The organism is Streptomyces sp. H39-S7, assembly GCF_027158205.1.
Taxonomy (GTDB): Bacteria; Actinomycetota; Actinomycetes; order Streptomycetales; family Streptomycetaceae; genus Actinacidiphila.
Genome location: NZ_JAPVLU010000017.1, coordinates 112743 through 168653, shown reverse-complemented (window position 1 = coordinate 168653; position 55911 = coordinate 112743). Strand labels below are relative to the sequence as shown.

At 71.3% G+C, this 55911-nt stretch carries 54 protein-coding genes (1 of these 54 cut by a window edge); 33 read left to right on the top strand and 21 right to left on the bottom strand.

Annotated elements, in window-relative coordinates:
- Together O3X23_RS18720 and O3X23_RS18715 are read right to left on the bottom strand one after the other, a co-directional pair.
- Entirely contained in the window at window positions 1–846 is an 846-nt protein-coding gene (locus O3X23_RS18720; protein WP_269272556.1) for a DUF3097 domain-containing protein, read from the bottom strand.
- 38 nt (window positions 847–884) lie between these two features.
- Complete coding sequence (locus O3X23_RS18715; protein ID WP_269272555.1) at window positions 885–1610, bottom strand: MBL fold metallo-hydrolase; 726 nt, start codon at window positions 1608–1610, stop codon at window positions 885–887.
- A 169-nt stretch (window positions 1611–1779) separates the two neighbouring features.
- On the opposite strand from O3X23_RS18715, the gene hrcA reads away from it, so the two are divergent.
- The 15 genes from hrcA (at window position 1780) to O3X23_RS18640 (ending at window position 17923) form a co-directional block, all read left to right on the top strand.
- Window positions 1780–2796, top strand: a complete 1017-nt coding sequence (gene hrcA, locus O3X23_RS18710; RefSeq protein WP_269272581.1) for a heat-inducible transcriptional repressor HrcA — start codon at window positions 1780–1782, stop codon at window positions 2794–2796.
- Window positions 2797–3930, top strand: a complete 1134-nt coding sequence (gene dnaJ, locus O3X23_RS18705) for a molecular chaperone DnaJ (protein WP_269272554.1) — start codon at window positions 2797–2799, stop codon at window positions 3928–3930. It abuts the gene before it with no gap.
- A 119-nt stretch (window positions 3931–4049) separates the two neighbouring features.
- The gene (locus O3X23_RS18700; protein WP_269272553.1) at window positions 4050–5114 is read left to right on the top strand and encodes a nitronate monooxygenase; all 1065 of its coding nucleotides are present in this window, start codon (window positions 4050–4052) and stop codon (window positions 5112–5114) included.
- The gene (locus O3X23_RS18695; protein ID WP_269272552.1) at window positions 5111–5860 is read left to right on the top strand and encodes a 16S rRNA (uracil(1498)-N(3))-methyltransferase; all 750 of its coding nucleotides are present in this window, start codon (window positions 5111–5113) and stop codon (window positions 5858–5860) included. The genes O3X23_RS18700 and O3X23_RS18695 overlap by 4 nt, the downstream gene beginning before the upstream one ends.
- A gap of 119 nt (window positions 5861–5979) precedes the next feature.
- Complete coding sequence (locus tag O3X23_RS18690; protein ID WP_269272551.1) at window positions 5980–6444, top strand: hypothetical protein; 465 nt, start codon at window positions 5980–5982, stop codon at window positions 6442–6444.
- A gap of 46 nt (window positions 6445–6490) precedes the next feature.
- Entirely contained in the window at window positions 6491–9748 is a 3258-nt protein-coding gene (locus tag O3X23_RS18685; protein ID WP_269272550.1) for a S41 family peptidase, read from the top strand.
- Between the two features lie 78 nt (window positions 9749–9826).
- Window positions 9827–10186, top strand: coding sequence for a histidine triad nucleotide-binding protein (locus tag O3X23_RS18680; RefSeq protein ID WP_269272549.1), 360 nt, complete (start codon window positions 9827–9829; stop codon window positions 10184–10186).
- Between the two features lie 5 nt (window positions 10187–10191).
- Window positions 10192–11097, top strand: coding sequence for a ribonuclease Z (locus O3X23_RS18675; protein WP_269272548.1), 906 nt, complete (start codon window positions 10192–10194; stop codon window positions 11095–11097).
- A gap of 109 nt (window positions 11098–11206) precedes the next feature.
- Window positions 11207–11509 (top strand): hypothetical protein, encoded by a 303-nt coding sequence (locus O3X23_RS18670; protein WP_269272547.1) that lies wholly within the window; start codon window positions 11207–11209, stop codon window positions 11507–11509.
- On the top strand, window positions 11506–12981 hold the full coding sequence (locus O3X23_RS18665; protein WP_269272546.1) for a putative T7SS-secreted protein: 1476 nt from the start codon (window positions 11506–11508) through the stop codon (window positions 12979–12981). Before O3X23_RS18670 ends, O3X23_RS18665 begins: the two co-directional genes overlap by 4 nt.
- Window positions 12974–14383, top strand: coding sequence for a hypothetical protein (locus tag O3X23_RS18660; protein WP_269272545.1), 1410 nt, complete (start codon window positions 12974–12976; stop codon window positions 14381–14383). The genes O3X23_RS18665 and O3X23_RS18660 overlap by 8 nt, the downstream gene beginning before the upstream one ends.
- A complete protein-coding gene (locus O3X23_RS18655) occupies window positions 14380–15015 on the top strand; it encodes a hypothetical protein (RefSeq protein WP_269272544.1) in 636 nt (211 codons plus the stop codon). Before O3X23_RS18660 ends, O3X23_RS18655 begins: the two co-directional genes overlap by 4 nt.
- 3 nt (window positions 15016–15018) lie before the next feature.
- Entirely contained in the window at window positions 15019–15603 is a 585-nt protein-coding gene (locus O3X23_RS18650) for a hypothetical protein (RefSeq protein ID WP_269272543.1), read from the top strand.
- A 94-nt stretch (window positions 15604–15697) separates the two neighbouring features.
- Window positions 15698–16690 (top strand): adenosine deaminase, encoded by a 993-nt coding sequence (locus O3X23_RS18645; protein ID WP_269272542.1) that lies wholly within the window; start codon window positions 15698–15700, stop codon window positions 16688–16690.
- Window positions 16691–16837: 147 nt separating this feature from the next.
- Window positions 16838–17923, top strand: a complete 1086-nt coding sequence (locus tag O3X23_RS18640) for an S-(hydroxymethyl)mycothiol dehydrogenase (RefSeq protein WP_269272541.1) — start codon at window positions 16838–16840, stop codon at window positions 17921–17923.
- Between the two features lie 16 nt (window positions 17924–17939).
- Here the strand turns inward: O3X23_RS18640 and O3X23_RS18635 are convergent, their stop codons facing one another.
- Window positions 17940–19271: a family 4 glycosyl hydrolase gene (locus tag O3X23_RS18635; RefSeq protein ID WP_269272540.1), complete on the bottom strand. Its 1332-nt coding sequence runs from the start codon at window positions 19269–19271 to the stop codon at window positions 17940–17942.
- 46 nt (window positions 19272–19317) lie between these two features.
- Between O3X23_RS18635 and O3X23_RS18630 the strand changes: the two genes are divergently transcribed.
- From O3X23_RS18630 to O3X23_RS18615, 4 genes are all read left to right on the top strand, one after another.
- Complete coding sequence (locus O3X23_RS18630) at window positions 19318–20430, top strand: carbohydrate kinase family protein (RefSeq protein WP_269272539.1); 1113 nt, start codon at window positions 19318–19320, stop codon at window positions 20428–20430.
- 150 nt (window positions 20431–20580) lie between these two features.
- Window positions 20581–22719 carry a PhoH family protein gene (locus O3X23_RS18625; protein WP_269272538.1) on the top strand — a complete coding sequence of 713 codons (2139 nt, stop codon included), beginning with the start codon at window positions 20581–20583 and terminating at the stop codon, window positions 22717–22719.
- A 22-nt stretch (window positions 22720–22741) separates the two neighbouring features.
- The gene (ybeY, locus tag O3X23_RS18620; RefSeq protein WP_269272537.1) at window positions 22742–23239 is read left to right on the top strand and encodes an rRNA maturation RNase YbeY; all 498 of its coding nucleotides are present in this window, start codon (window positions 22742–22744) and stop codon (window positions 23237–23239) included.
- A 5-nt stretch (window positions 23240–23244) separates the two neighbouring features.
- Window positions 23245–24576, top strand: a complete 1332-nt coding sequence (locus tag O3X23_RS18615; RefSeq protein ID WP_269272536.1) for a hemolysin family protein — start codon at window positions 23245–23247, stop codon at window positions 24574–24576.
- A gap of 15 nt (window positions 24577–24591) precedes the next feature.
- Here O3X23_RS18615 and O3X23_RS18610 read toward each other — a convergent pair whose 3' ends face one another.
- From O3X23_RS18610 to O3X23_RS18600, 3 genes are read right to left on the bottom strand one after another with little or no spacing between them, the layout of a single operon-like run.
- A complete protein-coding gene (locus O3X23_RS18610; protein ID WP_269272535.1) occupies window positions 24592–27990 on the bottom strand; it encodes an NACHT domain-containing protein in 3399 nt (1132 codons plus the stop codon).
- A 22-nt stretch (window positions 27991–28012) separates the two neighbouring features.
- Complete coding sequence (locus O3X23_RS18605; protein WP_269272534.1) at window positions 28013–28258, bottom strand: DUF397 domain-containing protein; 246 nt, start codon at window positions 28256–28258, stop codon at window positions 28013–28015.
- Complete coding sequence (locus O3X23_RS18600) at window positions 28255–29067, bottom strand: helix-turn-helix domain-containing protein (protein WP_269272533.1); 813 nt, start codon at window positions 29065–29067, stop codon at window positions 28255–28257. The genes O3X23_RS18605 and O3X23_RS18600 overlap by 4 nt, the downstream gene beginning before the upstream one ends.
- A 127-nt stretch (window positions 29068–29194) precedes the next feature.
- Between O3X23_RS18600 and O3X23_RS18595 the strand changes: the two genes are divergently transcribed.
- Complete coding sequence (locus tag O3X23_RS18595) at window positions 29195–29632, top strand: hypothetical protein (RefSeq protein ID WP_269272532.1); 438 nt, start codon at window positions 29195–29197, stop codon at window positions 29630–29632.
- A 599-nt stretch (window positions 29633–30231) separates the two neighbouring features.
- On the opposite strand, the gene O3X23_RS18590 is transcribed toward O3X23_RS18595, so the two are convergent.
- On the bottom strand, window positions 30232–31656 hold the full coding sequence (locus O3X23_RS18590; RefSeq protein ID WP_269272531.1) for an MFS transporter: 1425 nt from the start codon (window positions 31654–31656) through the stop codon (window positions 30232–30234).
- A gap of 152 nt (window positions 31657–31808) precedes the next feature.
- Between O3X23_RS18590 and O3X23_RS18585 the strand changes: the two genes are divergently transcribed.
- Complete coding sequence (locus O3X23_RS18585; RefSeq protein ID WP_269272580.1) at window positions 31809–32621, top strand: helix-turn-helix transcriptional regulator; 813 nt, start codon at window positions 31809–31811, stop codon at window positions 32619–32621.
- Between the two features lie 44 nt (window positions 32622–32665).
- On the top strand, window positions 32666–33019 hold the full coding sequence (locus O3X23_RS18580) for a cytidine deaminase (protein ID WP_269272530.1): 354 nt from the start codon (window positions 32666–32668) through the stop codon (window positions 33017–33019).
- 21 nt (window positions 33020–33040) lie between these two features.
- Here O3X23_RS18580 and O3X23_RS18575 read toward each other — a convergent pair whose 3' ends face one another.
- A complete protein-coding gene (locus O3X23_RS18575; protein WP_269272529.1) occupies window positions 33041–33379 on the bottom strand; it encodes a P-II family nitrogen regulator in 339 nt (112 codons plus the stop codon).
- Entirely contained in the window at window positions 33376–34704 is a 1329-nt protein-coding gene (locus O3X23_RS18570) for an ammonium transporter (RefSeq protein ID WP_269272528.1), read from the bottom strand. The genes O3X23_RS18575 and O3X23_RS18570 overlap by 4 nt, the downstream gene beginning before the upstream one ends.
- Before the next feature lie 281 nt (window positions 34705–34985).
- Between O3X23_RS18570 and era the strand changes: the two genes are divergently transcribed.
- A complete protein-coding gene (gene era, locus O3X23_RS18565; RefSeq protein WP_269272527.1) occupies window positions 34986–35936 on the top strand; it encodes a GTPase Era in 951 nt (316 codons plus the stop codon).
- A gap of 40 nt (window positions 35937–35976) precedes the next feature.
- On the opposite strand, the gene O3X23_RS18560 is transcribed toward era, so the two are convergent.
- On the bottom strand, window positions 35977–36243 hold the full coding sequence (locus O3X23_RS18560; protein ID WP_269272526.1) for a protealysin inhibitor emfourin: 267 nt from the start codon (window positions 36241–36243) through the stop codon (window positions 35977–35979).
- A gap of 8 nt (window positions 36244–36251) precedes the next feature.
- Complete coding sequence (locus tag O3X23_RS18555; protein WP_269272525.1) at window positions 36252–37370, bottom strand: M4 family metallopeptidase; 1119 nt, start codon at window positions 37368–37370, stop codon at window positions 36252–36254.
- A gap of 305 nt (window positions 37371–37675) precedes the next feature.
- Here O3X23_RS18555 and leuA point away from each other — a divergent pair, with 305 nt between their 5' ends.
- Window positions 37676–39445 carry a 2-isopropylmalate synthase gene (gene leuA, locus O3X23_RS18550; protein WP_443047884.1) on the top strand — a complete coding sequence of 590 codons (1770 nt, stop codon included), beginning with the start codon at window positions 37676–37678 and terminating at the stop codon, window positions 39443–39445.
- Between the two features lie 383 nt (window positions 39446–39828).
- Entirely contained in the window at window positions 39829–40596 is a 768-nt protein-coding gene (locus tag O3X23_RS18545; protein ID WP_443047883.1) for a TerB family tellurite resistance protein, read from the top strand.
- Between the two features lie 58 nt (window positions 40597–40654).
- On the opposite strand, the gene O3X23_RS18540 is transcribed toward O3X23_RS18545, so the two are convergent.
- Complete coding sequence (locus O3X23_RS18540; protein ID WP_269272522.1) at window positions 40655–41017, bottom strand: DUF1304 domain-containing protein; 363 nt, start codon at window positions 41015–41017, stop codon at window positions 40655–40657.
- Between the two features lie 64 nt (window positions 41018–41081).
- On the opposite strand from O3X23_RS18540, the gene recO reads away from it, so the two are divergent.
- The 3 genes from recO to O3X23_RS18525 all read left to right on the top strand — a co-directional run bounded on the left by recO (window position 41082) and on the right by O3X23_RS18525 (window position 43324).
- Window positions 41082–41828, top strand: a complete 747-nt coding sequence (gene recO, locus O3X23_RS18535) for a DNA repair protein RecO (RefSeq protein ID WP_269272521.1) — start codon at window positions 41082–41084, stop codon at window positions 41826–41828.
- A gap of 44 nt (window positions 41829–41872) precedes the next feature.
- Window positions 41873–42700 carry an isoprenyl transferase gene (locus O3X23_RS18530; RefSeq protein ID WP_269272520.1) on the top strand — a complete coding sequence of 276 codons (828 nt, stop codon included), beginning with the start codon at window positions 41873–41875 and terminating at the stop codon, window positions 42698–42700.
- Window positions 42701–42787: 87 nt separating this feature from the next.
- Entirely contained in the window at window positions 42788–43324 is a 537-nt protein-coding gene (locus tag O3X23_RS18525; protein WP_269272519.1) for a YcxB family protein, read from the top strand.
- Window positions 43325–43378: 54 nt separating this feature from the next.
- On the opposite strand, the gene O3X23_RS18520 is transcribed toward O3X23_RS18525, so the two are convergent.
- From O3X23_RS18520 to O3X23_RS18505, 4 genes are read right to left on the bottom strand one after another with little or no spacing between them, the layout of a single operon-like run.
- Window positions 43379–43795 (bottom strand): Fur family transcriptional regulator, encoded by a 417-nt coding sequence (locus tag O3X23_RS18520; RefSeq protein ID WP_269272518.1) that lies wholly within the window; start codon window positions 43793–43795, stop codon window positions 43379–43381.
- A 26-nt stretch (window positions 43796–43821) separates the two neighbouring features.
- Window positions 43822–44763 (bottom strand): metal ABC transporter permease, encoded by a 942-nt coding sequence (locus O3X23_RS18515; protein ID WP_269272517.1) that lies wholly within the window; start codon window positions 44761–44763, stop codon window positions 43822–43824.
- Window positions 44763–45533, bottom strand: coding sequence for a metal ABC transporter ATP-binding protein (locus tag O3X23_RS18510; protein ID WP_269272579.1), 771 nt, complete (start codon window positions 45531–45533; stop codon window positions 44763–44765). Before O3X23_RS18510 ends, O3X23_RS18515 begins: the two co-directional genes overlap by 1 nt.
- A 55-nt stretch (window positions 45534–45588) precedes the next feature.
- Window positions 45589–46554 (bottom strand): metal ABC transporter substrate-binding protein, encoded by a 966-nt coding sequence (locus O3X23_RS18505; protein ID WP_269272516.1) that lies wholly within the window; start codon window positions 46552–46554, stop codon window positions 45589–45591.
- A gap of 141 nt (window positions 46555–46695) precedes the next feature.
- Between O3X23_RS18505 and O3X23_RS18500 the strand changes: the two genes are divergently transcribed.
- Window positions 46696–48078 (top strand): glycine--tRNA ligase, encoded by a 1383-nt coding sequence (locus tag O3X23_RS18500; RefSeq protein ID WP_269272515.1) that lies wholly within the window; start codon window positions 46696–46698, stop codon window positions 48076–48078.
- Window positions 48079–48124: 46 nt separating this feature from the next.
- Here O3X23_RS18500 and O3X23_RS18495 read toward each other — a convergent pair whose 3' ends face one another.
- Window positions 48125–48625: a hypothetical protein gene (locus tag O3X23_RS18495; RefSeq protein WP_269272514.1), complete on the bottom strand. Its 501-nt coding sequence runs from the start codon at window positions 48623–48625 to the stop codon at window positions 48125–48127.
- 169 nt (window positions 48626–48794) lie between these two features.
- On the opposite strand from O3X23_RS18495, the gene O3X23_RS18490 reads away from it, so the two are divergent.
- Genes O3X23_RS18490 through O3X23_RS18480 form a run of 3 tightly spaced genes read left to right on the top strand, consistent with a single transcriptional unit; the run spans window position 48795 to window position 51486 of the window.
- On the top strand, window positions 48795–50039 hold the full coding sequence (locus O3X23_RS18490; protein WP_269272513.1) for a sensor histidine kinase: 1245 nt from the start codon (window positions 48795–48797) through the stop codon (window positions 50037–50039).
- A complete protein-coding gene (locus O3X23_RS18485) occupies window positions 50027–50671 on the top strand; it encodes a response regulator transcription factor (protein WP_269272512.1) in 645 nt (214 codons plus the stop codon). Before O3X23_RS18490 ends, O3X23_RS18485 begins: the two co-directional genes overlap by 13 nt.
- Window positions 50668–51486 carry a DUF4097 family beta strand repeat-containing protein gene (locus O3X23_RS18480; protein ID WP_269272511.1) on the top strand — a complete coding sequence of 273 codons (819 nt, stop codon included), beginning with the start codon at window positions 50668–50670 and terminating at the stop codon, window positions 51484–51486. Before O3X23_RS18485 ends, O3X23_RS18480 begins: the two co-directional genes overlap by 4 nt.
- Here the strand turns inward: O3X23_RS18480 and O3X23_RS18475 are convergent.
- The 3 genes from O3X23_RS18475 to O3X23_RS18465 form a co-directional block, all read right to left on the bottom strand.
- Window positions 51471–52067 (bottom strand): TetR family transcriptional regulator, encoded by a 597-nt coding sequence (locus tag O3X23_RS18475; protein WP_269272510.1) that lies wholly within the window; start codon window positions 52065–52067, stop codon window positions 51471–51473. The genes O3X23_RS18480 and O3X23_RS18475 overlap by 16 nt on opposite strands.
- A 122-nt stretch (window positions 52068–52189) precedes the next feature.
- On the bottom strand, window positions 52190–53200 hold the full coding sequence (locus O3X23_RS18470; RefSeq protein ID WP_269272509.1) for an aldo/keto reductase: 1011 nt from the start codon (window positions 53198–53200) through the stop codon (window positions 52190–52192).
- Window positions 53201–53288: 88 nt separating this feature from the next.
- Entirely contained in the window at window positions 53289–54761 is a 1473-nt protein-coding gene (locus O3X23_RS18465) for an MFS transporter (RefSeq protein WP_269272578.1), read from the bottom strand.
- Window positions 54762–54871: 110 nt separating this feature from the next.
- On the opposite strand from O3X23_RS18465, the gene O3X23_RS18460 reads away from it, so the two are divergent.
- A complete protein-coding gene (locus O3X23_RS18460; RefSeq protein ID WP_269272508.1) occupies window positions 54872–55780 on the top strand; it encodes a helix-turn-helix transcriptional regulator in 909 nt (302 codons plus the stop codon).
- Window positions 55781–55846: 66 nt separating this feature from the next.
- Here O3X23_RS18460 and O3X23_RS18455 read toward each other — a convergent pair whose 3' ends face one another.
- On the bottom strand, window positions 55847–55911 hold the 3' end of the coding sequence (locus tag O3X23_RS18455) for an MFS transporter (protein ID WP_269272507.1). Its footprint extends 1354 nt past the window's final position; the window shows 65 of its 1419 coding nt (coding positions 1355–1419); its start codon lies off the right edge, out of view; its stop codon occupies window positions 55847–55849.

The following is a 55911-nucleotide window of genomic DNA, read 5'->3' as shown; positions in this document are numbered from 1 at the left end:
TCACGGTGCGGCGGGGCCCATGGTCACGTGGTCGATGAGGTGCTCGACAGCTCCCAGCAGCGCCGGCTCCAGGTCCTTGTACGAGCGGACCGACGCCAGGATCCGCTGCCACGCCTCGCCCGTCGTCTCGCGCCAGCCCAGGGCCTCGCAGACGCCGGTCTTCCAGTCCTGGCCCCTCGGCACCGAGGGCCAGGCGGGGATGCCGACGGAGGACGGCTTCACGGCCTCCCAGACGTCGATGTAGGGGTGGCCGACGACGAGGACGTCTTCGACGCCGGAGACCTGGCCGGCGAGTCTGGACTCCTTGGAGCCCGGCACCAGGTGGTCGACGAGGACGCCGAGCCGTGCGTCCGGGCCGGGGGAGAACGCTTCGACGATCGCGGGCAGGTCGTCGATGCCCTCCAGGTACTCGACGACGATCCCCTCGACCCGCAGGTCGTGGCCCCAGACCCGCTCGACCAGCTCCGCGTCGTGCCGGCCCTCCACATAGATCCGGCCGGCCCGCGCCACCCGGGCGCGGGCGCCGCGCACCGCGATCGAGCCGGACGCGGACAGCAGCGGCCCGCGCTGCGCGCCGGGGCCGCCGGCGCGCGGGCGGACGAGGGTGACGGTCCTGCCGTCGAGCAGGAAGCCGCGCGGCTCCATCGGGAAGACCCGGTGCTTGCCGAAGCGGTCCTCCAGCGTCACGGTCGGCCCCTCCGCCGTCTTCTCACAGCGGACCACGGCCCCGCAGAAGCCGGTCGTGACCTCCTCCACCACCAGATCGGCCTCCGCCGCCACCTCGGGCGCGGGCACGCTCTTCTTCCAGGGGGGAGTGAGGTCGGGGCCGTACTCTCTGCTGCGCATGGGGCGGATCGTACCCAGGTCCGCGCCCGTCACCGGCGCTACGACGCGGTGAACCGGGCCGTCAGGGCGTCGCGTTGGGCGCGGACGAAGCGGGCGTCCACGGCGGCGCCGTGGCCGGGGACGTACACGGCGGTCTCACCGCCCACCGCGAGCAGCCGGTCGAGGGCGGCCGGCCAGCCGGCCGGGACGGCGTCGGGGCCCGCCTGGGGCTCGCCGGACTCCTCGACGAGGTCGCCGCAGAAGACGACGGCGGGCGTGCCGGGCACCTGTACGGCCAGGTCATGGGTGGTGTGACCGGCGCCGGGGTGGAAGAGCGTGACCGTGCGGCCGCCGCCGAGGTCGAGTTCGCAGGCGTCGTCGACGAGCCGGTCGGGGCGTACCAGGGCGGCGGCCGCCTCGGCCGCGGGCCCGGGGTCGACGCCGTACGTGACGGCGTCCTCGCGGAGCGCGTCGCGCCCGTGCTCCAGGCAGCCGTCGAGCGCCCGGTGCCCGAACACCGGCACCCCGCCGAAGGCGGAGGTGCCGAAGACGTGGTCGAAGTGGCCGTGGGTGAGGGCGATGTGCGTCACAGGGCGTCCGGTCAGCTCCCGCACCTGCAGCCGTACTCGAGCGCCCTCGGCGACGGTGGAGCCGGTGTCGACGAGCAGCACGCCCCCGTCACCGACGACCAGGCCGATCGTGACGTCCAGGAAGGGAAGACGGCGGCGGGCGACGCCGGGAGCCAGCTGCTCCCACCCGTCGGCGCCGGACTCTGCGGTATCCACGGTGCGACGCTATCGCCGCGGGGCCCTCCTCGCGCGCTACCCTGCCTGACGCTTGCCTGGGCCTTGCTACTCCGCCGTACACTGACTGCGGGGGATGCTGGCACTCGTATCGGATGAGTGCCAGGCCACGGCAGTACTGGCGCGAGATCTACGGCTGGAGGTGTGCGCGATGCTCAGCGAACGCAGACTCGAAGTCCTGCGCGCCATCGTCCAGGACTATGTGGGCACGGAGGAGCCGGTCGGCTCCAAGGCGCTCACCGAGCGCCATGGCCTGGGCGTTTCCCCGGCCACGGTGCGCAACGACATGGCGGCGCTGGAGGAGGAGGGCTACATCCACCAGCCCCACACCAGCGCGGGCCGGATCCCGACGGACAAGGGCTACCGGCTGTTCGTCGACAAGCTGGCCGGGGTGAAGCCGCTCACATCCGCCGAGCGGCGCGCGATCCAGAACTTCCTGGACGGCGCGGTGGACCTCGACGACGTGGTGGGCCGCACCGTACGGCTGCTCGCGCAGCTCACCCGGCAGGTCGCCGTCGTGCAGTACCCCTCGCTCACCCGTTCCTCGGTGCGGCACGTCGAGCTGCTGGCGCTGGCACCGGCCCGGATCATGCTGGTGCTCATCACGGACACCGGGCGCGTCGAGCAGCGGCTCATCGACTGCCCGGCGCCGATGAGCGAGACGCTCCTGGCCGACGTGCGGGCCCGGTTGAACGCCAGGGTGGTGGGTCGCCGGTTCGCGGACGTCCCGCCGCTGGTGGCGGATCTGCCGGACGGCTTCGAGTACGACGACCGGCCGTCGGTGTCGATCCTGCTGGCGACGTTGCTGGAGACGCTCGTCGAGGAGACCGAAGAACGGATCATGCTCGGCGGCGCGGCGAACCTGACGCGCTTCAACCACGACTTCCCGTTGACGATCCGGCCCGTGATGGAAGCCCTTGAGGAACAGATGGTGCTCCTCAAGCTCCTCGGCGAGGCCAACGACTCGGGCATGACCGTGCGGATCGGGCATGAGAATTTTCACGAGGGCTTGAATTCCACATCCGTTGTGGCGGTCGGCTACGGTTCGGGCGACGAGGCAGTCGCCAAACTCGGTGTGGTCGGCCCGACCCGCATGGACTACCCCGGAACGATGGGAGCGGTACGCGCAGTGGCACGTTACGTCGGACAGATCCTGGCGGAGTCGTAGGTGGCCACGGACTATTACGCGGTCCTTGGCGTGCGCCGTGACGCCGGACAGGACGAGATCAAGAAGGCCTTCCGCCGCCTCGCGCGCGAGCTGCATCCGGATGTGAATCCGGATCCGAAGACCCAGGAGCGGTTCAAGGAGATCAACGCCGCTTACGAGGTGCTCTCGGACCCGGCGAAGAAGCAGGTCTACGACCTGGGCGGCGATCCGCTGTCGTCCCAGGGCGGGGCGGGCGCGGGCGGCTTCGGTGCCGGCTTCGGCAACTTCAGCGACATCATGGACGCTTTCTTCGGGCAGTCCCAGCAGCGCGGTCCGCGGTCGCGGACCCGGCGCGGCCAGGACGCCATGATCCGGCTGGAGATCGAGCTGGACGAGGCGGCCTTCGGCACCACCAAGGATCTCCAGGTCGACACGGCGGTGACGTGCGGCACGTGCTCCGGCGAGGGCGCGGCGCCCGGCACGGCGGCGCAGACCTGCGACATGTGCCGCGGCCGCGGTGAGGTCTCGCAGGTCACCCGGTCCTTCCTGGGCCAGGTCATGACCTCGCGGCCGTGCCCGCAGTGCCAGGGCTTCGGCACCGTGGTGCCGACCCCGTGCCCCGAGTGCGCGGGCGACGGCCGGGTCAGGTCCCGCCGTACGCTCACGGTCAAGATCCCGGCGGGCGTCGACAACGGCACCCGTATCCAGCTGGCGGGCGAGGGCGAGGTCGGCCCCGGCGGCGGCCCCGCCGGCGACCTGTACGTGGAGATCCGGGAGCTTCCGCACCCGACCTTCCAGCGGCGCGGCGACGATCTGCACTGCACGGTCACGATCCCGATGACGGCGGCGTCCCTGGGCACGAAGTGCCCGCTGGAGACGCTCGACGGCATGGAGGAGATCGACGTCCGGCCCGGTACGCAGTCCGGCCAGTCGATCCCGCTGCACCAGCGCGGGGTGACCCATCTGCGCGGTGGCGGCCGCGGTGACCTGATCGTGCACGTCGAGGTCATCACGCCCAACAAGCTCGACGCCGCGCAGGAGGACCTGCTGCGGCAGCTGGCCAAGTTGCGGGGCGAGGAGCGGCCGACCGGTCACTTCCAGCCCGGCCAGCAGGGGCTGTTCTCCCGGTTGAAGGACGCTTTCAACGGCCGTTGAGGCCGCCGGCGGCGTCCAGCGGGGCGCCGGCTCCGACCTTCCCCCAGCCTCCGGCCGGGGGCGCCCCCATTGGGCGGGCCCGACCTGTTCGGGCCCGCCCCGCGTGAAACGATGGGCGTATGTCCGCGTTGACCGATATTTCGTCGTTCTCGGCGTTCCCGATCATCCAGGCGCCGATGGCCGGCGGCGGGTCCACCCCGCGGCTCGCCGCGGCCGTGAGCGACGCCGGCGGTCTGGGTTTCCTCGCCGCCGGCTACAAGACGCCGGAAGCGATGTACGAGGAGATCCGGCAGCTGCGCGGCCTGACGTCGAACCCGTTCGGCGTGAACCTCTTCACGCCGCAGCCCGACACCGCCGACCGGTCCGCCGTCGAGGTCTACGCCGAGCAGCTCGCGGGCGAGGCCGCCTGGTACTCCACCCCGCTCGGTGACCCCGAGTCGGGCCAGGACGACGCGTACGACGCCAAGGTCGCGATACTGCTGGACAACCCGGTGCCCGTCGTCAGCTTCACGTTCGGCTGCCCGGACCGGCCGGTCCTCGACGCGTTCGCGAAGGCCGGGACGTACACCGTGGTGACCGTCACCACCCCCGGCGAGGCGCTCGCCGCGCAGTGGGCGGGTGCCGACGCGGTGTGCGTCCAGGGGACGGAGGCGGGCGGCCACCAGGGCACCCACCGGGACGATCCGGAGCTGGACCACGCGGGGTTCGGGCTGCTGTCGCTCGTCCCGCAGGTGCGCGCCGCCGTCCAACTGCCCGTCATCGCGACGGGCGGGCTGATGCGCGGCAACCAGATCGCCGCCGTCCTGGCGGTGGGCGCGGACGCCGCGCAGCTGGGCACCGCCTTCCTCGTCTGTCCCGAGTCCGGCGCCAACGCGCTGCACAAGCGCGCCATCACCGACCCGGTCTACGCCCGCACCGAGCTCACCCGGGCGTTCTCCGGGCGCCCGGCGCGCGGGCTGGTCAACCGCTTCATGCGCGAGCACGGGCCGTACGCGCCCGCCGGGTATCCGCAGATCCACCATCTGACCGCGGGGATCCGCAAGGCCGCCGCGGCGGCCGGGGACCCGCAGGCGATGGCGCTGTGGGCGGGGCAGGGGCACCGGCTGGCCCGTGAGCTGCCGGCGGCCGAACTTGTCGCCGTGCTCATGAAGGAACTCGACACGGCACGGAAGGCATGCGGATGACCGCGCCCGTATTCATCGTCGGACCCGAGCAGTTGCGGGAAGCGCGCAGCGGTGCCCTGATCGCCCTGTCCGGCGCCGAGGGGCGGCACGCGGTGTCCGTGCGCCGGCTCACGGTCGGCGAGTCGATCGTCCTGACGGACGGCGCGGGCGTGGGAGCGTACGGGGTGGTCGCCGCCGTCGAGGGCAAGGAGCGGCTGGAGGTCGCCGTCTCGGAGCTGCGCACGGAACCGGCGCCGGCGCCGCGCATCACCGTCGTCCAGGCACTGCCGAAGGGCGACCGTGGCGAGTTGGCCGTCGAGACGATGACGGAGACCGGCGTCGACGCGATCGTGCCGTGGGCTGCGTCCCGGTGCATCACGCAGTGGCGTGGGGAGCGGGGCGCCAAGGCGCTCGCCAAGTGGCGTTCCACGGCGCGGGAAGCGGCGAAGCAGTCGCGGCGGCTACGGTTCCCCGAGGTCACGGAGATGATGACGACGCGGCAGCTGGCGACTCTGCTCGGCGGGGCCGCGTTCACCGCGGTCCTGCACGAGGAGGGCTCCGCGCCGCTGGCCGACGCCGCGCTGCCGTCCGAGGGCGACATCGTGCTCGTCGTCGGCCCGGAGGGCGGGGTCTCGCCCGACGAGCTCGCCGCTTTCGCCGCCGCCGGGGCGAAGCCGTACCGGCTGGGCGCGACGGTGCTGCGGACCTCCACCGCGGGGGTCGCCGCCACCGCGCTGCTCCTCGGGCGCACCGGCCGCTGGTCCTAGGTCACTCCCTAGCGCGGCCCGCCGGACAGCGGCTGCCGTGGCGGGATCCGGGTCCCGTAAGGGACGTTCTACGTCGCGTGGGCGATGTGCGCCGCACGGGAGCGCGGGACGCTGGTGGCATGAAGCGTTTACAGCAGTGGGGAGTGGCCGGAGGCCTCGCACTGGCCGCCTTCGGCGGAGTGGTGGCGTGCGACCCGGCCAGTGGGATGACCGCCTCCGCGGTGTCGATCACCACGGACCAGTTGGGTACCCGGGCGCTGAAGGACCACGGGGTCGACGTCCAGTGGATGTCGTGCAGCGCCTCGGTGAACAGCGCCACGACCGCCACCCGGACGACCAGCCCCCGGCCGTCCGGCGCGACGACCAAGGGCATCGCGTCCGTGGACTGCCAGGGTGAGACCACCGACAGGCAGGCGATCATCGTCACCGGCCGGGTGACCGAGCAGCTCGACGGCCGCTGTGTACGCGGCCGGCTGACGGCGAAGGTCGGCCAGCGCACGGTCTTCGACGTGAACGGGCTCGGTGACTGCACGGCGACGTCGGGGCCGACCGGCAAAACCTCCGCCGCCTCCGCCAGAAGCTGAAGACAAAGCGCTCGTTCGCCTCCTCGATCATGGTTAATGTGGCGGAGTGACACAGCTTTCGTACCTCCGGTATCCGCACGTAAATGGTGAGTTGGCCGCTTTTGTCGCCGAGGACGACGTCTGGGTGGCGCCGCTCGACGGCGGCCGGGCCTGGCGCGTCAGCGCGGACAACATGCCGGTCGACCATCCGCGCATCTCACCGGACGGAACGACGGTCGCCTGGACCTCCACCCGTGACGGAGTACCCGAGGTGCACGTGGCGCCCCTGGACGGCGGCCCGTCGACGCGGCTGACGCACTGGGGCAGTGCCAAGACCTCGGTGCGCGGCTGGACGCCGGACGGCGAGGTCGTCGCCATCAGCACCCAGGGCCAGCCCTCGATGCGCCGCACGTGGGCGCGGGCGGTGCCGTTGGACGGCGGGCCGGCACGCACCCTTCCGTTCGGGCCGGTCGGCGATCTGGCGTACGGGCCCGAGGGCGCGGTGCTGCTGCTGTCGGCGACGATGGGCCGCGAGGCCGCGGCCTGGAAGCGCTACCGGGGCGGCACGGCAGGCAAACTGTGGATCGACCTGACGGGCGGCGGCGACTTCGAGCGGCTGCACGCGGAGCTCGACGGCAACCTCGAATCCCCGCTGTGGGTCGGGGACCGCGTGGCGTTCCTCTCCGACCACGAAGACACCGGCGCGCTCTACTCCAGCCTCCCGGACGGCTCGGACCTGCGCCGGCACACCCCTCTCGGCGGCTTCTACGCCCGGCAGGCCGCCACCGACGGCACCCGCGTCGTCTACAGCTCCGCCGGCGAGCTCCACCTCCTCGACGACCTCGAATCGGCCGAGCCGCGCCCGATCGCGGTCCGCCTCGGCGGCCAGCGAACGGACCTGCAGCCGCACCCCATCCGCGCCTCGCACCACCTCGGGGACGCCCGCCCGGACCACACGGGACGCGGCAGCGCCGTCGAGGTCCGCGGCACCACGCACTGGATCACCCACCGGGGCGGCCCGGCGCGCGCGCTCGCCGCGCAGCCGGGGGTCAGGACGCGGCTGCCGCGCACCTTCGGCGGCGAGGGCGACCAGCAGGTCGTCTGGGTCACCGACGCCGAGGGCGAGGACGCCCTCGAACTCTCGCCCGCGGCGGGCCTCGCGCCCGGCGCCGTGCCGCGCCGGCTGGCGGCCGGCCGCCTCGGCCGCGTCCTGGAGCTCGAAGTGTCGCCGGACGGGCACCGGATCGCCGTCGCCTCGCACGACGGCCGGGTGCTGCTCGTCGAGACGCAGACCGGCGAGGTGCGCGAGGTCGCGGCCAGCGACGCGGGCGATGTGACCGGGCTGGCGTTCTCGCCGGACTCGGCCTGGCTCGCGTGGTCGCACCCCGGCCCCGACCCGCTGCGCCAGCTGAAGATCGCCGCGACCTCCGACCTGTCGGTCGCCGACGCCACCCCGCTGCGCTTCAACGACTACGCGCCCGCGTTCACCCCCGACGGAAAGCACCTCGCCTTCCTGTCCGAGCGGGCCTTCGACCCGGTCTACGACGCGCACGTCTTCGACCTGTCCTTCCCCAACGCCTGCCGGCCGCACCTGCTCACCCTGGCCGCCACCACCCCGTCGCCCTTCGGCCCGCAGCGGCACGGCCGCCCGGTCGAGGAGCCGGACGACGAGTCCAAGGACGACCGGCCGGACGGCGAGGGCGACAGCGCGGGCCAGGACGGCCGGCAGACCGACGGCGAGGACCGCCCCCGCGTCCCCGCCACCCGCGTCGACTTCGAGGGGATCGCCGACCGCATCGTCGCGTTCCCCGTCGAAGCCGGCCGCTACACCTCGCTGACCGCCGCCAAGAACGGCCTGCTGTGGCTGCGCCACCCGCTGCTCGGCACCCTCGGCACGGCGCTGGCCACGCCCGAGGCCCAGCCGCCCGGCAGCGTCCTGGAGCGCTACGACCTCAAGCAGCTGCGCGTCGAGGAACTCGCGGACGAGGCGGAGGACTTCGCCGTCACCGGCGACGGCACCAAGGTGCTGCTGGCCACGAACGGCCGACTGCGCGTCGTGCCCGCCGACAGCAAGGCGTCGGACGACGACGACTCGGACGCGGGCACCACCGTCGACCTGTCGCGGATCCGCGTGACCGTCCGCCCGCAGGACGAGTGGCGGCAGATGTACGCCGAGGCGCACCGGCTGATGCGCGACAACTTCTGGCGCGCCGACATGAGCGGCATCGACTGGAACGCGGTCGCCGAGCGCTACCGGCCCGTCCTGGAGCGCGCGGCCACCCATGACGACCTCATGGACCTGCTGTGGGAGGTCCAGGGTGAGCTCGGCACCTCGCACGCGTACGTCACCCCGCCCGGCGGCCACCGGGACGCGCTGACCCGCCAGGGCCTGCTCGGCGCCGACATCGCCCGCGCGGAGGACGGCCGCTGGCAGTTCGCCCGCGTGCTGCCCGGCGAGTCCTCCGACCCGCAGGCCCGCTCCCCGCTGGCCGCACCCGGAGTCGCGGTGCGCGCGGGCGACAGCCTGCTGGCGGTCGACGGCCACCCCGTCGACCCGGTCGCCGGGCCCGGCCCGCTGCTGACCGGCACGGCGGGCAAGCCCGTCGAACTGACCGTCGCCCCCGCGGACGGCGGCGCGCTGCGCCATGTCGTCGTCGTACCCCTCGCCGACGAGGAGCCGCTGCGGTACCACGACTGGGTCGCGGGCCGCCGGGCCCACGTCCACGAGCGCTCCGGGGGCCGGCTCGGCTACCTGCACGTCCCGGACATGGTCGGCTTCGGCTGGGCGCAGCTCCACCGTGACCTGCGGGTCGAGGTGGCCCGCGAGGGTCTGGTCGTCGACGTCCGCGAGAACCGCGGCGGCCACACGTCGCAGCTCGTCATCGAGAAGCTGGCCCGCCGCATCGTCGGCTGGGACCTGCCGCGCGGGCTGCGCCCGCAGAGCTACCCGCTGGACGCGCCGCGCGGGCCGGTCGTCGCCGTCGCCAACGAGTTCTCCGGCTCGGACGGCGACATCGTCAACGCCGCCATCAAGGCCCTGGACATCGGCCCGGTCGTCGGCACCCGCACCTGGGGCGGTGTCGTCGGCATCGACAGCCGGTACGACCTGGTGGACGGCACGGCCGTGACGCAGCCCAAGTACGCGTTCTGGTTCGAGGGCTACGGCTGGGACGTCGAGAACCACGGCGTCGACCCGGACGTCGAGGTGCTGCAGCGCCCGCAGGACTGGGCGGCGGGCGTCGATCCGCAGCTCGACACCGCCATCGACCTGGCCCTGGCGTCCCTCGCGGAGCACCCGGCGAAGACACCGCCGCCGCTGCCGTAACGGCGCCGGAGGGCGCCCGGCCGATACGATGCGCCTTTCGGCGACCACTGTCCAACCACCGACGAGGGAGAACCACCCGTGGCGGGAGAACCCCAGGCGGACTGCCTGTTCTGCAAGATCGTGGCCGGGGACATCCCGGCGACGATCGTCCGCGAGACCGAGACGACGGTGGCGTTCCGCGACATCAATCCGCAGGCGCCCACCCATGTGCTGGTGATCCCCAAGGTGCACTACGCGGACGCCGCCGCGCTCGCCGTAGGCGACCCGCAGGCCGCCGCCGACGTGCTGCGCGAGGCGGGCGAGGTGGCGGAGGCGGAGAAGACCGTCGACCGCGGCTACCGCGTCGTGTTCAACACCGGCGCGGGCGCCGGCCAGACCGTCTTCCACGCGCACGCCCATGTGCTCGGCGGGCGCGGTCTCGAGTGGCCGCCCGGATAACGGCGTTGTCCATCCGCGAGTTCGTGGTGCTCGGCACCGCCAGCCAGGTCCCGACCCGGCTCCGCAACCACAACGGCTACCTGCTGCGCTGGGACGACGAGGGCATCCTCTTCGACCCGGGAGAGGGCAGCCAGCGCCAGATGCTGCTGGCGGGCGTCGCCGCGCACGACCTGACGCGGATCTGCGTCACACACTTCCACGGCGACCACTCGCTGGGCCTGGCCGGGGTGATCCAGCGGATCAACCTCGACCGCGTCCCGCACCCGATCGCGGCCCACTACCCCGCGAGCGGGCAGCACTTCTTCGAGCGGCTGCGGTACTCGACGGCGTACCGCGAGACGGCCGTGATCACCGAGGAGCCGGTCGCCGCGGACGGCGTGCTGGCCACCACCGGCGCGTTCACCCTCTCCGCGGCGAAGCTCTCGCACCCCGTCGAGAGCTACGGCTACCGCCTCGTGGAACCCGACGGCCGCCGGCTGATCCCGGCGCGCCTCGCCGCCCACGGCATCACCGGCCCGGACGTCGGCCGGTTGCAGCGCGACGGTGTGCTCGACGGGGTGACCCTCGACGAGGTGAGCGAGGTGCGCCGCGGCCAGCGCTTCGCCTTCATCATGGACACCCGCCTCTGCGACGGCGTCCAGGTCCTCGCCGAGGGCTGCGACCTCCTGGTCATCGAGTCCACCTTCCTCGACGAGGACGAGCACCTCGCCCGCGACCACGGCCACCTCACGGCCGGTCAGGCCGGAAAGGCCGCCACCGAGGCCGGCGTCCGCCACCTGGTCCTCACCCACTTCTCGCAGCGCTACACCGACCCCTCCCTCTTCGGCCGGCAGGCCCGCGAGGCGGGGTTCGAGGGCGAACTGACGGTGGCGGAGGACCTGATGCGCATCCCGGTCCCGAAGCGCCGCTGAGCCCCGGTCGGCCGAATCTCGCTCCGTCGGCGGGCCGTTGATACCCTGCTCCGACCTTGCCCAGGACTTGTACAGGTCTTTTCCAGTTCGAGGTCAGCGGAGGACAGCCATGGGGGAACCGGATCTTGCTGCGGACACGCAACGAATACGGCAGTGCTCGGCCGCGCTCAAGCGCATCCACGACGAGTTCGACAAGCACGCCGACCCTTCGGACGGCTACGGCCGGTCCGACATCGGCTCCGATCTGCTCACCGACGTCTTCCACGACTTCGGCAGCAACTGGAAGGTCCACCGGACGAAACTGACCGAGGAACTGGAGAAGCTCGCCAAGATCACGGAGCAGGCGGCGGAGACCTACGACCAGGTGGACTCCGAACTCGCCAAGGCGCTGCGCGGGGAGGACAAGAAATGACCCGCCCCTCCTACGGCTGGGAAGTCCTCGGCGAGCACGGCGACCCGGTCCCCGGTGACCCGGACACGGTGGCCCGGCTGGGACGCGACCTGCGGAAGACGGCGGAGTCGATCGAGCGCGAGGCGCGCGAGATCAAGGCGCTCGCCTCCGTGGAGGCGTGGAAGGGCAAGGCCGCGGACGAGTTCCGCGAGCAGGCGTCGAAGGCGTCGGACAAGCTGCGCAAGGCGTTCCACCGCTACGACGAGGCGGCCAAGGCCCTCGGCGAGGACGCCGGCGACGGCGTGAGCAGCGGCCCGTACGCGCGCGAGCTGCACCGTGCGCAGAAGATCGCCGACAAGGCCCTGCGCGACGCCCAGGAAGCCGACGCCGAGCACAGCAGCACCCAGCGCGCGATCTCCCAGCAGCCGGCCGACACCCCGAAGGACGACCCGACGGCCGTCAAGCTCAAGGCCAAGCAGGACGCCGCCGCGGGCGTGGTCGGTGACGCCAAGAAGGAACTGCAGCGGGCGAAGGACATCCGGGACCACGCCGCGAAGGCGGCGGCGGACGCGATCCGGCACGCCATCGACCACGACGGTCTCAAGGACAGCCGCTGGGACAAGTTCAAGGGCTGGGTCCACGAGCACGCCGACATCATCGGGAAGATCGCCGACATCGCGGGCATTGTCGCGACGGTGTGTGGGGTGCTGTCGCTGTGCGTCGGATGGATCCCGGTCATCGGCCAGGCCCTCGCGGGGATCCTCGGCACCATTGCTCTGGTCGCCACCCTTGTCTCGCTCGTCGCGCATGTCCTGCTGGCGTTGTCGGGTGATGGCAACTGGTTTGATGTCGCCCTCGACGTGGTAGGCCTCGCCACCTTCGGCATTGGCCGTGGGGCGATGGCCGGAGCGCGCGGTGCCTCGGCCGGAACACGTGCTCTGGCGCGGTCGACGAAATTCAAGAGCCTCGCGGAGGAAGCCGCCGCACGGGGTCTGAAGAAGGGCACGAAGGCGTACAACACGGTGATGGCGAAGGCGCAGAAGGCGGCCAACAAGGCCGCCGGTTCGGGCGCGCCAAGGGGCAAGGACGCGGCGAAGGCGATGGCTGAGGCGCCGAAGGGCTGGTTCCCGGGCTGGAGCAGAGTGGGAGAAGCGCTCAATCCGGTGAAGATCGGCAAGGAGAGCTGGCAATCCGTCAAGGACCTCAAGGCGTTCAGGGATGTTCCGCAGTTGTTCCATGGCTCCACATGGCAGGGAGTGAAGTTCAAGATCGGTGATCCCGGAGTGATCTCATCCGCGCAGAAGGTGGCGGATATCGCGTCGGATGTCGCTTCATCGAATGCGGTAAAAGCCAGCGCGAGCGTGCTGAGGACGCAGACGAACATCTGGGTAGGTGCCACGGGAGTCGCGACGGTCACCGACCTCGCCGACAAGATCGGTGCGGGCGACGCGCTGGGACTGAAGGACTCTACGGTCAGGGAGATCGGTGACTGATCCGCACGTCGTACCCTCCCGGCAGGTCGCGATGGGCATCGCCGAGCCGGCGCTGCGGCCGGCGGCGCGACGCCGTCCCGCACTGGACGTCGTCCGCCACGCGCGGATCCACCGGGACGGCCGGGACCTGGTGATCCGTTCCCCCCGGGGAACGGAGCGGCGCCACCCGATCGGTACCGGCGGCATCCGGCGCGCCGTCCACATCGACCTGCTCGGCCTCGACGCCGCACAGAAGATGGGGCTGCCGGTCAAGGGCCGCTGGGGCATGGTCGACCTGCAGGACGAGGACGGGCACACGGTGTGCCGGATCCCGCTCGCCGAATGGCTGCCCGAGTCCGGGATGCTGGAACCGGATCCGCTGCGCGGGGAGAAGCTGCTGGGGCGGACCGGGCTGGCCGGGCTGCTGAAGGAGGCCGGGATCCCCGTCCACCGGATCCATGAACTCGACGATCCGCTGCTGGCGGGTTCGAGTGGCGGCGACAAGGACGTCCACTTCTACACAGCCCTGCCCGTCTGGCACTCGGTGGCCCGTGGAACCGGGATGTTCCTCTGGTTCGTCACTTTCTTCCTCGGCCTCATACTGCGCGACAGCGCGCCGTGGCTGCTGGCGGTGTCCGGCATCGGGCTGCTCTCGCTGCCGGTCGCCACAGCGGTGCTGCGGTTGCGCGCCCGCGCCAAGGAGCGCGGTGACGACCTCGCCGTGCTCGCCCGGCTGTCCCCCTGCCCGCCGAGTGGCGCCGGCGCGACCGCGCGGTTCTGCGCGACAGCGGCGGTGCGGGTGCAGAGCGCTGACATCGTGCTGGTCGACAGCCTGGCGGGCGAGCGCTGGCTGCCGCGTTCGGGCCCGCACTCGGTGGACCGGGTGGTCCGCTTCCTGAGCGCGGCGGACGGCACGCCGCTCGGCGTCGAACTGCAGGGCAGCGGAGGCCAGGTGCGTGCCGCGCTGCCCTGGGAGTGGTGGTTCGGCGGCGCGGAGGGTGACGCCCGCTGGGCGGAGTTCACGGCGGCCGTGGGACGGCCGGTGGACGACCGTCCGCTCGGCAAGGGAAAGCGGTGGCCGCAGGACGCGCTGGCACGGGTGGAGAGCCGGCTGATGGCTCCCATCGACACCAAGGAGGCGCGGCGTGTCACGAGCTTCCACGGCGGGGTGGTCGGCGACGCGTCCGGGTTCCTGCTGCCGCTGTTCTCGCTCGTCACACTCGGTGCGGGTCTGGTCGAGGCCTCGTCGCACCCGGCAAGCGGATGGCTGACCGGGGTGTCCGGCGCGCTCGCGTTCTGCGGCACCGCAGGACCGGAGATCGCCCACAGCCTGCACAGCCGCCTCCGGCTGGACCGCCCGGCCCCGGGCCAGGCCCCGGGCCAAGGCCCGGAGACCACTTCCCGACAGGAGCCCCGTTCATGACCGCGGTCGACGCACAGCGCGATGCGCAGCCCGGCGCGCAGCCGGACGCGCCGAGTGATTACCAACTCCTCCTGCCGGACGGCTGGTTCCGGATCGACCTCGATCCGGAGCGGCGGGAGGGTGCGGTCGACGCGCTCGTGGAGCGGCAGTTCCGGGGGATCGACGACGCGCCGATCGTCAAGCAGCAGGTGCGCGAGGAGCTGCGCGGGCGGGCGCTGGAGGCGTACAAGAACGGCGGCATCGAGCTGTACATGAGCATGCAGGCGGCCGGCGCGCTGACCGTTCCGGCGTCGTTGCTGGTCACGCTCGTGCCGAAGGAGAGCCTGGGGTCGGAGGTGCCGGTGGACGACCTGGCTGCGTTCCTCGCCGAGCGGGGCGGGCCGGCCGAGTACCAGGTCACCGTCGAGGAACTGCCCGCCGGGACCGCCGTGCGGACGCGGGCCCGGACGGTTCCGGCGGCGGACGATCCGTCCGGCAGCGCGCTGCCAGTCACGTCCGTGGACTACCACGTGCCGGTGCCGGGCTCGGAGGCCTACCTGCTGCTGTCCTTCTCCACGCCCCTCGACCCGATCGCCGACGCGATGGCTGACCTCTTCGACGCCGTGGCGCTGTCCCTGAAGTGGAGTGCGTGACCCGTGAGCGACGACACGTGGAACTGCGGCATCGAATGCCCCGAGGACTGGATCCCGCTGCCCCTGGAGCCGGGCATCGACCTCGGCGCGTGGGCGCTGGAACAGGCGCAGGAGCTGGCGGCTGCGTCGACGGAGGTCGATGCCGACGCGCTCATGTACGACCTGCGGGAGCGGGCCGCCGACAGTCGCGGGCGGGAGCCGATGTTCGCGTTCGGGCTGTACCCGGAGGGGTTCGACACGGCGCTCGCCGTGCTGGAGGTGGACGTCATCCACCCCGACGACCAGGTGCCGTCGATCACGCTCGACTGGATCACCGAGGTCTTCGCGACCGGTGACTTCCAGGAGCCGGAGGTGGAGCGGGCCGTGCTTCCCGCCGGGCCCGCCGTCCGCATCCGCCAGGCGCTTGCGGGGCGGGGGACCGGGCAGAGCGGTGAGCGCTCCCTGATGGAGACGGTCACCTACGGGGTGCGGCCGCCGGGGATCGAGAGCGCCGTCATGGTCCTCGTCTCCTGGACGGCGCCGGGCCTCGCCGACCTGATGACGGCGGCGGCCGACCAGATCGTGCACACCCTCAAGATCACGGCCTGAGGCGGCGGGCTGCGGGCTCGTGCCGCCCGCACCGCGCTGACCTGTACCGTTGGACGGCCCCCCGCTGCCGTACCGACTGTGAAGTGATCCTCCCGTGCCCATCCCCAAGGCTGAACTGCACCTCCACATCGAAGGCACCCTGGAGCCGGAACTGGCCTTCGCGCTCGCCGCGCGCGGCGGGGTCACACTGCCGTACGCCGACGCCGACGAGCTCCGCCGCGCCTACTCCTTCACGGACCTGCAGTCCTTCCTGGACCTGTACTACGCGCTGATGGCGGTCCTGCGCACCGAGGAGGACTTCGCCGACCTCGCCGACGCCTATCTCGCGCGCGCCGCCGAGCAGGGCGTACGGCACGCCGAGATCTTCTTCGACCCGCAGGCGCACACCGAGCGCGGGGTGGACATCGGGACCGTCGTCGAGGGCCTGTCCCGCGCGCTGGACGCCGCCCGGGAACGGCACGGCATCAGTACCCAGCTGATCATGTGCTTCCTGCGCGACGAGTCCGCGCAGTCCGCGCTGGACACCTTCGAGGCCGCCAAGCCGTACCTGTCCCGGATCTCGGCCGTCGGGCTGGACTCCGCCGAGGTCGGCAACCCGCCGTCGAAGTTCCGCGAGGTCTACGAGCGGGCCGCCGCCGAGGGGCTGCGCCGCGTCGCCCACGCGGGCGAGGAGGGGCCGCCCGCGTACATCTGGGAGGCCCTCGACGTGCTGGGCGTCGAGCGCGTCGACCACGGTCTGCGCTCGCTGGAGGACCCGGAGCTCGTCGCCCGCCTCGTCCGCGACCGCGTCCCGCTCACGCTCTGCCCGCTCTCCAACGTCCGGCTGCGCTGCATCGACCGCATCGAGGACCACCCGCTGCGTGCGATGCTCGACGCGGGCCTGCTGGCCACCGTCAACTCCGACGACCCCGCGTACTTCGGCGGGTACGTGGGCGACAACTACGACGCGGTCCGCGCCGGGCTCGGGCTGGACGACGAGACGCTGCGCCTGCTGGCCCGCAACTCGTTCGAGGCGGCGTTCCTCGACGGGGACGAGGCCCTGCGGGCCGGGTACCTCGCCGAGGTCGACGCGTACGTCTTCGACTGACCGCCGCGCGGGGCGGCTCCGGCGATCACGGCTGGTCAAGGACGGTCCACGGGCGGGATCGGACGGGGTCGAACGGTGATCGAACGGGGTCCGAAGGATGCGGCACGGTGCCTGCGGGGGACGGCCGGTCGGGCGTACGGTGAATCCATGACTCAGCACGTACGCGGCGTCATCGCGCCCGGCAAGAACGAACCCGTCCGTGTCGAGACGATCCTGGTGCCGGATCCGGGGCCCGGGGAGGCCGTGGTCCAGGTGCGGGCCTGCGGGGTGTGCCACACCGACCTGCACTACAAGCAGGGCGGGATCAACGACGATTTCCCGTTCCTGCTCGGCCACGAGGCCTCCGGCATCGTGGAGTCGGTCGGCGAGGGTGTCACGGAGGTCGCGCCGGGCGACTTCGTCATCCTCAACTGGCGCGCCGTGTGCGGTCAGTGCCGCGCCTGTCTGCGCGGCCGCCCCCAGTACTGCTTCAACACGCACAACGCGCGGCAGAAGATGACCCTGGAGGACGGCACGGAGCTGTCCCCGGCCCTCGGCATCGGCGCGTTCGCCGAGAAAACCCTCGTCGCGGCCGGGCAGTGTACGAAGGTGGACCCGGCGGTCTCCCCGGCGGTGGCCGGGCTGCTCGGCTGCGGAGTGATGGCGGGGATCGGCGCCGCGATCAACACCGGCGGGGTCGGACGCGGCGACTCCGTCGCCGTCATCGGCTGCGGCGGCGTCGGGGACGCGGCCATCGCCGGGTCCCGGCTCGCGGGCGCGGGCCGGATCATCGCCGTCGACATCGACGACCGCAAGCTGGAGATGGCGCGCCGGATGGGCGCCACCCACACCGTCAACTCCCGCTCCACCGACCCCGTCGAGGCGATCCGGGAACTGACCGGCGGATTCGGCGCGGACGTCGTCATCGAGGCGGTCGGCCACCCCGAGACGTACAAGCAGGCGTTCTACGCGCGGGACCTGGCAGGCACCGTCGTGCTCGTCGGCGTGCCCACCCCCGAGATGACGCTGGAACTGCCGCTGCTGGACGTCTTCGGGCGCGGCGGCTCGCTCAAGTCGTCCTGGTACGGGGACTGCCTGCCGTCCCGGGACTTCCCGATGCTGATCGACCTCCACCTGCAGGGGCGCCTGGACCTGGGCGCTTTCGTGACGGAGACGATCGGGCTCGGCGACGTCGAGAAGGCGTTCGCCCGGATGCACGAGGGCGACGTGCTGCGCTCGGTAGTGGAGTTCTGAGGCCCGCCCGGAGGACCTACCCCGGCAGTGCCGCGTCCAGGATGCGGCCCGCGACCGCCGCCGAGTCCACCAGCGGATGCAGCGCCAGCGCCCGCAGAGCCGCCGCCCGGGAACCCGACGCGGCGGCCTCGATCGCCGACCGCTCGACCGCCTTGAGGGTGAGCATCAGCCCGGCCTGGTGCTCGGTGGGCGCCGCCACCGGCAGCGGCCGGGCACCGAAGGAGCCCACCTCGCAGGGCACTTCGATGATCGCCTCGGCGTCGAGCGCGGCGACGGTCGTCCCGTTCGGCACGTTCAGGATCAGCGTGGTCCGCTCGTCGCGCGCGATGGCCCGCATCAGGGCCAGCGCGACCCGGTCGTAGCCGCCGCCGTCCAGGTCGTGGGGGTCGCGCTGCCAGCCGCCGGTGGCGGCGCGGTTCTCCGCCATGTACGTCTCCTCGCGCTCCAGCCGCGTCCGGTCCCACAGCGCGTACGCCTCACCGGGCCGTTCTGAGGCGGCCGCCGACGCGAAGAACCCGCCCTGCTGCCGGTCCAGGAACTCCCCGCGCGTCGCCGCGGCGGACCGCACCGCCGCCAGGGCCTCCCGCTCGAAGTAGTAGTAGTGCAGATACTCGTTGGGCAGCGATCCCAGGGCGGCCAGCCACGGCGCCCCGAAGAGCTTGCCCTCCTCGAACGAGTCCAGCGCGTCGGGATCGGCGAGCAGGCCCGGCAGCAGGTCGGGGCCGCCGTCCCACATCCCCCGCAGCCACCCCAGGTGATTGAGGCCCACGTAGTCGTAGCGGAACGCGGGGGAGTCCGGGTCGGCGCCCGCGGCGCGCGCGGCGCGGCGTACGAGCCCGACCGGGGAGTCGCAGATGCCGATCACCCGCTCGCCGAGCACCCGCGCCATCGCCTCGGTCACCATCCCGGCCGGGTTGGTGAAGTTGATGACCCAGGCGTCGGGCGCCAGCGCCTTCACCCGTTCCGCGATGGCGACCGCGACCGGCAGCGTCCGCAGCCCGTACAGCACCCCGCCCGCGCCGACGGTCTCCTGCCCGAGCACTCCCTCCGCGAGCGGCACCCGCTCGTCGCCCACCCGGCCCGCCGTGCCGCCGACCCGGATCGCGGAGAAGACGAAGTCGGCGCCGCGCAGCGCGTCGTCCAGGTCATGGGCGAGCCGTACCGCCGGAGCGCCCGGCACGCCGGCCGCCTGAGCGGCCAGCACGGACGCGACGACCCGCAGCCGTACCGGATCCGTGTCGTGCAGCACCAGCTCGTCGCAGGCGCCGGGGGCGCCCGCGTCCGCGAGCAGCGCCCGGTACACCAGGGGCACGCGGAAACCGCCGCCACCGAGAATCACGAGTCTCATGCGTCTGTGACCTCCACTGTCAGTCTCATCGTGCACAGTGTTGTTCATGGACGACCACCCCGTGTTCGACCCGCTGGCCGCGATCCGCTCTCCCACGGACGCGCTGTCCGACGTATACCTGACCGGGACCGTCTTCCTGGACATCATCTTCACCGGCCTGGACAGCGCGCCGGTGCGCGGCACGGAATCGTGGGCGCGCGGCATGGGCTCCAGCCCCGGCGGCATCGCCAACATGGCCACCGCCCTGGCCCGGCTCGGCCTGCGCACCCAACTGGCGGCGGCCTTCGGCGACGACATGTACGGCGACTACTGCTGGGACAGCCTGGCGGCGGGGGAGGGCATCGACCTCGGCCTGTCCCGCCGGATCCCCGGCTGGCACTCGCCGGTCACGGTCTCCATGGCCTACGAGGGCGAGCGGACGATGGTCTCGCACGGCCACGAGGCGCCGCCGCCCGAGGAGCCCGCCCCCGAATGCCCGCCGGCGGCCCGCGCCTGCGTGGCCTCGCTGGAGAAGGGCGGCCAGGAGTGGATCGGGCACGCGGCCCGGCACGGCAGCCGGATCTTCGCCGACGTGGGGTGGGACGATTCGGGGCGCTGGGACCCGGCGGACCTCGCGGACCTGCGGCACTGCGCGGCCTTCCTTCCGAACGCCGCCGAGGCCATGAACTACACCCGCGCCGACAGCCCGCGCGCCGCCGCCCGCAAACTGGCCGAGCTGGTGCCGCTGGCCGTCGTCACGCTCGGCGCCGAGGGCGCGTACGCCGTGGACTCGGCGACGGGTGAGACCGCCGAGGTCCCGGCGCTGCTGATCGAGGCGCTGGATCCGACGGGCGCGGGCGACGTCTTCGTCGCCGCTTTCGTCACCGGCTCCCTCGCCGGCTGGCCGCTCGCCGACCGGCTCGCCTTCGCCTGCCTCTCCGCGGCCCTGTCCGTCCAGGAGTTCGGCGGCTCGCTGTCGGCTCCCGGCTGGATCGAGATCGCCGCCTGGTGGCAGCACGCGAAGACCTTCGACGACCAGGACGGGGACGCGCTGCGCCGGTACGCCTTCCTCGACGCCCTGCTGCCGTCCGGCACCCGGCCGGGACCGCTGCCCCGGGCGGTGCCCACCATCGGCTTCCGCCGCCGCCCGGCGGGACCGGCGGGAACGGGCAGGCGCTGAGGGCGCGGGAGGCTGCTCCGAAACCGGGTGCGAAACCCCGGCGTAAAACCCCTCGGGCCAGAAGGGTCACCGACGTACCCTTGGTATTCCAAGGCCCTCACCGGGCACGTCGTCATCAGAAGGTGGGTTTCCCAGGCTCCGAGCCGGCCCATGACTCAGACACCGACACAGCACCAGCCTCAGGCACGCGCCCACTTCGTCGTTCCGGCCAAGCACCCCATGGTGACGGTCCTGGGATCGGGTGACGCCCTCCTCCGCGTGATCGAAACGGCCTTCCCGGCCGCCGACATCCATGTGCGGGGCAACGAGATCAGCGCGACCGGGAAGCCCAAGGACGTCGCCCTCATCCAGCGGCTCTTCGACGAGATGCTGCTGGTGCTCCGCACCGGCCAGCCGATGACGGAAGACGGAGTGGAGAGGTCCATCGCGATGCTGCGCGCCAACGGCAACGCGGCCGACCCGGAGGGGGAGACCCCGGCACAGGTGCTCACGCAGAACATCCTGTCCAACCGCGGCCGCACCATCCGCCCCATGACGCTCAACCAGAAGCGTTACGTCGACGCCATCGACAAGAACACCATCGTCTTCGGCATCGGGCCCGCGGGCACCGGCAAGACCTACCTGGCCATGGCCAAGGCCATCCAGGCCCTGCAGGCCAAGCAGGTCAGCCGGATCATCCTCACCCGTCCCGCCGTCGAGGCCGGGGAGCGCCTGGGCTTCCTGCCCGGCACGCTCTTCGAGAAGATCGACCCGTATCTGCGCCCGCTGGTCGACGCGCTGCACGACATGATCGACCCCGACACCATCCCGCGGCTGATGGCCTCCGGGACGATCGAGGTCGCCCCGCTGGCGTACATGCGCGGCCGGGCCCAGCCGGTCACCACCAACGTACTGACGCCGGATGGTTTCCGCCCCATCGGAGGTCTTGCGGTGGGGGACCTGGTCATCGGTTCGAATGGCGAGCCGACGGTCGTCCTGGGCGTGTACCCGCAAGGTGAGAAGGACATCTATCGCCTCACCGCCCAGGACGGGTCCTCGACGCGTTGCTGCGGCGACCATCTCTGGACGGTCAGGACAGCGTCGGATCGCCGTCGCGGGAAGCCGTGGCGGGTCCTCGAAACCAAGGAGATGATCGGAAAACTGCGCGCCGCGCATGCCCGTCGATACGAGCTGCCGCTGCTGAGCGGACCGGTGTGCCTCCCCGAGCGTGATGTTCCGATGGACGCCTATGCCCTCGGGCTGCTGCTAGGTGACGGCTGTTTGACGGGCCGCACGACGCCCGCGTTCGCCACTGCTGATCCGGAACTCGCCTCAGCTCTGGAGGTGGTCCTGCCAGGTGTCCAGGTGCGATGGAAGAGCCGGGTGGACTACACGCTGAGCCGGGTGAAGGCGCCGGGCGATGTCATGACATTGGAGAATCCGGTCACGGGAGCTCTGCGCGCTCTGGGTCTCTTCGGTACCCGGTCGCACACGAAATTCGTACCTGACGTCTATCTCCACAACTCGGCCGAGGTCCGCCTGAGTCTGCTCCAAGGACTTCTCGACGCTGATGGAGGGCCGGTAACTCAGGCCGGACGGACGTGTCGAATCCAGTACACGACGACCTCGGCCGCGCTTCGGGACGGCGTCATCGCGTTGGTCCAGTCGCTGGGTGGTGTCGCGTACAGCCGGCGCCGGGTCGCCGAAGGCCGGACGCCGGGCAAGGCCAACGGGCGCGATGTACACCACCGAAATGACGCTCACGTTCTGGACATCCGGCTTCCCGACGGCGTGGAGCCCTTCCGGCTCGTACGCAAGCTGGAGAAGTACCGGGCAGCCGGGGGCGGCGGGCGGCCGATGCGTTTCGTCGACAGTATCGAGCCCGCCGGGCGCGAAGAGGCTGTATGCATTCAGGTGGCGGCGGTCGACTCGCTCTACGTCACTGAGAACTACCTGCTGACGCACAACACCCTGAACGACGCGTTCATCATCCTCGACGAGGCGCAGAACACCAGCGCCGAGCAGATGAAGATGTTCCTGACCCGGCTCGGCTTCGAGTCCAAGATGGTCATCACGGGCGACGTCACCCAGGTCGACCTGCCCAACGGCACAAAGAGCGGCCTTCGGCAGGTACAGGACATTCTGGAAGGCGTCGAGGACGTCCACTTCTCGCGCCTGACGAGTACCGACGTCGTGCGTCATAAGCTGGTGGGACGCATCGTCGATGCGTACGAGCGTTTCGACGACGGGAACGCCGACCAGCAGGCCGGGCGAAGCGCCGCAAACGGCGGCCGAGCCCGTACCTCCTAACCGAGAGTAGCCGCACCGCACCATGGCGATCGACGTCAACAACGAGTCAGGCTGGGAGATCGACGAGCAGGCGGTCCTCGACATCGCCCGCTACGCCCTCCAGCGCATGCGGATCCACCCGCTCGCCGAACTGTCGGTGATCGTGGTGGACGCGGCCGCCATGGAGCAGCTGCACATCCAGTGGATGGACCTCCCCGGTCCGACCGACGTCATGTCCTTCCCGATGGACGAACTGCGCCCCGGGAAGGACGACGAGGAGCCGCCGCAGGGCCTGCTCGGCGACATCGTGCTCTGCCCGGAAGTGGCGAAGAAGCAGGGCGAGGAAGCCGAGACGCAGCACTCCATGGACGAGGAGCTCCAGCTCCTCACCGTCCACGGGGTGCTGCACCTGCTCGGATACGACCACGAGGAAGCCGACCAGAAGGGCGAGATGTTCGGCCTCCAGAAGGCCATTCTCGACGGCTGGCGCACCGAGCGCGGCATCGAGGGCCCCTCCCCGGCCCCGACCACGACCCACTGACGGCGATGGTCCTCTCCGCAGTACTGCTCGTCGTCGTCGCCTGGCTCGCCGCCTGCGCCGAAGCCGGTATCGCCCGCACCTCGCGCTTCCGCGCCGAGGAGTCCGTCCGTACCGGCCGGCGCGGCGCCGACAAGCTCATGGCCGTCGCCTCCGACCCGACGCGCTACCTCAACGTGGCCCTGCTCGTCCGGGTCGGCTGCGAGATGGCGGCGGCCGTGCTGGTGACGGTGGTCTGCGACCGCCGCTTCGACCAGACGTGGCAGGTCCTCGGCGTCGCCATCGGCATCATGGTGCTCGTCAGCTACGTCGCGGTCGGCGTCTCCCCGCGCACCATCGGCCGCCAGCACCCGCTCAACACGGCCACGGCGGCGTCCTACGTCCTGCTGCCGCTGGCCCGCATCATGGGCCCCGTCCCCGGCCTGCTGATCCTCCTCGGCAACGCCCTCACCCCCGGCAAGGGCTTCAAGCGCGGCCCGTTCGCGAGTGAGGCCGAACTGCGCGCGATGGTCGACCTCGCCGAGTCCGAGTCCCTCATCGAGGACGACGAGCGCCGTATGGTGCACTCCGTCTTCGAGCTCGGCGACACCATCGTCCGCGAGGTGATGGTGCCCCGCACCGACCTGGTGATGATCGAGCGCTTCAAGACCATCCGGCAGGCCATGACCCTCGCGCTGCGCAGCGGCTTCTCCCGCATCCCGGTCACCGGCGAGAGCGAGGACGACATCGTCGGCGTCGTCTACCTCAAGGACCTCGCCCGCCGGGTGCACATCAACCGCGACGCCGAGAACGACCTCGTCTCGTCCGTCATGCGGCCCGCCACCTTCGTCCCGGACACCAAGAACGCGGGCGACCTGCTGCGCGAGATGCAGCAGGAGCGCAACCACGTCGCCGTCGCCATCGACGAGTACGGCGGCACGGCCGGCATCGTCACCATCGAGGACATCCTCGAGGAGATCGTCGGCGAGATCACCGACGAGTACGACCGCGAGGTCCCGCCGGTCGAAGACCTCGGCGGCGGCTCCTACCGCGTCACCGCCCGCCTCGACATCGGCGACCTCGGAGACCTGTACGGCTGCGAACTCGACGACGACGACGTCGAGACCGTCGGCGGCCTCCTCGCCAAGTCCCTCGGCCGCGTCCCGATCCCCGGCGCCTCCGCCTTCGTCGAACTCCCGCAGGACGGCGCCTACACCCCCGACCAGCCCACCGCGCTCCGCCTCACCGCCGAAACCCAGGCCGGCCGCCGCAACCGCATCGGCACGGTCCTGGTCGAGCCGATCGGCGCGACGGCGGCGGAGTCGGGCGGGGCGTCGGCGGCGGTGGGCGGGGGCGAGTAGCGGGTTCGCCGCGCGCTAACGTGACGTGATCGGGACGACGGTCCCGTCCTTGAGCACGCGCACGCGGGCGCGGCGGCTGACCGCATAGAGCGCTCGGTGCAGGCCACGGTAGCTCTGGCTGGCCTCGTCACCCGGATCGGCGAAGTGCCGAAGGTTCCCGAACAGGTCAACCAGCGACAGGAGTCCGACCACGGTCTCCGTGTCGTCGCCGACCTCGGAGATCGCGCTCAGGAGCCGGCTGGTTGCGGTGCCGCTGATGTGGGCCGGCTGGGAGTGGAGAGCGCGGATCCCCGCCAGGGCGGCCGGTACCCGCGAAGGGGGCAGCTCCCACGGCGCGTGTACCGCCGCTGGGTGGATCGTTGGGACGCTGAGCTGGTGGAGATAGCGGTCGAAGGACGCCTCCGGGTTGAACTCCCCAAGCCAGCAGGCTTTGGACGAAAACGGATGCTCGTCCTCGGGCACTGCCCTGGCGAGCCGGCCGGAGAATTCGGGATCGTGGTAAGCCGTCAGGGCCCGGGCCACGCGATCGACGATGGACCGGGTCCAGTAGTTGTCGGGTGCCAAGAAGAAGCCTAGGGCGGCCGTCAGGTCGTGCTCCAGGATCGCCTCCTGAACCAGGGGAAGGCAATCCGGGGCTCCCCATGCTGCCAATGTGACCGCTGCGGAGACCGCGACATGCCGGTCGGTGTGGGAGACCAGAGGGGCGAGGTCGCCGGGGTTCCCCGACAGATGCTCCAGACAGTCCATGGCGAGCCAGCGAACCTGCCACGACCGGGTGTCATCGTGGGCCAGAGTCAGCAGATCGTCCCGACTGGCCCGGCCGTGTCCCCTCGTGACGAAGTCCGCCAGGTCCCCCATGATGAGGGCGGCCTCCGACTCGGAAGGCGAACCGGTGAGGACGGTATCGAGGAGCGTCCGGAAGCCCGGTTCTCCGACGATCTCCAGATAGCTCCCGGCCAGGGTCGTACCGAAGCCCAGACTCCATCCGCCCCTCCGCTCCACGTGGCGCAGGATGAGATCGGGCACGGCGGGATCGTCGAGTTGCAGCAGTGCGTGACCCACAGCCGCGACCAGCGAGCTGGCATTGGTTGATTCAGCATTTTGGTCCAGCAGCAGAAGGAGCGTGTCAGCGGGGCCACCGGTGGCGCCCAGCGCCTCTGCTACCGTCTTTAGGCCTTCGGCTCGCTGGTACCGGGTCGCGGACGTGTCGGGACGGGCGAGCTGGACCGTGAGCTCCCTCAGGAGCGCGGGTACCGCACCGGCGACGCGCAGGCGTCCCAGTGCCCACACGATTTGCTGCCGCAGTTCCACGGACAGGTCCGGCCGCAGCGCCAGCAGCCCCAGCAGCCTTTCGCCGACCCCTCGGCCACCGAGCGTGCCCAGCGCGGTGACCAGGGCCATCCGCGTCGTTTCCCGGTGCTGGTCATCAGCGATGTAGTTGATGACCTCGGGTAGTTGGCGCCCAGATCCGAGCAGTGCGACCAGTACCTGCGCGGCCCGATCCCGTTCGTTCCAGTACGGGGTGGTCTCGCACAGCCGCCAGAGCGAGCGCACGATCTGCTGCCGCAGCCGGGCGTCGGCGATACGCGGGCTGCCGGGCAGGCAGCTCGCCGCTATGAGCAGATCCGTGTGGAAGAGATCGTCGTCCGGCAGATCGAGGACGTCGCCCTCCCGGCCGGATCCGTCAGCTGGGAGTTGCAGGAGGCCGACCAGCAGCGGTGTGGCGTCCGGCAGCGATCCCGCGAGCAGCAGGACGACCTCCTCCCACCACGGGTCGTAGCGTTTCGCCGTCGCCAGCTCGATCCCTTCGGGACCCAGCTCCCACAGGGCGGTGGCGGCGAAGTGCTCCTGGAGCGTCAGGTGCAGAAACCCGTACCAGCCATGTGCCTGGGCCTTGAGCAGGCCGTACTGGGCGGCGATCTCGTCGAGGATGGCGCGGTTGTCGCCCGGCGGGAGATCGATCGTCGGCAGATAGTCCGCGATGAGCTCCAACAGATCGTCCTCGGCGAAATACCGCTGGCCCAGCCGGTGGTAGTGCCAGGCGATCTGCTTGAGGAGATCCTGCTTGTTGTCCGTGGTGAAGCGGCTGTACCGGGAGATCTGCCGGTGGGCGTCCCACTCGCGGAGCATCACCTCCACACACCGGCGGTACAACGCCGCCCGCCGCTCGGGAAGTTCGAGGTCCCGCTCGTACACGATGGCGATCAGGCTGAGCAGCAGCGGGTTCGCGGCGAGGGTCTGCAACCGGGAGTTGCCGGACAGCGCGTGCATCAGCGCGCCGGAACGTCCGTCCTTCGCGCCGAACCAGTTCGCGATGAACGTCTTGATCTGCGGCCACCCGAAGTCGAGCGCCTCCATCACTTGGAACGGCTGCAGCCCGCCGCGCCAGCCGTGACGCCGACAGGTGACGGCGATGAGCGCCCTCGGGAACCGGGTCGCCAGCCGGTTCACCTCCCGCACGATGCTGTTGTACGCCGCCGTCGCTTCCTCGGTGGATCCGCCGCCCAGCACCTCGTCCAGGCCGTCGAGTAGCAGGGCGGCCGTTCCGTCGGTGAGCTTCGACTCCAAATGGGCCCGCGAGCCCGCGAACCCGTACCGGTCGGCCCAGAACTCGGCGAGGTAGTCGAGGAGGTCGGTGTGTTCGTTCGCCATGAAGTGGTTCAGCTCGACGTACGCGGGCAGATCGGGTGTCCCGGCCGTCCCGCGCTGTGATGCCATGACGAACGCCAGATGCCGCAGCATCGTGGTCTTGCCGGCGCCGGGGTCCCCCACGACGACGATGCGCTGATGCCGTTGCAGCGCCTCCATCGGTGCGAGGGTGACGGGGGCCGCCCGGCTGAACGTGCCGTGTCCGATAAAGAATTCGAGTAGGACCGGTTCGATGACGACCGACCCTGACCCCTTGCTTTCGAACGCCACAGAGCTGTTGACCAAGTCGAACGTGTCATGGCTCAGGAAACTCAGCGGCACTTGTTCCTGGACCCGGACCTGGACGTACAGCTTCTTCAGGTCCAGCGGCCGTGACAGGTCGAGGATGCGCAGCATCGACAGCTCGTGCGCCAGCTTCTCGCAGTATTCGGCCGCACCGAGTTCCAGATCACGATGGACCGTCGCCTCCAGCTGCGCGGCCCGCTCCCGCTCCCGCTCCGCTTCCGCCTCGGCCCGCCGGCGCTCCCGCTCGGCCGTCTCCTGCTCGTGGTTCCACGTCCGGCGCTTCACCTCCAGATCGACATCGAGCTGGTACTGCACCTTCTGCTTCTCGAGGTCGGCCGTCCAGGTGGCCTTGTCCCGCTCCAGCGCCCGCGTACGGCGTATCTGATAGAGCAGCCCGGCCCCTGCGATGAGCGCCGCCGTGATGGCGCCGAACATCGTGAAGAGCGTCGTGTAGTTCGCGGCAGCCGACTGGAGTAACACGTGTGACCCCCCGAGGCTCAGGTCAGCTGGGTTGAGAGGCGGCGAAGGCGACGAACGCAGCCCAGGAGGCGGCGGGAACGGCGAGGGCCGGGCCGTGGGGGTCCTTGGAGTCGCGGATGTGGACGGTGGTGGGGTGGATGGCCACCTCGACGCACTCGCCGCCGCTGCCGCCGGAGTGGGTGGACTTGCGCCAGTCGTAGGCGATCTCGATGCACTCGCCGCCACTGGCGCCGCTGTAGGTGCTCTTGAACCAGACCAGATTGCTCATGTCTCTCCCGCCAACTGCGTGATCAGAGCTGCGGATTCCTCAATCCCGAGGGCCTGCGTTCGGATCATTGCATAACGCTGGGAGTAGCGGGCTACCTCGTCCGGGTCCGAGACCAGCAGGCTGCGTTCCTGGGCTTCCAGATACGCCAGGTGCTTATGCTCCGGCGTCTCAACCAGGGTCATTGCACCGTCGGCTCCGGCGTGCTCGCCACGACCCGAGGACACGACCTGGGCCACCACATTCCTGAGTGTCGCGCAGCGCAGGATGTGGTCAAGCAGTTCGTGCATGGCGTCGCGGGTTCCGAATCGGCGACGCAGCACGGACTCCTCAATGACGAAGCTGAACAACGCCACCGGCTTGCGGAAGAACAGCGTCTGCCGCGCGAGGCGCGCCTCGACCAACCGCTCGACCTCGTCGTCCTCCAGCGGTGGGAACCGCGAACTGATCACCGCCCGTGCGTAGTCCTCCGTCTGCAGCAGCCCATTCAGCATGTGCGTGCTGTACGAGGAGACGCTCAGCGCGTCCGCCTCCAGCTTTGCGAAGTCCTTGAAGAAGGCTGGGTACCGGTCGTGAGCCAGATGCTCAGTAGCGAGCGCCAGAAGTCCATCCGCCTCCAGCGCCTCGTCAGCCGCCGCGATGAACTCGGGCGAGGGGATCCGCTCGCACGTCTCGATGGCGCTGACGTACGAGTCGGAGACATGAACCAGCTCGCCCAACTGGGCCTGCGTGAGGCCGCGGGACTTGCGGAACCTGCGCAGTAGTTCGGCGAAGTACCGCGCGGTCCCCGAAGATCCAGCACTTTGACCCATCCCAGCCACCCCACACCCGTCAGCTCAATTCCACGTGTCTGCACGGGAGTCGGCCTCCGACCCCCACCCCGCCTCTGTCGAGGCTCCGGCCCTGTTCAGGCTAGCCATGCTTGCCGAGAGTGGAGGTATGAATACAGAAAGTAATCACGCGTGCATCTTTCACCCCTGGCTACCCGTCTCCGGGCACCGGCTCCGCAAGGTCGGGGTCTTCTTCGATGCCGTCCGGGTCGGGCAGGAGGTCGGGGAGAAGCTGGCGGCACGTCTCGAAGCGCTGACGGACGGCGAACCCGGGCCGGTGATCGCGCAGTCCTCCGCGGGCTGGTGGATGTACTTCCTGGTCGCCGCCGGAAGCTCTGCCGGCCGGAGTTGGCCGCCCGGCATCACCCGTCTGGGATCGGGCGGCCGGGACGCCTACGTCGGCATCCCCGCGCTCACCGGTCTCACCTGGCCCCTGAGCTGGCGCTGCGCGCCGCGGCAGGATCGTCGACTTGTCGATGCCGATCTCCTGCACGGCACGCTCTGTGCTCAGCTCGGCTGGGAGCCGCGCCCGTTTGAGCGGGGCTGAGGTTCGGGCAGGTGCGGAGTGGTGCGTCTGCGGCGCTGCGTGCCTTGACCGCGCGGAGGGGGGAGGGCCCCGGCGCTGCGCGCCTGCCAGTGAGGCCGGTCCCCGCTGCGCGGGCCGGCGGCGTGGAGCGAGCCGGTCCGCTGCGCTTCCCGGGCGGGGGTGCCGGTGGGTGGGGCCGCCAAAGGATCAGCTGCTGCGGCCGGAGTCTCGCCATGTGGAGTTTTAGCCGTCCTTAGTGATCCACATCGGCCGGAAGGGCGCCCCTGGGGCCCCATGAGATATCCCCCGTCACACCCGTCTCACATCTGGGCGAGGAAGGTGGGACCAAACGCCGGTCCCGCACGCACGCACCCCCGCCCGCCCCGGCCGGGCGGGGAGCGCAGCGAATCGGTTCGCTGCGCTCTCGGAGGCCCCGGCCGCGCAGCGGACCGGTTCCCCTGCCGGGCGCGCAGCGCCGGGGCCTCTCCCTCCCCGCGGTCAAGGTGCGCAGCGCCGCAGAAGAACCACTGCGCACTGGTCGAACGCCGGCCCCCACCGCGCCGCCACCGTCCCACCACCGTGCCCCCGGCCCGGCAAACGCCGGGGACGTCACGGCGTCGTCATCTGCTCCCCGCCGACGCCCGCCGCAGGCCCACCGTCACCAGGGCCGCCACCGCCAGCAGGATCGCGGCGTCCGCCGCCAGGGCGAGGTGGATGCCGTCGAGGAGGCGGGTGCGGCTGGAGGCCAGGGCGCTCAGGAGGGGGATGCCGATGGTGAGGCCGAGCTGCTGGGAGCTGGTGACCAGGCCGGTGGCCAGGCCCTGTTCGTGGTCGGGGAGCCCGGAGGTGGCGGTGATGCCGTAGGAGACGATCACCCACAGGTGTCCGACGCAGGCGATGGTGACGGCGGCCAGGGCGATCCAGGTGCCGGACGGGCCGGTGCCGAGGAGGAGCAGCGTGGCGGTCAGCGCGGACTGCAGGAGCAGGCCGCCGATCAGGACGGTGCGGGTGCCGAAGCGGCCGATCACGCGGGACGCCGTCATGCCGGTGAGCGCGGCGGCGACTCCCTGGACACCGAAGACCAGGCCGGTGCGGAACGCCGACAGGCCGCGGATCTCCTGGAGGTAGAGGGTCAGCAGGAACACGACGGTGCTCATCATCGCGAAGGTGGTGATTCCCGCGAGGTTGCCCCACGCCACCGTGCGGCGGCGCAGCATCTGCAGCGAGACCAGTGGTTCGGCGGCTCGGGACTCGACGGCGACGAAGCCGACGAGCAGCGCGATCCCGGCGGTCAGCGTCGCGATGACGTCGGCTCGTCCGAAGCCCTGCTGGGCGGCCGTGGTCAGCGCGTAGATCAGGGCCAGCAGGCCGCCGGTGACGGTGACCGCCCCGGGGACGTCGATGCGGGGGCGCTGGGGGTGCCGTGACTCGGTCAGCAGGCCGGGAGCCGCGGCCAGGACGATGACGCCGGCCACGGCGAGGATGCCCATGGTGGAGCGCCAGCCGAAGTTGTCGGTGAAGACGCCGCCCAGGACGACGCCGATGGTGAAGCCCAGCGACAGCAGGGTGCCGCTGATGCCGAGCGCCCGGTCGCGCTGCGGGCCCTCGGGGAACGTGGTGGTGAGCAGGGACATGCCGGTCGGCACGATGACGGCCGCGCCCAGGCCCTGGATGGCGCGGGCGGCCAGGAAGGAGGCCGGGTCCCAGGCCAGGGTCGCCAGGACCGAGGCGGCGGTGAAGACGGCCAGCCCGGTCAGGAAGAGCTTTCGGCGTCCGACCAGATCCGCGATCCGCCCGAAGAGCAGCAGGAAGCCGCCGGACGGCAGGGCGAACGCGGTGACGGCCCACTGCAGGTTGGCCTGCGTCATGCCCAGGTCCTTGCCGAGCACCGGCAGGGAGACGTTCAGGATGGAGAAGTCGAGCGCGACCATGAACTGGGCCGCGCACAGCACGAACAGCACCAGCTTCGCGCGGAGGGTGAGTCTGTCGGAGCCCGGAGCCTTGGACGGCTCCGGGGCAGTTACGGGAAGGGTCTCTGTCGCCATGTCCCAACCCTCGGGCTGATCTCCATGACGTGGGGAGCCCGTGCTTATGCTGGTGGCCGGACCACCAGCCAGGGGGAGCGGGAGTGGAGAACACGGCCGGACCGGTACCGTCCGCCAAGTCGTACCGCCGTCAGGAGCTGCGCGACTTCCTGATGGCCCGCCGGGCCCGGATCAGCCCCGCCGAGGCCGGACTGCCGGACGGCGGCGCCCGCCGCCGTACCCCGGGGCTGCGCCGCGAGGAGGTCGCGGTCCTCGCCGGGGTCGGGGTGTCCTGGTACCAGTGGCTGGAGCAGGGGCGCGAGATCACCGTCTCGCCGCAGGTGCTGGACGCGGTGGCGCGGGTGCTGAAGCTGAACGCCGCCGAGCGGCGGCACCTGTACGGGCTGGCCGGGCTGAACCCGCCGCTGCCGGAGGCCGTCGACACCGATTTCTGCGAGGGCCTGCACCGGCTGATCGACGCCTGGATGCCGTTCCCCGCCCATGTGATGGACGCGTACTGGAACCTCGTCGCCTACAACGACGCGGCCGGGCTGACCTTCGGCTACACGAAGGACGACACCAACTGCCTCGTCGCCTTCTTCACCAGTCCGCTGTACCGCAGCCGCACCAACAACCGCGCGGAGCTGGCCGCGACCGTCGTCGCCCAGTACCGGGCGACGGCCTCCGAGCGCCCCGACGACGAGGGGTTCCGCGCGGTGGTCGAGGAACTGGCCGCGGGCTGCCCGGAGTTCGCGGGGCTGTGGGCGCGCGGGGATGCCGAGGCCAGCGGGCAGACGCAGAAGGAGATCGTGCATCCGACGGTCGGGTCGCTGCACTTCGAGAGCACCCACCTGCGGATTCCGGCCCGCCCGGACCTGACGATCGTCCTGCACAACCCGCTCCCGGACACCGACACCGTGGCGAAGCTGGAGCGGCTGACGTCCCCGCAGGGGCGCCGGGACACCATGCGTCCGGTCGCGGGCTGATCCACGGGAACGCCGCCGGCGCAGGCGGCTCTATGCTCGGCGGTATGAGCGATGCGACCCCGCTGGGGCCCGAGGACTTGAAGATCATCACCCTGGCGCGGTCCGCGCGTGCGCGGAACGGCGTGGCCGAGGGGGCCGCCGTGCGGGACGAGACCGGCCGTACCTACGTCGCCGGTACCGTCGCGCTGGACTCGCTGAAGCTCAGCGCGCTGCAGACCGCCGTCGCCATGGCGGTCGCCAGCGGGGCGCAGTCGCTGGAGGCGGCGGCCGTCGTCACGGCCGCCGAGACGCCGGCCGCCGCCGACCGGGCCGCGGTCCGGGACCTCGGCGGGCCGCAGACCCCGGTGCACCTCGCTGGCCCGGACGGGACGCTGCGCGTCACCGTCCAGGCGGGCTGACGGCACCCTCGGAGCGAGGGATCAGAGCGCGTCGGGTCCGCGCTCGCCGGTGCGGACCCGAACGGCGGTCTCGACGGGGACCGACCAGACCTTGCCGTCGCCGATCTTGCCGGTGCGGGCGGCGTTGACGACGGCCTCGATGACGACCTCGGCGTCGGCGTCCTCCACCAGGATCTCGATCCGCACCTTCGGTACGAGGTCGACGCGGTACTCGGCGCCCCGGTAGACCTCGGTGTGGCCGCGCTGGCGCCCGTAGCCGCTGGCCTCGGTGACGGTGAGGCCGTGGACGCCGAGCTCCAGGAGCGCAGCCTTCACCTCGTCCAGCTTGAACGGCTTGATGACGCCGGTGACCAGTTTCATTCGGCGGAGCTCCTGTTCTTGGCGTGGGCGAGGGCCTGGGCGAGAGCCGAGGCGTGCACGTGCGGTGCGCCCTGTGAGACGACGCCGTGATCGTATGCCGACTCCGCGTGCACGGTGAGGTCGAGGCCGGTGAGTTCGTCCTCGGCGGAGACCCGGAAGCCCATCAGCCGGTCGATGACCTTCGCGATCCCGTACGTGGCGGTGAACGCGTACGCCCCGACGGCCACCACCGCGACGGCCTGCTTGCCGAGCTGGCCGAGGCCGCCGCCGTAGAACAGGCCCTCGGCGCCGCCGGTCATGGTGGCGGTCGCGAGGAAGCCGATGAGCAGGGTCCCGGTGATGCCGCCGATGAGGTGCACGCCGACCACGTCGAGGGAGTCGTCGTAGCCGAGCCGGAACTTCCAGCTGACGGCGAACGAGCAGAGCACCCCGGCGGCCAGGCCGACCACCAGTGCCCCCATCAGGTCCACCGAGCCGCAGGCCGGGGTGATCGCGACCAGGCCGGCCACCGCGCCGGACGCGGCGCCCAGCGTCGTGGCGTGGCCGTCGCGGCGCTTCTCCACGATCAGCCAGCCGAGCAGGCCCGTGCACCCCGCGACCTGGGTGTTGAGGAACGCGGCGGCGGCCAGGCCGTTGGCGCCGAGCGCCGAGCCCGCGTTGAAGCCGAACCAGCCGAACCAGAGCAGCCCCGCGCCGAGCACCACCAGGGGGAGGTTGTGCGGGCGCATGGCCTCCTTGCGGAAGCCGAGCCGCGGGCCGAGGACCAGCGCCAGGGCGAGTCCGGAGGCGCCGGAGCAGATCTCGACGACGGTGCCGCCCGCGAAGTCCAGTGCGCCCAGCTTCGACACGATCCATCCGCCCGTGCCGAAGACCCAGTGGGCCACCGGGACGTATACGAGAAGCGTCCAGACGAGAACGAACGCCACCCAGGCGCCGAATTTCGCGCGGTCGGCGATGGCGCCGCTGATCAGTGCGGCGGTGACGACGGCGAAGGTCAGCTGGAACGTGGCGAAGAGCAGCGTCGGGACGTGGCCGGTGACGCTCGTCGGATCGATGCCGTGCATGCCGAGGTGGTCCAGGCCGCCGATCAGGCCGAGGCCGCCGGCGTCCGGGCCGAAGGCGAGCGAATAGCCCGCGACCAGCCAGACCACGGTCACCAGCGCGATCGACACGAAGCTCATCATGAGCATGTTGAGGACACTCTTGGTGCGGACCATGCCGCCGTAGAAGAGCGCCAGGCCCGGCGTCATCAGCAGGACGAGCGCGGTGGCGGCGAGGAGCCAGGCGGTGTCTCCGGAGTCGAGTCCGGCCGACAGGTACGGCACGAGGAGTTCCCTTCCCGGGGCGGCGGGGGGTGGTGCGCGGCAGTGGTTCGCACACGAGCCTCACTGCCGGCCGTTTCGGGAAGTGGGCAGACGTGTTTCCGCCGTGTTTCGTGTTGCGGAGGAGTTTCGGGCGACTCACACCGAACCAGCGCCCGGCCCTGCGTCCGGCCGCCCACCGGCCCCGCACCGGCCGCCCACCCGGTCTCGTACCGGCCGCCCATCCGGCCGCCGCCCGGCTTCCCGGGTGCCGGTGGGAGCCGGGCCCGCCGCGATCGGGGAGAATGGGCCGCATGAGCGCCAGTCCCCAGTCCTCCGAGGCCGTCCACCGGTCCGGCTTCGCATGCTTCGTCGGCCGTCCCAACGCGGGCAAGTCGACCCTCACGAACGCTCTCGTCGGCATCAAGGTCGCCATCACCTCAAGCCGGCCGCAGACCACCCGGCACACGGTGCGCGGCATCGTGCACCGCCCTGACGCGCAGTTGATCCTCGTCGACACCCCTGGTCTGCACAAGCCGCGCACGCTGCTGGGCGAGCGGCTCAACGACGTGGTCCGCTCGACCTGGGCCGAGGTCGACGTGATCGGCTTCTGCGTGCCGGCCGACCAGAAGCTCGGCCCCGGTGACAAGTACATCGCCAAGGAGCTCGCGGGGGTCCGCAAGACCCCCAAGATCGCGATCGTCACCAAGACGGACCTGGTCGACGACAAGGTGCTGCGCGAGCAGCTGCTCGCGATCGCGGAGCTCGGCCGTGAGCTGGGCATCGAGTGGGCGGAGATCATCCCCGTCTCGGCGGTCGGTGACGTCCAGGTCGGTCTGCTCGCCGACCTGATCGTCCCGCTGCTCCCGGAGGGCCCGCAGCTCTACGCGGACGGCGACCTCACCGACGAGCCCGAGCAGATCATGGTGGCGGAACTGATCCGCGAGGCCGCGCTCGAAGGCGTACGGGACGAGCTGCCGCACTCCATCGCGGTCGTCGTCGAGGAGATGATCCCGCGCGAGGACCGGCCGAAGGACAAGCCGCTGCTCGACATCCACGCGAACATTTACATCGAGCGGTCGAGCCAGAAGGGCATCATCATCGGCCCCAAGGGCGCCCGCCTCAAGGACGTCGGCACCAAGTCGCGCAAGCACATCGAGGCACTGCTCGGCACGCCGGTCTTCCTGGACCTGCACGTGAAGATCGCCAAGGACTGGCAGCGCGACCCCAAGCAGCTCCGCAAGCTCGGTTTCTGACCGGTGGCCCCGGACGCCGTCCGGCGTTCGGGGCCACCCGTCACGCGCCTTCCTTGAGCACCGCCTGGATCAGGTCGCGCTGCGCGTCGGTCAGGTGCGGGTCCGCGCAGTGGACGGTGTGGCCGTCGACGGTGATCTCGTAGTGGAAACCGTCCGGCACCCCCGGCCTGGGCGCGCCGCCCGCCTGCTCGACGGTCGCACGGGCCACCCCGTGCAGGTGGGCGGCATCGGGCCGGCCGGCGGTGTCCAGCACGGCCCGGCGCTCGATTCCGGCGAAGCCGCCGGAACGGATCACTTCTATGCGCACAGTGCTCCTCAGCCCTGCTGGCCCGACGCGCCTTCCGGCTGTCCGGCCTGGCGCGGGAGGTCCGCGCCATTGCCCGTCGACGTTGGGACGCCGACCTGCGACCACGCCTTCAGGACGGCCTGGTGCGCTTCGCCGTCCCCGAACCGCGTGTGGGCGGCGGAGACGGTCAGCCGGGCGAAGTCGGCGAACGACGCCTGCGGGCTGATCTGCCCGCCCGTGAGCACGTCGTACCAGATCTGTCCGGCCTGCTCCCATGCATACCCGCCGAGGGCCTCGGCCACCAGGTAGAAGGCGTGGTTCGGGATGCCGGAGTTGATGTGCACGCCGCCGTTGTCCCGGCCGGTCGTCACGTACTGGTCCATCGTGGCGGGCTGCGGGTCCTTGCCCAGCTTCGGGTCGTCGTAGGCCGTGCCCGGCGCCTTCATCGAGCGCAGCGCGTCGCCGTGGATGGTCGGGCCGAGCAGTCCGGCCCCGATCAGCCAGTCGGCCTGGTCGGCGCTCTGCTGCAGCGCGTACTGCTTGACGAGCGAGCCGAAGACGTCGGACATCGACTCGTTCAGCGCGCCCGGCTGGCCGAAGTACGTCAGGTTCGCCGTGTACTGGGTCACGCCGTGGGTCAGCTCGTGACCGATGACGTCCACGGGCAGGGTGAAGTCGCGGAAGATGTCGCCGTCCCCGTCCCCGAACACCATCTGCTCGCCGTTCCAGAAGGCGTTGTTGTACCGCCGGCTGAAGTGGACGGTCGCGTTCAGGGGCAGCCCCTGGTCGTCGATCGAATGCCGTTGGTACACCTTGAAGTAGAGCTCGAAGGTGGCGCCGAGACCCTTGAGCGCCCGGTTGACGGTCTCGTCCTTGCTCTCCTTGTCGCCCTCGCCGCGGACCTTGCGGCCGGGCAGGGTCGTCCCGTGCTTGGCGTCGTAGATCGTCCGCTGCGGTGTGTCGGAGGCGAGCGCGCCGGCGATGGAGGGCGCGCCGATGACCGTGGTCAGCCGGCGGTGGGTGCGCTCGAAGGAGTCACGCTCCAGCGTTGCCCGAGCGAGATCGGAGAGCGCGCGGTCCTCAGATGTGGCCATCTTGTCGAGGACGTGCGGAGGAATGATCGTGCAGAAGGTAGGTGTCGCGTCCATGGCGGCAATGTGGCACGCGGCCACACCGCTGTCACTGCTTGCGACGATGATTACTGAAAAGGGACGGAAGATCATGGTTTTACTGGACAGAACCACTCGTCTTGCATACTGAGAGGGAGCACGCTTCGAGTGCGGTATTCGAGCGGGCTCGGCTATGGTCGTCCACATCATGCGTTTCGGGCTGCTTCTCCTTAGCTGCCGCGGCGAGGGCCTGTAGTCGTAGGCCGACCCCCTCCCCGCGGAGTTCAGGCGTGCGCATCGCCGTCGGCCGTACTGGAGCCGGACCCATGAGGAGCCCACCGCAGATGTCCCAGAACCCCGCGAATTCCGTAGGCCGCCCCACGCCCATCACGGCGGCGAGCGTGCGCCAGCGCCCCACCGCGATGCCGATCCACAAGTACGCGCCCTACGACGCCGTCGACATCTCCGACCGCACCTGGCCGAACGCCCGGATCACCAAGGCGCCGCGCTGGCTCTCCACGGACCTGCGGGACGGCAACCAGGCCCTGATCGACCCCATGTCCCCGGCGCGCAAGCGGGCGATGTTCGATCTGCTGGTGAAGATGGGCTACAAGGAGATCGAGGTCGGTTTCCCGTCGTCCGGCGAGACCGACTTCGCGTTCGTGCGCTCCATCATCGAAGAGGGCGCGATCCCCGAGGACGTGACGATCTCCGTCCTGACGCAGGCCCGCGAGGAGCTGATCGAGCGGACCGTCGAGTCGCTGGTCGGCGCCCGCCAGGCCACCGTCCACCTGTACAACGCGACCGCGCCGGTCTTCCGCAGGGTGGTCTTCCGCGGCTCGAAGGAGCAGGTCAAGGCGATCGCCGTGGACGGCACGCGGCTGGTCATGGAGTACGCGGACAAGATCCTGGGCTCCGACACCGTCTTCGGCTACCAGTACAGCCCGGAGATCTTCACCGACACCGAGCTGGACTTCGCCCTGGAGGTCTGCGAGGGCGTCATGGACGTCTGGCAGCCGGAGGCGGGCCGCGAGATCATCCTGAACCTGCCGGCGACCGTCGAGCGCTCCGCCGCCAGCACGCACGCCGACCGCTTCGAGTGGATGTCGCGCAACCTGTCGCGGCGCGAGAACGTGTGCCTGTCCGTGCACCCCCACAACGACCGGGGCACCGCGGTGGCCGCCGCCGAGCTGGCGATCATGGCGGGTGCGGACCGGATCGAGGGCTGCCTGTTCGGGCAGGGCGAGCGCACCGGCAACGTCGACCTGGTCACCCTGGGCATGAACCTGTTCAGCCAGGGCGTCGACCCGGAGATCGACTTCTCGCAGATCGACGAGATCCGCCGCACCACCGAGTACTGCAACCAGATGGAGATCCACCCGCGCCACCCGTACGCGGGCGACCTGGTCTACACGTCCTTCTCCGGCTCCCACCAGGACGCCATCAAGAAGGGCTTCGAGGCGATGGAGGCCGACGCGGCCGCCGCAGGGAAGACCGTCGACGAGATCCCGTGGGCCGTCCCGTACCTGCCGATCGACCCGAAGGACGTCGGCCGCTCCTACGAGGCCGTCATCCGCGTCAACTCGCAGTCCGGCAAGGGCGGCATCGCGTACGTCCTGAAGAACGACCACAAGCTGGACCTGCCGCGCCGGATGCAGATCGAGTTCTCCAAGATCATCCAGACCAGGACCGACGACGTGGGCGGCGAGATCACGCCGGCCGAGATCTGGGCCGCCTTCCGCGACGAGTACCTGCCGACGACGGAGAACGCCTGGGGCCGCATCGAACTGCGCGCCGCCCAGGCCGAGACCACGACCGACGGCGGCGACGCGCTGACGGTGGAAGCCGTCGTCGACGGCGCCGCGACGGTGCTCACCGGCCGCGGCAACGGCCCGATCTCCGCGTTCTTCGACGCGCTGTCCTCGGTCGGCATCGACGCGCGGCTGCTGGACTACACCGAGCACACGCTGAGCGAGGGCGCGAGCGCCCAGGCGGCGTCGTACATCGAGTGCGCGATCGACGGCAAGGTGCTGTGGGGCATCGGCATCGACCCCAACACCACGCGCGCCTCCCTGAAGGCGGTCGTCTCGGCCGTCAACCGGGCAGCGCGCTGACCACCTTCGGGTGACCGCATCCGTTGCTGAAACGGCCCGCCGGCGGGCCGGACGAGGTGCGGACGGAGTACGGCGGCAACGGCCGCGGCGGCCTTCACCGGCCTCGCCGCGGCCGTTGGCGCGTCAGGGGAGAGGCGCCTCGCGGGCGTCGAAACGCGTCCCGACGCCCGGAAACCCCGGCCCCGCGCCGCCCGACCGCCCGGGGCGGGCCACCCACGAGATCGCGTCAATCCTCTTCTCGTGCCCACCGGCCGTGACCTGCCAAGACGTGGTGCGGACGGGACCGATCCGGAAATCCCCCCTTACGCGGTACTGACTGCGCGTCATTGGTGTGGCTAACATCACGGCAGCAGTAACGGCACCGTTGCCGAGGCGTTACGCACATGTGCGTGCCGGATCGGTGCGTACCGGGACGAAACGCCGGAGGGTGCAACGTGGTTCAGCTGCGAGGGCTGTGCTTCTGGGGTGTGCGCACCGCATGGCACACCGAGGATGACGGCGAGTTCTTCTGCCCCGACTGCGGGGGCGACCGCGCCTATCACCGGCGCAGCGGCACGCGGCGCCTCACCGTGCTCAACGTTCCCGTGCTGACCCGTGGGCCGGCCGGAACCGTCATCGAATGCAGCGGCTGCCACGGGCACTTCGGCGCCGAGACGCTCGACCACCTCACGTCGACCCGCTTCTCGGCGATGCTGCGCGACGCCGTCCACACCGTCGCGCTCGCCGTGCTCACGGCCGGCGGGGCCACCGGCCGCCCGGCGCGGGAAGAGGCCGTCCGCGCGGTGCGCTCCGCGGGCTTCACCGACTGCACCGAGGACCAGCTCCTCGGCCTGCTGGCGGCGATCGTCGCCGACGCGGGCCGGTTCCCCGGCGCCGCCGACGTCCTCGGCCCCGACTCCTTCGCCGACGCCCTGGACGGCTGCGGCAGTTGGCTCTCCATCGAGCTCCATGAGGCACTGGAGCCGCTCTCCGCCCACCTCGCGCCCCAGGGGCGCGAGCGGATCCTGCTGCAGGGAGCGAGGATCGCCCTCGCCGACGGGCCCTACCTGCCCGCCGAGCGGGAGGTGCTGGTCGCGGTCGGCCGCTGCCTGTCGCTGCCCGCGGGGGACACGGTCCGGCTGCTCGCCGAGGCGGCGGGCGCGCCGTCCTGACGCAGGTGCGCGCGCCCGAGGCCGCTTCGGCGGTTCAGCGGGCTGTTCGGCGGGTCGTTCAGTGGGCGATGAGCACCAGCGCGAGGGCGACCAGGGCCGGCACCGTCTGGACGAAGACGATGCGGCGGCTCGCCGTGGCGGCCCCGTACACGCCGGCCACGGCGACGCAGACGAGGAAGAAGATCCGGGTCTGGAAGCCCACCGGGTCGGCGGCGAACGCGGACCACGCCAGGCCGGCCGCGAGGAACCCGTTGTAGAGCCCCTGGTTCGCGGCCAGCGCCTTGGTCTCGGTGGCGAACTCGGCTGTCAGGCCGAAGGCGGCCCTGCCCTTCGGCGTGGTCCACAGGAACATCTCCAGGACCAGGATGTACACGTGCAGGGCGGCGATGGCCAGCACTGCCACGGTTGCGGTGATCGACATAGGCGGCAGCGTATGCGGACCGGGCGGGGGCAGGGGCCGGTTCGCGTACGGGACAATGGATCGTATGAGTCTGTTCCGCGACGACGGCATCGTGCTGCGCACCCAGAAGCTGGGTGAAGCGGACCGGATCATCACGCTGCTCACCCGCAGGCACGGACGGGTGCGGGCGGTGGCCCGAGGGGTGCGCCGCACGAAATCGAAGTTCGGGGCGCGGCTGGAGCCGTTCAGCCACGTCGACGTGCAGTTGTTCGCACGCGGCGGGGAACTGGTCGGGCGCGGGCTGCCGCTGTGCACCCAGGGTGAGACGATCGCTCCGTACGGTAGCGCCATCGCGGCCGACTACGACCGCTACACCGCCGGCACGGCGATGCTGGAGACGGCGGAACGGTTCACCGACCACGAGGGCGAGCCGGCCGTCCAGCAGTACCTGCTCCTCGTCGGCGCGCTGCGCACCCTGGCGTCCGGTGAGCACCAGCCGCGGCTGATCCTGGACGCCTTCCTGCTGCGCTCACTGGCGGTGAACGGCTACGCGCCGAGCTTCGACAACTGTGCCAAATGCGGGATGGACGGTCCTAACCGGTTCTTTTCGGTAGGAGCGGGAGGAGTCGTCTGCGCCGAGTGCCGTGTGCCGGGAAGCGTCGTACCCTCACGGGAGTCCCTGGAACTCCTCGGCGCGCTGCTGGGCGGGGACTGGGAGACGGCGGACGCGTGCGAGCCGCACTTCTGCCGGGAGGGCAGCGGGCTGGTCGCGGCGTATCTGCAGTGGCACCTGGAGCGCGGGCTGCGCTCGCTGAAGTTCGTCGAGAAGTAGCGAAGCAGTACCGAGATGTACGAGATGTAGGAGAGGCAACGCGCATGGCACGTCGCGGGATTCTGGGCCGTTCCCGACCGGAGTACCGGACTCCGGACCCGCACCCGTCAGGTGCGGTGCCCCCGAAGATCCCGGGGGAGCTGGTGCCGCAGCACGTCGCCATCGTCATGGACGGCAACGGCCGCTGGGCGAAGGAGCGCGGGCTGCCGCGCACCGAGGGCCACAAGGTCGGCGAGTCCGTCGTCCTCGACGTCCTCAAGGGCAGCATCGAGCTGGGCGTCAAGAACCTCTCCCTGTACGCCTTCTCCACCGAGAACTGGAAGCGCTCGCCCGACGAGGTGCGCTTCCTGATGAACTTCAACCGCGACGTCATCCGCCGCCGCCGCGACGAGATGGACGAGCTCGGCATCCGCATCCGCTGGGTGGGCCGGATGCCCAAGCTGTGGAAGTCCGTCGTGCAGGAGCTCCAGGTCGCCCAGGAGCAGACGCAGGACAACGACGCCATGACGCTCTACTTCTGCGTCAACTACGGCGGCCGCGCGGAGGTCGCGGACGCGGCCGCGGCCATGGCCGCGGACGTGAAGGCCGGCAAGCTCGACCCTTCCAAGGTGAACGAGAAGACCTTCGCGAAGTACCTGTACTACCCGGACATGCCGGACGTGGACCTCTTCATCCGCCCCTCGGGCGAGCAGCGCACCTCCAACTTCCTGCTCTGGCAGACCGCTTACGCCGAGATGGTCTTCCAGGACGTCCTGTGGCCCGACTTCGACCGCCGCGACCTCTGGCGCGCCTGCCACGAGTACGCCTCGCGGGACCGCCGCTTCGGAGGCGCCCTCCCCAACGACCTGGCCCCGACCGACAAGCGGCCCTGACGTTGACGGTCTGCCCGTCCGGTCGGTACGGTCCGGCGACTCCGGGAGCTTCCGGGGATCGCCGGGACGATCAGAACAGGCAGACACGTGGAAGCGACGCCCCGTACGGAGGCAGGACCCGAACCGGTGGTCCTCGACTTCACCCTCACCGCCGACGACTTCGCGGGGGCGCTGCGCGCCCGGCGGCGCAAGACCCTGCAAGGCCGCTTCCTCCAGGCATTCGTCCTCCTCGGCGCCGGGGCGTGCGCACTGGTGCTGGTCCTCTGGGCGGCGGGCCGCGATGCGGTGCCCTGGCCGCTGCTGTGGATCCTCGGCGTGCCGGCGGCTGTCGTCTTCTGGCAGCCCCTGCTCATCGGGCGGACCCTGGCGAAGGGGGCACGGCGCAACGGCGAGGTGCGGACCACGGTGGACGGGTCGGGCCTGCTGGTCGCGACGGAGACCAGCAGCAGCACGGTGTCCTGGCAGCGGTTCGGACGCTACGTGGAGACCGACACCGCCTTCATCCTGCTCAGCCCGGACAGGAACGGCACCTGCCTGAACATCCTCCCCAAGCGGGCCGCGACCGCCCCGGCCGACCTGGACCGGCTCCGCGCCCTGCTCGATGGCCACGTGCCGCGCGCGTGAGCGCGGGAGGCGATCAGCGGGTGGGCGCCGTGGCGCGTGGGCTGGGGGCGGCCGTCAGGCCTTTTCCGCGGTGGCGCACTCGGCGCACGTGCCGAAGATTTCTACGGTGTGGGCGACGTTGACGAAGCCGTGGTCGGTGGCGATCGCCTCGGCCCACTTCTCGACGGCCGGGCCCTCGACCTCGACGGCCTTGCCGCACATGCGGCAGACGAGGTGGTGGTGGTGGCCGTCGGAGCAGCGGCGGTAGACGGACTCGCCGTCGTCGGTGCGCAGCACGTCGACCTCGCCGGCGTCGGCGAGGGACTGCAGCGTGCGGTAGACGGTGGTGAGGCCGACGGAGTCGCCGCGGTGCTTGAGGAGGTCGTGCAGGTCCTGCGCGCTGCGGAATTCCTCGACCTCGTCGAGCGCGGCGGCGACGGCAGCGCGCTGCCGGGTCGATCGGCCCTGCACGGGGGGCTTGGCGGTCGTCACCGGTGCCTCCTTCTCGGTCGTAACCGTCACCGTCCAGATGTCCGGTCGGTCGTCATTGTGTCAGGCCGCGGGCTCTGCACCCGAACGTCGTCCTGGGGGACGCGCGCGCCGGGTACCTCCAGGGTGCACCGTTCGGCGGCGGTGGCGGAACCGCGGGCCCGTTTTCTTGCCAGCGGACCGGCCAGCACCGCCAGCACGACGAAGATGGCGATGGCCAGCAGAACGATCGTCGGCCCGGACGGCACGTCCACGTAGAACGACGTGACCGCTCCGGAGAGCGAGACCGTGACCCCGATCAGGACGGCCAGCGCGAACGTCATCGCGAAGCTGCGGGACAGCTGCTGGGCCGCGGCGACCGGGACGACCATGAGGGCGCTGACGAGCAGCAGGCCGACGACGCGCATCGCGACGGTGACGGTGACGGCGGCGGTGACCGCCACGAGCAGGTTCAGCAGCCGGACCGGCAGCCCGGTGACGCGGGCGAACTCCTCGTCCTGGCAGATCGCGAAGAGCTGCCGCCGCAGCCCGACTGTGACGAGCACCACAAACGCGGCGAGCACGCAGATGGTCGTGACGTCCTCCGGCGAGACCGTGTTCAGGGAGCCGAAGAGGTACGTGACGAGGTTGGCGTTGGACCCCGTGTCGGACATGCTCATCAGCATCACGCCGCCGGCCATGCCGCCGTAGAAGAGCATCGCGAGCGCGATGTCGCCGTGCGTCCTGCCGTACCAGCGGATCAGCTCGATGGCGACGGAGCCGACGACGGCGACGGCGGTGGCCATCCAGATCGGGCTGGTGTTGAGCAGGAAGCCCAGGCCGACGCCGGTCATCGCGACGTGGCCGATGCCGTCGCCCATCAGCGCCTGGCGGCGCTGGACGAGGTAGATGCCGATGGCGGGGGCGGTGATGCCGACCAGGACGGCCGCGATCAGGGCCCGCTGCATGAAGGCGTAGTCGAGGATGTCCATCAGCTGAGCAGCCCCGTCCTGAGCGGTTCGGCATTGTGTGCGGCGTGCGGATGCACATGGTCGTGGCCGGGCAGCGCGTGCTGCCCGACGGCGCGCGGCGGCGGTCCGTCGTGGACGACGCAGCCGTCGCGCAGCACCACCGCGCGGTCGATCAGCGGCTCCAGCGGCCCGAGCTCGTGCAGGACGAGGAGCACGGTGGCGCCGCACGCGACCTGCTCGCGCAGGGTGCCGGCCAGGATCTCCTGGCTGGCGACGTCGACCCCCGCCATCGGCTCGTCCATGATCAGCAGTTCGGGCTGGACGGCCAGCGCGCGGGCGATGAGCACCCGCTGGTGCTGGCCGCCGGAGAGCGCGTCGACGGAGTCCTTGGCGCGGTCGGCCATGCCGACCATCTCCAGCGCCCGGTCGACCGCCGCGCGGTCGCCCCGGCCGAGCGGCCGCAGGCGGCTGCGGGCCAGCCGGCCGGCGGAGACGACCTCGCGGACGGTCGCCGGCACACCGCTCGCGGCGGTGGTGCGCTGCGGGACGTAGCCGATCCTGGCCCAGTCGCGGAAGCGCTTGAGCGGGGTGCCGAACAGTTCGAGGCGGCCTTCGCTGAGCGGTACCTGGCCGACGACGGCCCGGACCGCGGTCGACTTGCCGGAGCCGTTGGCACCGAGCAGGGCGACGACCTCGCCGCCGCCGACCGTCAGGTCCACCCCGCGCAGTACGGGCCGTGATCCGAGCGAGGCCGTCGCCCCGCGCAGGGAAATGACCGGGACCGGCCGCATGCCTACCTCCGTCACCGCGTGCTCCGCGTGCTCTGGTTGCTCTTGCATGGATTCCTCACTTGCTGCCGAGCGCCGTCTGCAGGGCCTTGAGGTTGCTCCGCTGCACCGCGAAGTAGTCGGTGCCCTGGGACTTGTCGGTGATCCCCTCGAGGGGATCCAGTACGTCGGTCTTGAGCTTCAGGTCGCCGGCCAGGGTCTTGGCGGTGGCGTTGCTGGCGAGCGTCTCGAAGAAGACCGTCGTGACGTGGTGCTTCGCGGAGAGCTGCTGCAGGGCCTTGATGCGGGCGCCGCTGGGCTCGGCCTCGGGGTCGATGCCGCCGATGGCCTCCTCGACCAGGCCGTAGCGCTCGGCGAGGTAGCCGAAGGCCGCGTGGGTGGTGATGAACGTGTCGGAGGCGCGGTTCTTGAGACCGTTCGTGAACTCGGTGTTCAGCCCGTCCAGCTTCTTGACCAGTTCGTCCGTGTTCTTCTGGTATGCGGCGGCGTGGTCGGGGTCGGCCTTGGCGAGCACCGTGTTGACGCCCTTGGCGACCTCGGCGTACTTCACCGGGTCGAGCCAGATGTGCGGGTCGGCGCCGGCCTCGCCCTCGCCGGAGCGGTTGTCGCCGGTGGTGTGGGCGTGGCCGTCGACCTCGGTGCCGTGCTCTTCCAGCTTCGTCAGGGAGGCGGCGTCGGCGGTGTTCTTCACGCCGGACTGCTTGACGGCCTCGTCGACGGCGGGCTGCAGGCCCTTGAGGTAGACGATCACGTCGGCCTTGCCGAGGGCGGCGGTCTGCCGCGGGGTGAGCTCCAGATCGTGCGGCTCGACGCCCGGCTTGGTGAGCGCCGTCACGTCCACGTTCTTCCCGCCGATCTCCTTCGCCAGGAACTCCATGGGGTAGAAGGACGCCGTGACCTTCAGGTTCCCGCTGCCGCCCGCACCGTCCGCGGCGTCGGACGCCGAGCAGGCGCTCAGGGTGAGAAGGCCCAGGGCGGCGGTTCCGGCGACGGCTGCGGGTATCAGACGGTGGCGTTTGTTCATGACACTCATTTTCATCTGAAGTGGAAACGATTGTCAATTGCCTTCGAAGTCCGGGGTTCCGCCGGAACCGATTTGATACCGGGGCAGTGCCCGCCGGTAACCTGGGGCAACTGACCGCTTCGTCGTACTGAAGAGAGCATCGTGGCCGCCGACAAGATCGACACCATCGTCAGCCTGAGCAAGCGCCGAGGCTTCGTTTTCCCGTGCAGTGAGATCTACGGCGGCTCGCGAGCCGCCTGGGACTACGGGCCGCTCGGCGTCGAGCTCAAGGAGAACATCAAGCGCCAGTGGTGGCGCTCCATGGTCACCTCGCGCGACGACGTTGTCGGACTCGACTCGTCGGTCATCCTGGCGCGCGAGGTGTGGGAGGCGTCCGGCCACGTCGCGACGTTCTCGGACCCGCTGACCGAGTGCACCTCCTGTCACAAGCGCTACCGCGCGGACCACCTGGAGGAGGCGTACGAGTCCAAGCACAACCGTCCGCCGGCCAACGGTCTCGCCGACATCAACTGCCCGAACTGCGGCAACAAGGGCGCCTTCACCGAGCCCAAGCAGTTCTCCGGCATGCTGCAGACGCACCTCGGCCCGACCCAGGACGCGGGCTCCGTCGCGTACCTGCGGCCGGAGACCGCCCAGGGCATCTTCACCAACTTCGCCCAGGTGCAGGTCACTTCGCGCAAGAAGCCGCCGTTCGGCATCGCCCAGACCGGCAAGAGCTTCCGCAACGAGATCACCCCCGGCAACTTCATCTTCCGGACCCGCGAGTTCGAGCAGATGGAGATGGAGTTCTTCGTCAAGCCGGGCGAGGACGAGCAGTGGCACGAGTACTGGATGGAGCAGCGCTGGAACTGGTACACCGGCCTGGGCCTCAACCCGGACAACATGCGCTGGTTCGAGCACGCCAAGGAGAAGCTGTCCCACTACTCGAAGCGCACCACTGACATCGAGTACCGCTTCAACTTCGGTGGCAACGAGTTCTCCGAGCTCGAAGGCGTGGCCAACCGCACCGACTTTGACCTCAAGGCGCACTCCGAGGCCTCGGGCCAGGACCTGTCCTTCTTCGACCAGGAAGCCGGCGAGCGCTGGTTCCCGTACGTCATCGAGCCGGCGGCGGGCGTCAACCGCGCCATGCTCGCCTTCATGCTCGACGCGTACAACGAGGACGAGGCGCCCAACGCCAAGGGCGTCATGGAGAAGCGCACGGTCATGCGCCTCGACCCGCGCCTGGCGCCGGTCAAGGTCGCCGTGCTGCCGCTGTCCCGCAACGCGCAGCTGTCGCCGAAGGCCAAGGGCCTGGCGGAGGACCTGCGGAAGAACTGGAACATCGAGTTCGACGACGCGGGCGCCATCGGCCGCCGCTACCGTCGTCAGGACGAGATCGGCACGCCGTTCTGCGTCACCGTCGACTTCGACACCCTCGACGACAACGCGGTGACGGTGCGCGAGCGCGACACCATGAAGCAGGAGCGCGTGTCGCTGGACCAGATCCAGGCGTACCTCGGCGGCCGGCTCCTCGGCTGCTGACCGCCTTAACGGCGGGTCGCGGGATGTGAACGCCGGCGGGGCTGGACTATCCAGCACCGCCGGCGTTCGCGCGTCCGGACGTCCGTACGGCGAGTACCGCGCACAGCGCGGCCAGGGGGAGTTCGAGGCAGAGGGCCATCAGGAGCGCGGACGCGAAGTCCGCTCCGGGGGCGGCCGTCGTGACGTCGAACCAGGCGTCGACCACCAGCAGCATCGCGGTGGCGGCGGCCGCGAGGCCGAGCCGGTGGTCGCGGCGGCGCAGCAGCACGCCGGTGCCGATGAGACCGACGGCCTCCAGGGCGTCCAGGCCCACCCAGGCGGTCGACCAGTGGGACGCCTGCGCGGTGTCCGGCAGCGAGGTCGCGAGGACGAAGAGCCAGGGAATCAACGCGACTCCGAGTGCGATCAGGACGTAGCCGAGCGGTCTGGGGCGGCGCGGCTCCGGCTTCGGTACCGCGTACAACTCGATGACCTCGGCGCAGGCTCCGGACGCGAGAGTGTCGGCGGTCGGACGGATCCGGTGGGGCGGAATCTCCAGGACGGACATGGTGGTGAACTCCTTCCGGACCCGTCGGTCGGGTACGGGAACAAGCCTCGTCGCCGGGCTCCCGAAGGTCAGTAACGCCCGGGTCCGACCTGTGGTGGTGCTGGCTACACCCCGAGAGCGGACCCCTACGGGATGCACGGCGCCCCACCTGGGCCTCTACGGTGAGCGCATGGCATCAACAGGGCCGCTGCGGCGTGCACTCCGGCAAGCCGCCGCATACGCCCCGTGGTCGGCCTGGGCATGGCGGAACACGGCGTTCGTCACGGCGGGCGTACCGCTCGCCGGCGTGAGCGCGCTGCTGGTCCTCGACCTCGTGACGGACTGGCGCTCGGTGATCCTGCTGCCCGCGGTGCCCCTGGTGTGCGGCCCGCTGACGATGCTGCAGCGCAGCCGGTTCTGGTCGCTGCTGGGGCTGAACGTCCCCCGGGTGCCCCGCCCGCGCCCCTGGTACACCCCGCGCGGCGCCGCGCAGTGGCTGCGCTCCGAGGCGACGTGGCGGCAGTGCGGCTATCACCTGGTGGCCGCCCCGCTCGTGGCGGCCGGAGCGGTGCTCGTCGTCTGCTCCTGGGTCGCGGGGATCTTCGGCACACTGGTCTTCTCCTGGGTGTGGGCGCTGCCCGTCGAGGATCGACTGCCCGGCTGGACCCAGCGGTACACGCTCGTCACCGTCGCCGGGGTCCTGCTGCTGCTCGCGACGCCCTTCCTGGCCGCCGCCGTCACCCGGCTCGACACCTCGGCGGCCGCCGCCCTGCTGGGACCCAACCGGGCCAAGGAACTGCGGCGCCGCGTCGAGGACCTCGCCGAGAGCCGGGCGGGCGTCGTGGACGCGGCGGACGCCGAACGCCGCCGGATCGAACGCGACCTGCACGACGGCGCCCAGCAGCGGCTCGTCTCCCTCGCGATGAACCTCGGCCTGGCCCGCGCCACCCTCAAGGACCTGCCGCCCGAGGCGCGCCGGGTGATCGACGAGGCGCACCGCGAGGCGAAGGAAGCCATCGAGGAGCTCAACAACCTGGTGCGTGGCCTGCACCCGGCCGTCCTGGACGACCGGGGCCTGGACGCCGCGCTGTCCGGCGTCGCCGCGCGGGCGCCGCTGCCGGTCCACCTGAAGGTGGACCTGGAGCGGCGGGCGGCGCCCACCGTCGAGGCCGTCGCGTACTTCGTGGTCTCCGAGGCACTCGCCAACGTCGCCAAGCACGCCCGCGCGGAGCGGGTGGACGTCGCGGTGCGCTCGCGCGGGGACGTGCTGCGGGTGACCGTCACCGACGACGGGATCGGCGGTGCGGACGTGGCGGGCGGCACCGGCCTGGCCGGGCTCGCGCAGCGCGTCGGCTCCGTCGACGGAGCGATCAGTATCAGCAGCCCCGCCGGGGGCCCGACCATCATCAACGTGGAGTTGCCGTGCGGGCTGTAATCGCCGAGGACTCGGTCCTGTTGCGCATCGGACTGGTCAAGGTCCTGGAGACCGCGGGCTTCGAGGTCGCCGCCGAAGTGGGCGACGCCGAGGCCGCGCTGGCCGCCGTCGACGAGCACCGGCCCCAACTGGCCCTGCTCGACGTCAGGATGCCGCCCGGCTACACCGACGAGGGCGTACGGGCCGCCCTGATGATCCGCAGGCAGTGGCCGGACACCGCCGTCCTGCTGCTCTCGCAGTTCGTGGAGGAGCGGTACGCGGCCGACCTGCTGTCGGCGCACGGCGGCGGCATCGGGTACCTGCTCAAGCAACGCGTCGCGGACGTCGAGGAGTTCATCGACGCGCTGCGCCGCGTCGCGAACGGCGGCACCGCCCTCGACCCGCAGGTGGTCGCCCAGCTGCTGCTGCGCCGCAACTCCGACCCGCTGGAGCGGCTGACGCCGCGCGAGCGCGAAGTCCTCTCGCTGATGGCGGAGGGACGCTCCAACGCGGGCATCGCGGAGCAGCTGGTGGTCAGCGAGAGCGCGGTCGCCAAGCACATCAACAACATCTTCGCGAAGCTCGACCTGCCACAGGCGGACGGGGACCACCGGCGGGTGCTCGCGGTGCTGCGCTTCCTGGAGGGGGCGTGAGCGGCACCGCCGCCGCTGGGGCGCGGCGGAAGCACCGCGCGGCCTGGCTGGTGGTCGCGGTGATCAGTGCGCTGCTCATCGTGTCGCCGATGGCGGTGGAGACCTGGGCGTACTTCGGCGCGCACCGGCCGGAGCCCTCCCAGTCGATCGAACTCGCGCCCGGGGGACGGGTCCAGCGCTTGCAGGTCGACGCGGGGAGCGCGTCGGTCACGGTGCGCCCGGGGCCGGCCGGCCAGGTGCGCGTCACGCAGAAGCTGACCTGGTCGATGAAGAAGCCGCAGGTCAGGAAGGTGTGGGACGGCGGTGTGCTGAAGGTGCAGGCGGTGTGCTCCGAGTGGTGGTCGCCGGCCGGCCTCGGCTGCTCGGTGAAGCTGGAGTTCGACGTCCCGCCGGAGATCGAGATCCAGATCGTGGGCAGCTCCGGGTCCACGGACGTGCACGGCACCACCGGCCGCCTGGACCTGACGAGCACGTCGGGCTCCACGACCCTGACCGACGTCGGCGGCACCATCTGGGCCCGCACCGGCTCGGGCACCATCGAGGGCACCGGGCTCTCGTCCCGGACGGCGAACGTGGGGGCGAACTCGGGTTCGCTGGACCTCGCGTTCCGCTCGGCCCCGGAGAAGGTGACGGGGAAGGTGGGCTCCGGCTCCGTGCGGATCGGCGTCCCGCCGGGTTCCCGCTACCAGGTGGTCGGGCGCAGCGGGAGCGGGTCGCGGGAGTACGCGGCGGGGCTGGAGGACGGCACGTCGCGGCGGGTCATCGACGCGACGGCGGGGTCCGGGTCGGTGGACGTGGTCTACGAGGCGCCCTGAGCGCGGAGTCCGTTCAGGAGGAGGTCGCAGACCGCCTCGAAGGCGGCGTCGATGTCGGGCGCCGACCACTCGGCCGCGTAGGCCGGGTCGTGGAAGCGGCCGGTGGCGTCCCAGACGGCGCGCGCCGCGCGGGCCGGGTCGGACGCTTCGGGGAGGGTGAACTCGCCGCGCGTGGTCCCGTCCTCGATGATGCGGGTGAGCTGGCCGACCAGGTCCCCGACGTGCTGGGCCACCACGGCGCTGGCCTCGGCCGCGAGCGCCAGGTACGTCGCGAACAGCTCCGGGTCGCCGCCGGCCTTGCGTCGCTTCGCCGCGAACAGCTCCACCAGCCACTGCCGCAGCCGCTCGGGGGCGGGCTGCGGCCCGGCCGCGATGGCGGAGAGCGTGGCGTGGGACTGGTCGAGCCAGCGCTGGGTGACGGCTTCGCGGAGCGCGGCCTTGCTGGCGAAGTGCCGGTAGACGGTGCCGTGACTGACGCCGAGGGCTCGCGCCACGTCCACGACGGTGGCCTTGGCGGGGCCGAAGCGGCGGAGGACCTCCTCGGTGGCTTCGAGGATGCGGTCGGTGGTCAGGGTGGGCATGGGGGGCCTCTCGCAGCGGGGTCGTACGTCCCCAGTGTGCTGGGTCGGGGACCGGACCCGTGCCGGACCCCGTTCCAGCGGCCCGCGCCCGAGGCCGTTGCCTCCCTGACCCGCCGGGAGCGTCAGCGCTCGCTGTCGAGGTGGGCCATCTGCGCTTCCGGGTAGCGCGCGCCCGCTGCCGCTCCGGCGGGGACCGCCGCTTCGATGGCCGCGAGGTCGGCCGCGCCGAGGGTGATGTCGAGGGCGCCGAGCGCCTCGGCGAGGCGGTCGCGGCGGCGGGCGCCGATGATCGGGACGATGTCCGGGCCCTGGGCGAGGACCCAGCCGATCGCGGCCTGCGCGACGCTCACGCCCTTGCCTTCGGCGATCTTGCGGAGTGCCTCCACGAGGGCGAGGTTGCGGTCCAGGTTGTCGCCGGAGAAGCGCGGGCTCATGCCGCGGAAGTCGCCGTTGGCGCCGCTCTGCTCGGAGCGCTCGCGGGTCCAGTGGCCGCTGAGCAGGCCGCGGGAGAGGACGCCGTACGCGGTGATGCCGATGCCCAGCTCGCGGGCGGTGGGCAGGATGTCGGCCTCGATGCCGCGGGAGAAGAGGGAGTACTCGATCTGCAGGTCCGCGATCGGGGCGGTGGCCGCGGCCCGGCGCAGGGCGTCCGCGCCGACCTCGGAGAGACCGATGTGGCGGACGTGGCCGGCCTGGACCTGGTCGGCGATGGCGCCGACCGTCTCCTCGATCGGCACGTCGGGGTCGACGCGGGCGATCCGGTAGACGTCGATGTGGTCGGTGCCGAGGCGGTTGAGGGAGTAGGCGAGGAAGTTCTTCACCGCGGCGGGCCGGCCGTCCATGCCGGACCAGCCGCCGTCGATGTCGCGCAGTGCGCCGAACTTGACGCTGAGCACGGCCTGGTCGCGGCCCTGGGAGCTGCTGCGCAGGGCGTCGCGGAGGAGGAGTTCGTTGTGGCCCATGCCGTAGAAGTCGCCGGTGTCGATGAGGGTGACGCCGGCGTCGAGTGCGGCGTGGACGGTGGCGGTCGACTCGGCCTCGTCAGTGCCGCCGTAGAGGGCCGACATGCCCATGGCGCCGAGGCCGAGGGCGGAGACGGAGGGGCCGGTGGATCCGAGGGTGCGCTTCAGCACGGGGTGCTCCTTGGGAGGGGGTAACCGAAGCATGGCAGATGGAGTGACAGATTTCAATTGTTGTCATTTCATTCAGGGGTCATTCCACTCAGGAGACGTGACGCGGGAGCCGCAGGCTGAGCAGGATCGTCAGAGCGACGGCGCCGAGCTGGACGAGCAGGGTGATGACCAGGGCGTTCCGCATGCCGGCCGAGGTGATCAGGGCCAGGAAGAGGGTGCCGAGGGTCGCCACGCCGAGCGCGAGCGCGGACTGCTGTGTGGTGACCATGACGCCGCTGCCGACGCCCGCCCGCTCTGCGGGCACCTCCGCGAGCACGATGCGGAAGAGCACCGGGAGCTGCAGGCCCTGGCCGAAGCCGGCCACCGCCATGCCCGGGGCGAGGAGGAGAAGGCTCAGGTGCTGCCAGTCGTGCAGGGCGGCGGCGACCAGGAGGAGTAGGCCGAGGGCCTGGATCAGGCCGCCGACGGTGACCACCCGGCTGCCGTACCGCGCGACCAGGCGCGGGCCCATCAGCGACGCGGCGAAGAAGGTGACGGCCAGCGGGGCCATCGCCGCGCCGGCCGCGATCGGGCCGAAGGCCAGGCCCTGCTGCAGGGCGACGGCCATCACGAGCATGAAGCCGCCGAAGCCGATGGAGAACGGCACGACGAGCGGCAGACCGCGCCGGATGCCGGGGAGTTCGAACAGGCTCGGCGGCACCAGCGGGGTGCGGCCCTGCCGGTCCGCGCGGCGCTCGACGGCGTAGAACGCGCAGGCCGTGAAGGGGAAGGCGGCGAGGGAGATCCAGGTCCACAGCGGCCAGCCGGAGGCGCGGCCCTCGGTCAGCGGCGCCAGCAGCGTGATCAGGGAGACGGCCAGCAGCACGGTGCCCGGGACATCGATCGGGGCGGGGCGCTCGGAGCGGGTCTCGGGGAGGGTGCGGGCCGCCAGGACCAGGCCGATCAGCGCGACCGGCACGTTCACCAGGAACACCGCGCGCCAGCCGGTGCCGGCGATGTCGGCGGCCACCAGCACGCCGCCGAGGATCTGCCCGGCGACCATCGACAGGCCGGCCGTGGCGCCGTACAGGCTCAGCGCGCGGGCGCGCCGGGTCCCGGCGGTGGTGGACTGGATGGTGGCGAGCACCTGGGGGAGCATCAGCGCGGCCGCGGCGCCCTGCGCGACCCGGGCGCCGACCAGCGTCCAGGCGTCCGGCGCGAGGCCGCAGGCCAGCGAGGTCAGGCCGAAGGCGGCCATCCCGGCGAGGAAGAGCCGGCGGCGGCCGAACATGTCGCCGAGCCGCCCGCCGAGCACCAGGAGCACGGCGTACGCGGTCCCGTAGCCGGCCACCACCAGCTCCAGCAGGGCCGGCCCCGCGGCGAGGTCGCGGTCGATGGTCGGCAGGGCGACGTTGACGATGAAGAAGTCGATCAGCGGCAGGGCCGCGCCGAGCAGCACGGTGAACAGGCCGAGCGCGGTCAGGACCGGACCGGCGGGGCGCCCGGCGGCCGGGGGAGTCCCGATGCGGGTCACGCGGGGGAGGACCGCGGCACGGGAGGGAAGGACGGGAGTGCGTTCCATTGGGGTCACGTGAGCCACCATGCGCCCGTTTTCAGGGTGGTACCAGAGAGCGTTTATCCAGGTATAAGAACCACCACGCAACTGTCTGCGCGATCAGGCATGCTGAAAGCATGCCTACGACGACGACCACCGCGCAGTACGAGTCGGGTGCCGACATCAAGCGGCGCGAGCTCGCCTCGTTCCTGCGCAGCCGCCGCGAGCGCATCGCTCCCGAGCAGGTCGGGCTGCCCGCGGGGCGGCGGCGCCGGACGCCGGGGCTGCGCCGCGAGGAGGTCGCGCAGCTCGCCGCGGTCGGCGTGACCTGGTACACGTGGCTGGAGCAGGCGAGGGAGATCCAGGTGTCCGCGCAGGTCGCCGACGCCATCGCCCGCGCGCTGATGCTCGATCGAAACGAGCGGGTGCACCTGTTCACCCTCGCCGGTGTCGCCGACCCCAGCCCGTTCGCCGACTGCCCCGGCATGTCGGACCAGATCCGCCTGATGCTGCGGCAGCTGGAACCGCTGCCCGCCTTCGTCGCCAACAGCCGGCACGACGTGATCGCGTACAACCGCACGTACAACCGGCTGATCGACGACCTGGACGCGCGGCCCTTCGAGGACCGCAACATCATGTGGCTCGCCTTCACCGACCCCGCGTGGCGCGAGGCGCTGATCGACCGCGAGGAGGTGATCCGGCTGATGGCCGCCAAGTTCCGGTCCGGCATGGCCGAGCACCTTGCCGAGCCGGCCTGGAAGTCGCTCCTCAAGCGCCTCCAGCAGGCGTCACCGGAGTTCTGCGAGGCATGGGACCGCCATGAGGTGCTCCAGCCGGACAACCGCTCCAAGCGTTATCTCAACCCGCAGGTCGGGCTGCTCACGTTCGACTTCACCCACCTGTGGCTCGGCCCGCGCTCCGGCCCGCGGCTCGTGACGTACACCCCGGCGGACGAGGTGACGCGCACCCGGCTGCAGCGGCTGTACGAGCTCTGCGCCTCCCCGGCGGACGAGGCGCGACCGGTGCTCGCGGCGGCCGGGCGGTAGCAGCGGGCCCTCCATCGGCCCTTCCCGCGGCCCTTCCCGCGGTCCTGCGCCGTCAGTTCTTCGCTGTCAGTTCTTCGCCAGCGCCCCGGCGGGCCTGGCCGCGGGTTCCCGCAGCCGCTCCGCGGCCCGTT

What these genes read in the sequence shown, in the direction of transcription:
- O3X23_RS18720 (WP_269272556.1), bottom strand. Translation starts at nt 846, where the DNA reads ATGCGCAGCAGAGAGTACGGCCCCGACCTCACTCCCCCCTGGAAGAAG.
- hrcA (WP_269272581.1), top strand. Translation starts at nt 1,780, where the DNA reads ATGCTCAGCGAACGCAGACTCGAAGTCCTGCGCGCCATCGTCCAGGAC.
- O3X23_RS18700 (WP_269272553.1), top strand. Translation starts at nt 4,050, where the DNA reads ATGTCCGCGTTGACCGATATTTCGTCGTTCTCGGCGTTCCCGATCATC.
- O3X23_RS18695 (WP_269272552.1), top strand. Translation starts at nt 5,111, where the DNA reads ATGACCGCGCCCGTATTCATCGTCGGACCCGAGCAGTTGCGGGAAGCG.
- O3X23_RS18690 (WP_269272551.1), top strand. Translation starts at nt 5,980, where the DNA reads ATGAAGCGTTTACAGCAGTGGGGAGTGGCCGGAGGCCTCGCACTGGCC.
- O3X23_RS18670 (WP_269272547.1), top strand. Translation starts at nt 11,207, where the DNA reads ATGGGGGAACCGGATCTTGCTGCGGACACGCAACGAATACGGCAGTGC.
- O3X23_RS18665 (WP_269272546.1), top strand. Translation starts at nt 11,506, where the DNA reads ATGACCCGCCCCTCCTACGGCTGGGAAGTCCTCGGCGAGCACGGCGAC.
- O3X23_RS18655 (WP_269272544.1), top strand. Translation starts at nt 14,380, where the DNA reads ATGACCGCGGTCGACGCACAGCGCGATGCGCAGCCCGGCGCGCAGCCG.
- O3X23_RS18640 (WP_269272541.1), top strand. Translation starts at nt 16,838, where the DNA reads ATGACTCAGCACGTACGCGGCGTCATCGCGCCCGGCAAGAACGAACCC.
- O3X23_RS18635 (WP_269272540.1), bottom strand. Translation starts at nt 19,271, where the DNA reads ATGAGACTCGTGATTCTCGGTGGCGGCGGTTTCCGCGTGCCCCTGGTG.
- O3X23_RS18630 (WP_269272539.1), top strand. Translation starts at nt 19,318, where the DNA reads ATGGACGACCACCCCGTGTTCGACCCGCTGGCCGCGATCCGCTCTCCC.
- O3X23_RS18625 (WP_269272538.1), top strand. Translation starts at nt 20,581, where the DNA reads ATGACTCAGACACCGACACAGCACCAGCCTCAGGCACGCGCCCACTTC.
- ybeY (WP_269272537.1), top strand. Translation starts at nt 22,742, where the DNA reads ATGGCGATCGACGTCAACAACGAGTCAGGCTGGGAGATCGACGAGCAG.
- O3X23_RS18615 (WP_269272536.1), top strand. Translation starts at nt 23,245, where the DNA reads ATGGTCCTCTCCGCAGTACTGCTCGTCGTCGTCGCCTGGCTCGCCGCC.
- O3X23_RS18605 (WP_269272534.1), bottom strand. Translation starts at nt 28,258, where the DNA reads ATGAGCAATCTGGTCTGGTTCAAGAGCACCTACAGCGGCGCCAGTGGC.
- O3X23_RS18600 (WP_269272533.1), bottom strand. Translation starts at nt 29,067, where the DNA reads ATGGGTCAAAGTGCTGGATCTTCGGGGACCGCGCGGTACTTCGCCGAA.
- O3X23_RS18595 (WP_269272532.1), top strand. Translation starts at nt 29,195, where the DNA reads ATGAATACAGAAAGTAATCACGCGTGCATCTTTCACCCCTGGCTACCC.
- O3X23_RS18590 (WP_269272531.1), bottom strand. Translation starts at nt 31,656, where the DNA reads ATGGCGACAGAGACCCTTCCCGTAACTGCCCCGGAGCCGTCCAAGGCT.
- O3X23_RS18585 (WP_269272580.1), top strand. Translation starts at nt 31,809, where the DNA reads ATGGCCCGCCGGGCCCGGATCAGCCCCGCCGAGGCCGGACTGCCGGAC.
- O3X23_RS18580 (WP_269272530.1), top strand. Translation starts at nt 32,666, where the DNA reads ATGAGCGATGCGACCCCGCTGGGGCCCGAGGACTTGAAGATCATCACC.
- O3X23_RS18575 (WP_269272529.1), bottom strand. Translation starts at nt 33,379, where the DNA reads ATGAAACTGGTCACCGGCGTCATCAAGCCGTTCAAGCTGGACGAGGTG.
- era (WP_269272527.1), top strand. Translation starts at nt 34,986, where the DNA reads ATGGGCCGCATGAGCGCCAGTCCCCAGTCCTCCGAGGCCGTCCACCGG.
- O3X23_RS18555 (WP_269272525.1), bottom strand. Translation starts at nt 37,370, where the DNA reads ATGGACGCGACACCTACCTTCTGCACGATCATTCCTCCGCACGTCCTC.
- leuA (WP_443047884.1), top strand. Translation starts at nt 37,676, where the DNA reads ATGTCCCAGAACCCCGCGAATTCCGTAGGCCGCCCCACGCCCATCACG.
- O3X23_RS18545 (WP_443047883.1), top strand. Translation starts at nt 39,829, where the DNA reads ATGTGCGTGCCGGATCGGTGCGTACCGGGACGAAACGCCGGAGGGTGC.
- O3X23_RS18540 (WP_269272522.1), bottom strand. Translation starts at nt 41,017, where the DNA reads ATGTCGATCACCGCAACCGTGGCAGTGCTGGCCATCGCCGCCCTGCAC.
- recO (WP_269272521.1), top strand. Translation starts at nt 41,082, where the DNA reads ATGAGTCTGTTCCGCGACGACGGCATCGTGCTGCGCACCCAGAAGCTG.
- O3X23_RS18530 (WP_269272520.1), top strand. Translation starts at nt 41,873, where the DNA reads ATGGCACGTCGCGGGATTCTGGGCCGTTCCCGACCGGAGTACCGGACT.
- O3X23_RS18515 (WP_269272517.1), bottom strand. Translation starts at nt 44,763, where the DNA reads ATGGACATCCTCGACTACGCCTTCATGCAGCGGGCCCTGATCGCGGCC.
- O3X23_RS18510 (WP_269272579.1), bottom strand. Translation starts at nt 45,533, where the DNA reads ATGCGGCCGGTCCCGGTCATTTCCCTGCGCGGGGCGACGGCCTCGCTC.
- O3X23_RS18505 (WP_269272516.1), bottom strand. Translation starts at nt 46,554, where the DNA reads ATGAACAAACGCCACCGTCTGATACCCGCAGCCGTCGCCGGAACCGCC.
- O3X23_RS18495 (WP_269272514.1), bottom strand. Translation starts at nt 48,625, where the DNA reads ATGTCCGTCCTGGAGATTCCGCCCCACCGGATCCGTCCGACCGCCGAC.
- O3X23_RS18490 (WP_269272513.1), top strand. Translation starts at nt 48,795, where the DNA reads ATGGCATCAACAGGGCCGCTGCGGCGTGCACTCCGGCAAGCCGCCGCA.
- O3X23_RS18475 (WP_269272510.1), bottom strand. Translation starts at nt 52,067, where the DNA reads ATGCCCACCCTGACCACCGACCGCATCCTCGAAGCCACCGAGGAGGTC.
- O3X23_RS18465 (WP_269272578.1), bottom strand. Translation starts at nt 54,761, where the DNA reads ATGGAACGCACTCCCGTCCTTCCCTCCCGTGCCGCGGTCCTCCCCCGC.
- O3X23_RS18460 (WP_269272508.1), top strand. Translation starts at nt 54,872, where the DNA reads ATGCCTACGACGACGACCACCGCGCAGTACGAGTCGGGTGCCGACATC.